Origin of the sequence: Selenomonas sp. FC4001 (assembly GCF_000701565.1) — a bacterium.
Taxonomy (GTDB): domain Bacteria; phylum Bacillota; class Negativicutes; order Selenomonadales; family Selenomonadaceae; genus Selenomonas_A; species Selenomonas_A ruminantium_B.
Genome location: NZ_JNJF01000004.1, coordinates 1 through 56392 on the forward strand (window position 1 = coordinate 1; position 56392 = coordinate 56392).

Annotated in this window: 67 protein-coding genes (1 of these 67 cut by a window edge); 62 read left to right on the forward strand and 5 right to left on the reverse strand. The window is 50.5% G+C overall.

Annotated elements, in window-relative coordinates; all coding sequences use genetic code 11:
* Positions 1–193 precede the first annotated feature (193 nt).
* From T320_RS14440 to T320_RS14760, 5 genes are all read left to right on the forward strand, one after another.
* The gene (locus tag T320_RS14440) at positions 194–349 is read left to right on the forward strand and encodes a hypothetical protein (protein ID WP_156032669.1); all 156 of its coding nucleotides are present in this window, start codon (positions 194–196) and stop codon (positions 347–349) included.
* A gap of 294 nt (positions 350–643) precedes the next feature.
* Entirely contained in the window at positions 644–1171 is a 528-nt protein-coding gene (locus T320_RS00005) for a helix-turn-helix domain-containing protein (protein ID WP_037351780.1), read from the forward strand.
* Positions 1172–1262: 91 nt separating this feature from the next.
* Positions 1263–3362 carry a tetratricopeptide repeat protein gene (locus tag T320_RS00010; RefSeq protein WP_037351781.1) on the forward strand — a complete coding sequence of 700 codons (2100 nt, stop codon included), beginning with the start codon at positions 1263–1265 and terminating at the stop codon, positions 3360–3362.
* 64 nt (positions 3363–3426) lie between these two features.
* On the forward strand, positions 3427–3627 hold the full coding sequence (locus tag T320_RS14755; protein WP_197019333.1) for a hypothetical protein: 201 nt from the start codon (positions 3427–3429) through the stop codon (positions 3625–3627).
* A gap of 122 nt (positions 3628–3749) precedes the next feature.
* On the forward strand, positions 3750–3941 hold the full coding sequence (locus T320_RS14760) for a hypothetical protein (protein WP_197019334.1): 192 nt from the start codon (positions 3750–3752) through the stop codon (positions 3939–3941).
* A 1167-nt stretch (positions 3942–5108) separates the two neighbouring features.
* On the opposite strand, the gene T320_RS15020 is transcribed toward T320_RS14760, so the two are convergent.
* A complete protein-coding gene (locus tag T320_RS15020) occupies positions 5109–5234 on the reverse strand; it encodes a hypothetical protein (RefSeq protein ID WP_255327074.1) in 126 nt (41 codons plus the stop codon).
* Positions 5188–5328 (reverse strand): tyrosine-type recombinase/integrase, encoded by a 141-nt coding sequence (locus T320_RS15090; RefSeq protein WP_369793416.1) that lies wholly within the window; start codon positions 5326–5328, stop codon positions 5188–5190. Before T320_RS15090 ends, T320_RS15020 begins: the two co-directional genes overlap by 47 nt.
* 4 nt (positions 5329–5332) lie before the next feature.
* On the opposite strand from T320_RS15090, the gene T320_RS00015 reads away from it, so the two are divergent.
* From T320_RS00015 to T320_RS14455, 6 genes are all read left to right on the forward strand, one after another.
* On the forward strand, positions 5333–5659 hold the full coding sequence (locus T320_RS00015) for a JAB domain-containing protein (protein ID WP_231465805.1): 327 nt from the start codon (positions 5333–5335) through the stop codon (positions 5657–5659).
* 105 nt (positions 5660–5764) lie between these two features.
* Positions 5765–5908 carry a hypothetical protein gene (locus T320_RS14445; protein WP_155266747.1) on the forward strand — a complete coding sequence of 48 codons (144 nt, stop codon included), beginning with the start codon at positions 5765–5767 and terminating at the stop codon, positions 5906–5908.
* A gap of 48 nt (positions 5909–5956) precedes the next feature.
* Positions 5957–6148 carry a hypothetical protein gene (locus T320_RS00020; protein WP_026760924.1) on the forward strand — a complete coding sequence of 64 codons (192 nt, stop codon included), beginning with the start codon at positions 5957–5959 and terminating at the stop codon, positions 6146–6148.
* A gap of 556 nt (positions 6149–6704) precedes the next feature.
* Positions 6705–6956 carry a DUF4405 domain-containing protein gene (locus tag T320_RS00025; RefSeq protein WP_026760923.1) on the forward strand — a complete coding sequence of 84 codons (252 nt, stop codon included), beginning with the start codon at positions 6705–6707 and terminating at the stop codon, positions 6954–6956.
* Between the two features lie 17 nt (positions 6957–6973).
* Complete coding sequence (locus T320_RS14450) at positions 6974–7165, forward strand: transposase (RefSeq protein ID WP_072305687.1); 192 nt, start codon at positions 6974–6976, stop codon at positions 7163–7165.
* A gap of 225 nt (positions 7166–7390) precedes the next feature.
* Positions 7391–7537 carry a hypothetical protein gene (locus T320_RS14455; protein ID WP_155266745.1) on the forward strand — a complete coding sequence of 49 codons (147 nt, stop codon included), beginning with the start codon at positions 7391–7393 and terminating at the stop codon, positions 7535–7537.
* Between the two features lie 82 nt (positions 7538–7619).
* On the opposite strand, the gene T320_RS14460 is transcribed toward T320_RS14455, so the two are convergent.
* On the reverse strand, positions 7620–7772 hold the full coding sequence (locus tag T320_RS14460; protein WP_156032670.1) for a hypothetical protein: 153 nt from the start codon (positions 7770–7772) through the stop codon (positions 7620–7622).
* A 180-nt stretch (positions 7773–7952) separates the two neighbouring features.
* On the opposite strand from T320_RS14460, the gene T320_RS14465 reads away from it, so the two are divergent.
* Both T320_RS14465 and T320_RS00030 read left to right on the forward strand, forming a co-directional pair.
* A complete protein-coding gene (locus T320_RS14465) occupies positions 7953–8117 on the forward strand; it encodes a hypothetical protein (RefSeq protein ID WP_156032671.1) in 165 nt (54 codons plus the stop codon).
* A gap of 1171 nt (positions 8118–9288) precedes the next feature.
* Complete coding sequence (locus T320_RS00030; RefSeq protein ID WP_026760919.1) at positions 9289–9885, forward strand: nitroreductase family protein; 597 nt, start codon at positions 9289–9291, stop codon at positions 9883–9885.
* A gap of 541 nt (positions 9886–10426) precedes the next feature.
* Here T320_RS00030 and T320_RS14470 read toward each other — a convergent pair.
* Positions 10427–10573, reverse strand: a complete 147-nt coding sequence (locus T320_RS14470; protein WP_155266741.1) for a hypothetical protein — start codon at positions 10571–10573, stop codon at positions 10427–10429.
* A 180-nt stretch (positions 10574–10753) separates the two neighbouring features.
* Between T320_RS14470 and T320_RS00040 the strand changes: the two genes are divergently transcribed.
* The 21 genes from T320_RS00040 to radA all read left to right on the forward strand — a co-directional run bounded on the left by T320_RS00040 (position 10754) and on the right by radA (position 31561).
* A complete protein-coding gene (locus tag T320_RS00040) occupies positions 10754–10963 on the forward strand; it encodes a hypothetical protein (protein WP_037351789.1) in 210 nt (69 codons plus the stop codon).
* Positions 10964–11095: 132 nt separating this feature from the next.
* The gene (locus T320_RS14475; protein WP_155266740.1) at positions 11096–11248 is read left to right on the forward strand and encodes a hypothetical protein; all 153 of its coding nucleotides are present in this window, start codon (positions 11096–11098) and stop codon (positions 11246–11248) included.
* An 881-nt stretch (positions 11249–12129) separates the two neighbouring features.
* Positions 12130–12438, forward strand: a complete 309-nt coding sequence (locus tag T320_RS00045; RefSeq protein ID WP_026760917.1) for a hypothetical protein — start codon at positions 12130–12132, stop codon at positions 12436–12438.
* 97 nt (positions 12439–12535) lie between these two features.
* Entirely contained in the window at positions 12536–14602 is a 2067-nt protein-coding gene (gene recG / locus T320_RS00050) for an ATP-dependent DNA helicase RecG (RefSeq protein ID WP_037351791.1), read from the forward strand.
* 86 nt (positions 14603–14688) lie between these two features.
* Complete coding sequence (dapB, locus tag T320_RS00055; protein ID WP_037351793.1) at positions 14689–15483, forward strand: 4-hydroxy-tetrahydrodipicolinate reductase; 795 nt, start codon at positions 14689–14691, stop codon at positions 15481–15483.
* A 47-nt stretch (positions 15484–15530) separates the two neighbouring features.
* A complete protein-coding gene (locus tag T320_RS00060) occupies positions 15531–16562 on the forward strand; it encodes an aspartate-semialdehyde dehydrogenase (protein ID WP_037351795.1) in 1032 nt (343 codons plus the stop codon).
* Positions 16563–16838: 276 nt separating this feature from the next.
* Positions 16839–18341: an acetyl-CoA hydrolase/transferase family protein gene (locus T320_RS00065; protein ID WP_026760913.1), complete on the forward strand. Its 1503-nt coding sequence runs from the start codon at positions 16839–16841 to the stop codon at positions 18339–18341.
* Positions 18342–18394: 53 nt separating this feature from the next.
* On the forward strand, positions 18395–20044 hold the full coding sequence (locus T320_RS00070) for an acyl-CoA mutase large subunit family protein (RefSeq protein WP_026760912.1): 1650 nt from the start codon (positions 18395–18397) through the stop codon (positions 20042–20044).
* Positions 20045–20082: 38 nt separating this feature from the next.
* Positions 20083–20478, forward strand: a complete 396-nt coding sequence (locus T320_RS00075) for a cobalamin B12-binding domain-containing protein (protein ID WP_026760911.1) — start codon at positions 20083–20085, stop codon at positions 20476–20478.
* 106 nt (positions 20479–20584) lie between these two features.
* A complete protein-coding gene (gene meaB / locus T320_RS00080) occupies positions 20585–21526 on the forward strand; it encodes a methylmalonyl Co-A mutase-associated GTPase MeaB (protein WP_037351797.1) in 942 nt (313 codons plus the stop codon).
* 28 nt (positions 21527–21554) lie between these two features.
* Positions 21555–21971, forward strand: a complete 417-nt coding sequence (gene mce, locus T320_RS00085; RefSeq protein WP_026760909.1) for a methylmalonyl-CoA epimerase — start codon at positions 21555–21557, stop codon at positions 21969–21971.
* Positions 21972–22087: 116 nt separating this feature from the next.
* Positions 22088–23617, forward strand: coding sequence for a methylmalonyl-CoA decarboxylase subunit alpha (locus T320_RS00090; RefSeq protein ID WP_037351800.1), 1530 nt, complete (start codon positions 22088–22090; stop codon positions 23615–23617).
* 30 nt (positions 23618–23647) lie between these two features.
* A complete protein-coding gene (locus tag T320_RS00095; RefSeq protein WP_026760907.1) occupies positions 23648–23803 on the forward strand; it encodes a hypothetical protein in 156 nt (51 codons plus the stop codon).
* A gap of 39 nt (positions 23804–23842) precedes the next feature.
* Positions 23843–24229 (forward strand): biotin/lipoyl-containing protein, encoded by a 387-nt coding sequence (locus T320_RS00100; protein ID WP_026760906.1) that lies wholly within the window; start codon positions 23843–23845, stop codon positions 24227–24229.
* A gap of 161 nt (positions 24230–24390) precedes the next feature.
* Positions 24391–25293, forward strand: coding sequence for a metal ABC transporter substrate-binding protein (locus tag T320_RS00105; RefSeq protein ID WP_369793417.1), 903 nt, complete (start codon positions 24391–24393; stop codon positions 25291–25293).
* A gap of 122 nt (positions 25294–25415) precedes the next feature.
* Positions 25416–25868 (forward strand): CtsR family transcriptional regulator, encoded by a 453-nt coding sequence (locus T320_RS00110; RefSeq protein ID WP_026760904.1) that lies wholly within the window; start codon positions 25416–25418, stop codon positions 25866–25868.
* Between the two features lie 17 nt (positions 25869–25885).
* The gene (locus T320_RS00115; protein WP_026760903.1) at positions 25886–26434 is read left to right on the forward strand and encodes a UvrB/UvrC motif-containing protein; all 549 of its coding nucleotides are present in this window, start codon (positions 25886–25888) and stop codon (positions 26432–26434) included.
* A complete protein-coding gene (locus T320_RS00120) occupies positions 26427–27506 on the forward strand; it encodes an ATP--guanido phosphotransferase (RefSeq protein ID WP_037351803.1) in 1080 nt (359 codons plus the stop codon). Before T320_RS00115 ends, T320_RS00120 begins: the two co-directional genes overlap by 8 nt.
* Positions 27507–27508: 2 nt before the next feature.
* Complete coding sequence (locus tag T320_RS00125) at positions 27509–30010, forward strand: ATP-dependent Clp protease ATP-binding subunit (RefSeq protein ID WP_037351805.1); 2502 nt, start codon at positions 27509–27511, stop codon at positions 30008–30010.
* Positions 29997–30122 (forward strand): hypothetical protein, encoded by a 126-nt coding sequence (locus T320_RS15025; RefSeq protein WP_255327075.1) that lies wholly within the window; start codon positions 29997–29999, stop codon positions 30120–30122. The genes T320_RS00125 and T320_RS15025 overlap by 14 nt, the downstream gene beginning before the upstream one ends.
* A gap of 50 nt (positions 30123–30172) precedes the next feature.
* A complete protein-coding gene (gene radA, locus T320_RS00130) occupies positions 30173–31561 on the forward strand; it encodes a DNA repair protein RadA (protein ID WP_037351807.1) in 1389 nt (462 codons plus the stop codon).
* Here the strand turns inward: radA and T320_RS00135 are convergent.
* Entirely contained in the window at positions 31558–32802 is a 1245-nt protein-coding gene (locus T320_RS00135; RefSeq protein ID WP_037351808.1) for a nucleotidyltransferase, read from the reverse strand. The two genes, radA and T320_RS00135, sit on opposite strands and share 4 nt — an antisense overlap.
* Before the next feature lie 139 nt (positions 32803–32941).
* On the opposite strand from T320_RS00135, the gene mnmA reads away from it, so the two are divergent.
* The 28 genes from mnmA to pflB form a co-directional block, all read left to right on the forward strand.
* On the forward strand, positions 32942–34027 hold the full coding sequence (mnmA, locus tag T320_RS00140) for a tRNA 2-thiouridine(34) synthase MnmA (protein WP_026760885.1): 1086 nt from the start codon (positions 32942–32944) through the stop codon (positions 34025–34027).
* Positions 34028–34096: 69 nt separating this feature from the next.
* Positions 34097–34927, forward strand: a complete 831-nt coding sequence (locus tag T320_RS00145; RefSeq protein WP_037351810.1) for an NYN domain-containing protein — start codon at positions 34097–34099, stop codon at positions 34925–34927.
* Between the two features lie 3 nt (positions 34928–34930).
* Positions 34931–35332: a DUF3783 domain-containing protein gene (locus T320_RS00150; RefSeq protein ID WP_026760883.1), complete on the forward strand. Its 402-nt coding sequence runs from the start codon at positions 34931–34933 to the stop codon at positions 35330–35332.
* A 4-nt stretch (positions 35333–35336) separates the two neighbouring features.
* Positions 35337–36203 carry a hypothetical protein gene (locus T320_RS00155; protein WP_037351812.1) on the forward strand — a complete coding sequence of 289 codons (867 nt, stop codon included), beginning with the start codon at positions 35337–35339 and terminating at the stop codon, positions 36201–36203.
* A 48-nt stretch (positions 36204–36251) separates the two neighbouring features.
* Positions 36252–37166, forward strand: a complete 915-nt coding sequence (locus T320_RS00160; RefSeq protein WP_037352405.1) for an ABC transporter substrate-binding protein — start codon at positions 36252–36254, stop codon at positions 37164–37166.
* A 1-nt stretch (position 37167) separates the two neighbouring features.
* Complete coding sequence (locus T320_RS00165; RefSeq protein ID WP_037351815.1) at positions 37168–37926, forward strand: ABC transporter ATP-binding protein; 759 nt, start codon at positions 37168–37170, stop codon at positions 37924–37926.
* Positions 37926–38675: an ABC transporter permease gene (locus T320_RS00170; RefSeq protein WP_369793423.1), complete on the forward strand. Its 750-nt coding sequence runs from the start codon at positions 37926–37928 to the stop codon at positions 38673–38675. The genes T320_RS00165 and T320_RS00170 overlap by 1 nt, the downstream gene beginning before the upstream one ends.
* Positions 38676–38679: 4 nt before the next feature.
* Positions 38680–40296 carry a hypothetical protein gene (locus T320_RS00175; protein ID WP_156032672.1) on the forward strand — a complete coding sequence of 539 codons (1617 nt, stop codon included), beginning with the start codon at positions 38680–38682 and terminating at the stop codon, positions 40294–40296.
* 150 nt (positions 40297–40446) lie between these two features.
* Positions 40447–40689 (forward strand): type II toxin-antitoxin system Phd/YefM family antitoxin, encoded by a 243-nt coding sequence (locus tag T320_RS00180; RefSeq protein ID WP_037351819.1) that lies wholly within the window; start codon positions 40447–40449, stop codon positions 40687–40689.
* Positions 40686–41084: a type II toxin-antitoxin system death-on-curing family toxin gene (locus T320_RS00185; RefSeq protein ID WP_037351822.1), complete on the forward strand. Its 399-nt coding sequence runs from the start codon at positions 40686–40688 to the stop codon at positions 41082–41084. The genes T320_RS00180 and T320_RS00185 overlap by 4 nt, the downstream gene beginning before the upstream one ends.
* 152 nt (positions 41085–41236) lie before the next feature.
* Positions 41237–41794 carry an elongation factor P gene (gene efp, locus T320_RS00190; RefSeq protein ID WP_026760877.1) on the forward strand — a complete coding sequence of 186 codons (558 nt, stop codon included), beginning with the start codon at positions 41237–41239 and terminating at the stop codon, positions 41792–41794.
* A 198-nt stretch (positions 41795–41992) separates the two neighbouring features.
* Entirely contained in the window at positions 41993–42394 is a 402-nt protein-coding gene (locus tag T320_RS00195; RefSeq protein WP_026760876.1) for an Asp23/Gls24 family envelope stress response protein, read from the forward strand.
* A gap of 28 nt (positions 42395–42422) precedes the next feature.
* Entirely contained in the window at positions 42423–42998 is a 576-nt protein-coding gene (amaP, locus tag T320_RS00200) for an alkaline shock response membrane anchor protein AmaP (protein ID WP_037351826.1), read from the forward strand.
* A gap of 39 nt (positions 42999–43037) precedes the next feature.
* A complete protein-coding gene (locus tag T320_RS00205; protein ID WP_231465806.1) occupies positions 43038–43259 on the forward strand; it encodes a DUF2273 domain-containing protein in 222 nt (73 codons plus the stop codon).
* A gap of 41 nt (positions 43260–43300) precedes the next feature.
* Positions 43301–43726 carry a transcription antitermination factor NusB gene (gene nusB, locus T320_RS00210; RefSeq protein ID WP_026760873.1) on the forward strand — a complete coding sequence of 142 codons (426 nt, stop codon included), beginning with the start codon at positions 43301–43303 and terminating at the stop codon, positions 43724–43726.
* A 59-nt stretch (positions 43727–43785) separates the two neighbouring features.
* On the forward strand, positions 43786–44991 hold the full coding sequence (xseA, locus tag T320_RS00215; protein ID WP_037352408.1) for an exodeoxyribonuclease VII large subunit: 1206 nt from the start codon (positions 43786–43788) through the stop codon (positions 44989–44991).
* Positions 44991–45230: an exodeoxyribonuclease VII small subunit gene (gene xseB / locus T320_RS00220; RefSeq protein ID WP_026760871.1), complete on the forward strand. Its 240-nt coding sequence runs from the start codon at positions 44991–44993 to the stop codon at positions 45228–45230. The genes xseA and xseB overlap by 1 nt, the downstream gene beginning before the upstream one ends.
* A complete protein-coding gene (locus tag T320_RS00225) occupies positions 45227–46114 on the forward strand; it encodes a polyprenyl synthetase family protein (protein ID WP_037351828.1) in 888 nt (295 codons plus the stop codon). The genes xseB and T320_RS00225 overlap by 4 nt, the downstream gene beginning before the upstream one ends.
* 19 nt (positions 46115–46133) lie before the next feature.
* Positions 46134–48005 (forward strand): 1-deoxy-D-xylulose-5-phosphate synthase, encoded by a 1872-nt coding sequence (gene dxs, locus T320_RS00230; RefSeq protein ID WP_037352411.1) that lies wholly within the window; start codon positions 46134–46136, stop codon positions 48003–48005.
* On the forward strand, positions 48005–48814 hold the full coding sequence (locus T320_RS00235) for a TlyA family RNA methyltransferase (RefSeq protein WP_037351830.1): 810 nt from the start codon (positions 48005–48007) through the stop codon (positions 48812–48814). The genes dxs and T320_RS00235 overlap by 1 nt, the downstream gene beginning before the upstream one ends.
* A 22-nt stretch (positions 48815–48836) precedes the next feature.
* Positions 48837–49703 carry an NAD(+)/NADH kinase gene (locus T320_RS00240; RefSeq protein ID WP_231465807.1) on the forward strand — a complete coding sequence of 289 codons (867 nt, stop codon included), beginning with the start codon at positions 48837–48839 and terminating at the stop codon, positions 49701–49703.
* A 32-nt stretch (positions 49704–49735) separates the two neighbouring features.
* Positions 49736–50188 carry an arginine repressor gene (gene argR / locus T320_RS00245; RefSeq protein WP_026760866.1) on the forward strand — a complete coding sequence of 151 codons (453 nt, stop codon included), beginning with the start codon at positions 49736–49738 and terminating at the stop codon, positions 50186–50188.
* 15 nt (positions 50189–50203) lie between these two features.
* Positions 50204–51922, forward strand: a complete 1719-nt coding sequence (recN, locus tag T320_RS00250; RefSeq protein ID WP_037351833.1) for a DNA repair protein RecN — start codon at positions 50204–50206, stop codon at positions 51920–51922.
* A gap of 241 nt (positions 51923–52163) precedes the next feature.
* A complete protein-coding gene (locus tag T320_RS00255) occupies positions 52164–52622 on the forward strand; it encodes a DUF3990 domain-containing protein (protein WP_037351835.1) in 459 nt (152 codons plus the stop codon).
* Positions 52619–53089 (forward strand): hypothetical protein, encoded by a 471-nt coding sequence (locus T320_RS00260; RefSeq protein WP_037351838.1) that lies wholly within the window; start codon positions 52619–52621, stop codon positions 53087–53089. The genes T320_RS00255 and T320_RS00260 overlap by 4 nt, the downstream gene beginning before the upstream one ends.
* Before the next feature lie 189 nt (positions 53090–53278).
* A complete protein-coding gene (locus tag T320_RS00265) occupies positions 53279–53731 on the forward strand; it encodes a hypothetical protein (protein WP_037351840.1) in 453 nt (150 codons plus the stop codon).
* 306 nt (positions 53732–54037) lie between these two features.
* Positions 54038–54262, forward strand: coding sequence for a hypothetical protein (locus T320_RS00275; RefSeq protein WP_026760863.1), 225 nt, complete (start codon positions 54038–54040; stop codon positions 54260–54262).
* A gap of 193 nt (positions 54263–54455) precedes the next feature.
* A protein-coding gene (pflB, locus tag T320_RS00280; RefSeq protein ID WP_037351844.1) for a formate C-acetyltransferase crosses the window boundary here: on the forward strand, positions 54456–56392 show its 5' portion. The gene runs 295 nt beyond the window's last position; the window shows 1937 of its 2232 coding nt (coding positions 1–1937); its start codon is at positions 54456–54458; the stop codon falls past the right edge of the window.

Genomic DNA, 56392 nt, shown 5'->3' on the forward strand with positions numbered 1-56392 from the left:
GGAAATCCCAGTATTAGACCATGTGATACTGGGGGATAACCTCTTTTACAGCTACAAGGAGAATAAGGTCGGGCGGATAAAGTTATGAGGGGAAGCAAAAAATTTTATTTTCTTCTACACACTTTTTGCTTTCGGGGATATAAAGAACAGAAAGCAAGATAACAACACGCTAAGATGTGAGGAGGAAAATAAAATGGAAAAGCTCATGAACAAGATGGATGTTATGGAAATGGACAAGGTATCTGGGGGGTCTATAAAACTTCGTCCTCGTCCTCGCAAACATGATGCAAATTCTATGGCAGCAAATGTATTTGAAACGCAAAACGCAAGCGCTTGTGTTGGTAAATAATAGCGATATAGGCTAAGACATAGACAGAGGGCATATCATCAGATGTGCTCTCGTTTATTGTGCCTGCAGAAAATATGATTTGTAATTAAATAAAAATCGAGGCCTGACATGGCGTGGACATAAAAAGGGAGGCTGCCTCACAGCCTCCTTGATATGCGTGCTTATTTAAGTGTTCTAGCAATTATGATAAATGAGCTACTAAGCGAACATGGGGAAGGATTTGATTCCTAAAGGAATTTTGTGTTCGCTTATAGAACTATTATGCAGTTGTAGTAGAAATGAAGGGGATATGGCATGGAAAACAGGCTGCTTCAGGATATTGCTGAATATGTAGAAGAACACTATTGGTACTCTGACCGGCAAAATAAAATAAGGGAACAGTTCAAGGATGTCAGATTTTCTGTCTCCGTTATAAACAAGGAATCCTGGTCAGAACGTTTGAAGAACAAGTTTGATTTTATCTTTGCGCACATGGAGGATACCTTTACCCAGCGCTTGTGGAAGGTTATCAAACAAAAAGGATTGTCCGATGTAGACGTATATAAAAGGGCCAATCTTGACAGACGGCTGTTTTCCAAAATGCGGAAGGAAAAATCCTACAAGCCAAGCAAAAACACCGCCCTAGCCATAGTAATAGCCCTGGAACTGGATAAAGCGGCAGCAGATGATTTGCTAAGCAGGGCAGGCTTTGCCTTATCTGGCGGCAACAAAGACGATGTGATAATTCGGTACTTCATTGAGCACAAGCAGTATGATATAAATATCATCAATGAGGTGTTGGATTATTATGGTTTTCCCATACTGGGGGAGCGGAAATCATGAAATGTCGCTTGCAAAGCGACCACAAAGGGAAACGTTATTGGTATAATATAAATAGGGAGAACATTTCCAGTAAGGATTAGGAGGTGTTGGTATGTTGGATATAGCTTTTCAATATAGCTATGAAAAAAAGGATTGGGTACAATGTACTAACACTGATTTTGTAGAAAAAAATATAGAAGAATTACCGATTGTGCCATTGGTGGAACGGATTGGATATGAAAACGAAAATGTAAATGGATTAAGAGTTTATTGTCATAAGCATCAAAAAATAGAAGATATAAAGTTTGCAGATGATGGTAAAGTTATATCTGTTGATGGGTGTGTATTTGAAGGGCTTATTGGGATAGAGAAAATTACAGAAAAATCTAGATATAATCAATATCGCTATAATTTTGTTCCATATCGATGGAGAATATTTCAACGAGATCCATATTCAAGCATAAATATTGCAGCGGATGTTTTAGATATGGATTATGTGGGCTTCAAAAGAAAACATAGTTGGTACAATTTTGCATTTTCAATAGATATAATAAAGAAAAAATATCTAATTTCAAAAATGCTTGGTTCTTATAAAAAAGATTGGACAGAATTAAATGAAGTTGACATTCCAGATGTAGTGGTTGACTTGGCATTAAATGCTATGAGGGAGAGCGTAAAATTAGTTTATGGTATAAGACCAAGTGTGTTAAGTCAAATCAAAGGATACCGTAAGATAAAAGCATTTATAGAACGTCCGTTTGATATAAACATTGTATTTTTGAAGCATTTCTTTTGGGAATATATCTGCGAGATAGGTGACGATGGTTTTGATAAAATCTTTCCTTACGAAGAGAAAGATAATTATAAGATAATTTGTAAGTTGTTGGATATAAATCCTCCCAAGAGTTTGCGAAAGGCGTATACATATAACCCGTTTTCGCTTGTGTGGTATATGATATTTAAGCAATGGAATATCAAAGATATAAATTTTATGCAAAAATTCTTTTATCTTGATGATTGCATTGCAAATATGTATCTCAATAAGTTTTATTATAATCCGGTTGAAAAAAGAACAACGCGCACCGAGAATGATGCACTAGACCGTTGGAAAGCAGTAGAATTTTACTGTCAATGGTTGATGAAACAGAAGGGCGAAAAAAAGATGTTGAAGTGGCTGTATTATGTATCTGCTAAAAGAGAGATGTCGAAACTCCAATGGGATATTATCATGCCTTTTTATCAGTATCATAATGACTTGTCAGAAGAAGTAAAATCACGGTTGCTGCGAGATGGCCTAACAGAATATGTACATGATGCAATTAGCATGGAAGTAACTTCTTTATCTGAAAATTGGAAACATACTAAGATAAAGTATGATGAGAAAATATTGGCCTACGAATGCAAAATTGGAGAATATGAATTTAGGCTGGTACATAACACGGGAATGCTTCCAAAACTTGGAGCAGTATTTAATAACTGTGTAGCAACATATCGAGACAGGGTGATAAATCATAAATCCATTATTGTATATCTAATTAGTAAATCAGGATATAAAGCATGTATAGAAATACAAAGAAAATGCCATATAGTGCAAGCCTTGGGTAAATACAATCACAAATTACAAAACGATGTGAATCATATATGCTGTTTTTGGGCTAAGTATAACAACTTAGTGATAGAACCAGACACACTAAATCCATTGTCTGATGAAGAACTGAGTGAACTTGAAAATATTCCTGTTGAACAGATTCCCTACATTAAAGAAGTAGATGAGATGAATTTAAGTGAATTGCTTGCTTTGGATGATAGCAGAATCGTGGAGGGATATTATCTTAGATTGGAGGAATTGATAAGTAAATCCAATAAGCAATGTTTGTCGGCACCTTATTGGATGAATTTTCCAGATGAAAAGAGCAAATTATCATATATCATACCTGATGGACGACGCATATTCGAAGCCGCATTTGCCGGAAACACAGAAGCTATGAGGGCATTAGGTTTTATGTATTATAAAGGAAAAGGGTTGAAACGCGATTGTGACAAAGCATTGCAGTGGTTTGTTAAGGCAGCAAATTTGGGGAGTAAGGATGCAAAGGTAGAGACGGAAAGATTAAAACATCTAATCAAGCAACAAGGAAATGAACGAGATCTTGCAATTTTGCAGGCACTATATAATTTGCGACGGCGTATGGCTGTGGGCGGAACGAATTGAATTGAAATGCGAAGGAGTGTACAGTTATGGAAGAAATAAAAGGTAAGGTAGCAAAATCCGTATCATGCCGGATGTTCATCCCGGCAAGGGGTGTACTATTGGAACTTCTGTGTCGGATGCGAAGTGGACAGCGCAGCTGTCCACCCGAGCAATCGGACACCCGTTGCCTGTGACGGCTTGTGCCCGGGGCGGTCTGTCTGGTGCAGTGACTAAGTGCTGGAAGGAGGAAGGTTCCAACCTTCGCGGAAATAGTGCGAAGACCTGAGTACCCGTGAGGGCTGGAGACTGACGACTGGAAGGCCGCAGGAATGGAGGCAGACTGTCCGCCCCGGATTGACAGAGTAAATTCTTACTTGCTGGATGAGCGAACCAGTTTCTTTTATATTCTTGTCTACAAAAGCAACGGAAAGTGTCTGCTGCGAAGTGGACAGGTTTCCTGTCCACCCGAGCAGACGGACACAAACCAATCGCATGAACGACAAGCAGGCTGCAACTAGCCCTTCTGGTCATATCGAGGCACAGCGGGCAGGAGGTACGGCGGCGCGAGTTATCCTGCTCCTATCTCGCTGGCCGCCGTAGTCGTCCCGACCGCAGGGAGGGCTGCCAAGCCCCCTGTCCCCCTATCTTCGCAGCACCTTATTCCCCGCCTGACCGAGGAGCCACAGCACCGCAGGGCAGGAAAGCGGAGGAAAGAGGGTAGGCCCCGCTTGTCGGGGCCGTAGGGGGAAAGGGGGCGGAGAATGGACGCGGACGCGTCCATGTGCAGAGACGGCCTCCTGCCCGCTGTGCCGTCCTTCTTACTGTTACGGATGAACGACAACGGAACGGCCTGCGGATGCCGAGAAGTTTCGCGCGGGAGGTGCGCCAGCACGTCCCGCCACAATAGCCCCTTTACGCATTGGCTTTTGAAAAGTGTTTACCAATATCAAGATTGACTGGTCAATTATAGGTGTCTCTGGCGGCGTGGACGGCGCAGCTGTCCACCCAAGCCAGCGGACACGCGTTGCCTGTATCGGGTTGTGCCCGGGGGCGGTCTGTCCGGCGTAGTGGCCGAGTGCCGGAAGGAGGAAGGGCGGACACTGGTGGCACGTCAGTGGCAGAACTTCCGGAGGGAGAAACGAGGGAATGGAGGCGGACAGTCCGGACACGCCTAACAGGATGGCTTCTTATGCTGAGGGATGAGGGTGGGGGCGGTGTTCCTCTGCGACGTGGACGCTGGCAGTTAAGCGGCGGTCGAAGGTCGCAGATAAGCGCCAGCGTCCACCAAAGCAGGGAGCGCCGCTGGGCGGGTAATACATTTCTTCCTATAATATAATACAGATGAAAAACAGTCATTTTGCATAAAAAGAACCTGCCAAAATTTGACAGGTCAAAAATATATCACACAATTAAATAATACGCCATTCCTACGAAAAACAATGTAGTCAATTTGTAGTCACGATACTGATACTTTATATAAAACTGTGATAAAATATGCAATACTCAAAAGTTGAGGCGCCTTATTCCATAAGGTGTCATGAAGAAATAATGAATAATGTAACTTGCAAAAATGGACTCAAAATCTGCCGTTGGCAACAACGTATCGGTTCAAGTCCGATCGCCGGCACCACTTGTAATTCAAGGCTCCGTGAGATTCTCACGGGGCCTTTTTGCTATGCAAATTTAAGAATTTGACTACAACATGACTACCACCAGAATTTAATCGGCAATATCAAATGTTTTCCTGTTTCTTGTGTAATTATGTTGTTAATGAATTTGCCTGCCACTTAGCAGGTCATTTACGCCGCCAGCCAGCCAGCCGCTGACTTTTTGGTTCTGTTCCTCGTCAATATGGGTATATATCCATGGTGATTTGGATGCTGGAATGTCCAAGTTGTGTCTGTATATCTTTGAGGTCAAACATGTGGGTGCCCTTCATCCGGCTGGCCATGTCATGTCGCAGCATGTGGAACAAAGATTGGGACATAATTATGAAAAGTCATGGGGAACTGCTGGCCTTGAACATCCATCACCGTCTAATTGGAACGTCTGTTGTATCGGTGGGTGGCCTGTCGGGGGCGGTGGTACATCCCCGGGAAGTGTTCCGTGATGCAATGGGCTATTCAGCGTCCGCGATTATCGTGGCTCATAACCACCCGTCCGGCAGGCCCGCGCCCAGCAAGGAGGATATAAAGGTAACGCAGCATTTAATGCTCTGCGGGGACATTATGGAAATCCCAGTATTAGACCATGTGATACTGGGGGATAACCTCTTTTACAGCTATAAGGAGAATAAGGTCAGGCGGATAAAGTTATGAGGGGAAGCAAAAAATTTTATTTTCTCCTACACACTTTTCGCTTTCGGGGATATAAAGAACAGAAAGCAAGATAACAACACGCTAAGATGTGAGGAGGAATATAAAATGGACAAGAAATTCATGAATAAGCTGGACGATATGGAACTGGACATGGTAGCTGGTGGAGGTTTATGTGATACTCTCAAAGAAGCTATCAAACAAGTCTCTAACCCGGTTGTAAAGAGATTGAGAGAATTACTGCCGTTTTAGAGAACAGAAAGCAAAAACAACACTCAAGATTGTGAGGAGGAAAATAAAATGGAAAAGCTCATGAATAAGATGGACAATATGGAAATGGACATGGTAGCTGGTGGGAGAGGAAGAGGTGGATTCGAAATCCGTCGCCCAAAAGATAATTCTAAATCTATGGCAGCAAATGTAGATGAAACACAAATGAAACTCCCTATCGGAAAACTCCCTATCGGTGGTGGTCATAAAATTAATGTGTAATGCAAATTCTATGGCAGCAAATGTATTTGAAACACAAAACGCAAGCGCTTGTGTTGGTAAATAATAGCGATATAGGCTAAGACATAGACAGAGGGCATATCATCAGATGTGCTCTCTTTTTTTGTGCGCAAGGAAATTTCCTCGAATCGGAGAAAGGATTGTCCTGCTAATCTGCCGAACCTGCACGAAAAGGAGTTGATTATTATGGGATTTACCGCATTGTGTGTGCTCGGTCTGTTGTTCTTCCTCGCCTGGGCTTCAGAAAATACTTCCCTTTTCCATACATAGTATCTTTTAGGTAACTATTGCCCCAGTTAAACAAATATGATATAGTATCCACAATAGCATATACGGCTGTGTAGGAGCCGTGCCGCTTCGGTGGCAGAAAATCGACGTGGATAGCTGAAGTAGCTTTCTGCCCTTTTTAGGGAGCGTCGATTTTTTTATTGCTGAAATCAAAACGGCTTTGGCGTGGCCAAAGATATGGATACAGCACAGATGTGGTACGACAAAGCCAAAGCTACAGGTTATACCAACTGAGAAAGGATGGACTATCATGAAAAAGAATTACTGCCTTGACTGGCTGCTATTCCTTAGCGGACTTGCTTGCATAGCCACTGGCCTTTTGCTGGACTTCCATTTGATTCCTGGCGGTAGAGAGGCAAAAGGCCCCTTTGTTACGGTGCATACATATAGCGGCTATCTCATGGCCGTGGGGATACTTCTTCATCTTGTCTGGCATAAGAGCTGGATTTCTGCTGTTACAAAGAAGATTTGCGGAGAAAAACCCCCAGCCAGACCGTTTTGATGAGCAGCGTGTGCACTATGTCAAATAAGGAGGAACTTATCTATGGCCGTTACGATACCACCAAGATGAGTGTATGTGAAGTAAAAAGTCTTGTCTGGCGTTATTATGAATCCTATTGGAATAATCGCCGTATATGCTCCGCCATAGGAGGGATGCCTTCCAAGGTGAAACTTGAGAATTACTATGATTCTCTACAGGCAGTAGCATAGTACAAATTTCTTGTAAAAAAAGTGTCAACTAATATTGACAACTTCATGATGACTGGCAATAATCCCCCGTTTTTCTGCCACAAAAAAGAGCCTTCCCATATCGGAGAAAGCCCTTACGCAGCCTGTACGAAAAAATTTTTCTATTACCCTACACACTTTTTGCTTTCGGGGATATAAAGAACAGAAAGCAAAAACAACACTCAAGACTGTGAGGAGGAAAATAAAATGGAAAAGCTCATGAACAAAATGGACAATATGGAACTGGATAAGGTGACTGGAGGCAAGCGGTACGTTTATCCTGATAATCGTCGTCCGAATCGTCCGATTAAAGAGTATCATGTAGAACGCAAACAAGTCATAAGGTATAGATAAAAACTGGATACAAAGAGAAGCTACTGCACATGTCGAGTTTGTACAGTAGCTTTTTTGCGCCCCCTTGGATGGAGAAAGGCGATTATCTTGGTAAGGGCAGATACTCTTGATATTCCTCTATATACGGGGCTATTTCTTTAACTGCATCCTGACCGAAATCAATCAAATCGTCCAACCAGCTGCCACCAGACACATTGTCTAGTTCCATAATATCGAGTTCTTTCTTGTCCATCATTTTTGACATCCCCTTTCTGTTGTGCTTAGTTGACTTTGTTTACCTTTGTCTATACTTACGATTGATAAGGTCAAGCATTACAAAGTTTTTTTCTATTACCCTACACACTTTTTGCATTCGGGGATATAAAGAACAGAAAGCAAGATAACAACACCCTAAGATGTGGAGGAGGAAAATAAAATGGAAAAGCTCATGAACAAGATGGACAATATGGAAATGGACATGGTAGCTGGTGGGAGAGGAAGAGGTGGATTCGAAATCCGTCGCCCTCGCAAACATGATGCAAATTCTATGGCAGCAAATGTATTTGAAACACAAAACGCAAGCGCTTGTGTTGGTAAATAATAGCGATATAGGCTAAGACATAGCCAGAGGGCATATCATCCGATGTGCTCTCTTTTCTATGCAGCTGAAAGAATGATTCATAATTAAATATGAATCAAAATCCCGCCAGGACATAATGACAGAATTCAGAGGGAATGAAAACGAAGAAAAAGAGTTGTTTTTCGTGCCCCGTGTCGGATGCATCGAGGAATGCCAGTGGCATTCCGAGGGGGCAGGCCTGTCCACCCGAGCAGACGGACACAAACCAATCGCATGAATGACGAGCAGGCTGCAACTAGCCCTTCTGGTCATATCGAGGCACAGCGGGCAGGAGGTACGGCGGCGCGAGTTATCCTGCTCCTATCTCGCTGGCCGCCGTAGTCGTCCCGACCGCAGGGAGGGCTGCCAAGCCCCTTGTCCCCCTATCTTTGCAGCACCTTGCAGCGCCTATTGCAGGCGGCCTGAGGATTTTATCTCTTGAGATATACGGTTTTCAAGGAGCCGTTAGTATTTTCTATGTGGGAAGTTTGAGTTATTATTATAGGGGGGAAAAAGTCTGATATAATTGGGTCACGAAATTTGGAATAGTCCTTCTTTTTTGTATAGCCTACTTTGTATTTTTCAAAAAAGACCTTCTCCTTTACCAGTCCGCCGGGGTCCAATTCCCCATGGAGGGTAAAGTGAGAAGGTCTTTGGCCGTGAAGATAACATCTGATCCCGAACGGCTGCTAGTTGTGTAGAATAACTTCTTTAAGCGGCCTCTGACCGCTTATTCGCCATGCCGTTTTTACGATGAGTCGATGTTTCTCATGACTTTTTACCCTGAATCCTGCATGGTGTCTATGCTTAGAGCATTTTTTCATGCCACTAACTTAATGACATTGTCTCTCCACCTCCGTGGATATACTGCTCGGTGGCAAAAGCCCTTTGGCTGCTGATAGATGGCAACCGATATGAATCATGAGAACTCCTCCCTTCAAATTTGCCAATATCCTATCATAGGGAAGAGTCTGATGGCAATGCATTCCTAAGTCAGGATGTGGCTGTTTCAAGAATTTGCATCTGATGACAAAAAGTCTTGAAACAGGAAGGAAATATGTCTAAAACATAGAACATTAATTAGAAGAGGTCAAGACCAGCGATGGTGTGGGCCGACCCTGTGTTCAGAGAATCTATGTTAGGAGGAACAGCCGTGAAATGCTTTCAGGAGGCGGTCATCAACCGTCGCACAAATTACGCTTTGGGGAAGGAAATACCAGTATTGCCGTCGCAGATTGTCGCGGCGGTGGAGCGGATGACCCAGGAAGTGCCGTCATCCTTCAACATGCAGTCGGCCAGGGTTGTCCTGGCCATGGGGGAGCATCACGAGAAGGTCTGGAGCATAACGAAGGAAGCTTTGCGACGCATTGTGCCTGCAGACAAGTTTGGAGCCACTGAGCAGAAGATTGACAGCTTTGCAGCGGGTTATGGTACAGTTCTGTTCTTTGAGGAGACAGATGCCGTCAAGGAACTGCAGGGCAAATACCCACCCTATGCGGAAAATTTCCCCATTTGGGCATCCCAGGCCAACGGCATGCTTCAGTTTGCCATTTGGACACAACTGACCAGCATGGGGCTTGGAGTCAATATCCAGCACTATAATCCTTTGATTGATGAGAAGGTCAAAGCTCATTTTGATGTGCCCCAAAGCTGGAGCCTGGTGGCTCAGATGGTCTTTGGTGCACCGCTGGCACCACCGCAGCCTATTGAGAAAATGCCCATCAGCGAGAGGGTTAAAGTTTTTGACTGATGAAAAAAATTGCCGTTTTGGGATGTGATCATAACCCAGCGGGAAGATGATGTCAAAGGACGCCCGCCCAATGAGGAAGGGCGTCCTTTGCCGTTGCGTGGGTTATGAATGCGTGGCGAAAAAACGGTAGGCTACACTTCCGAGGTAAACCGTCTTAGCTGTGAAAATCGCATAAGAGCAATTTCCTTAAAATATAACATTTCAAGCGATGATATTTCTATCATTATGGAAATCCCAGTATTAGACCATATGATACTGGGGGATAACCTCTTTTACAGCTACAAGGAGAATAAGGTCAGGCGCATAAAGCTATGAGTAGAATCAAAGCCATTGGCTTTGCTGTTTTCTACTATGCTGTAAACGGCAGCACTCGCAGCCGCTCCTTTAGTTGATGCACTAAACAGCCAATTCTTCCGGCAAATGGTGAAGTTGCGAATAGCGAATTCTAAAGGAGAGTGTCCACCAGCTGCCACCAGACACAAAATTAGGTGCTGTGAGAAAGATGAAACTTTTATCACAGCACCTTTTTTGAATTTGCCAGTCAGAAAATGTCATCAATCAAGTCATCGAGGTCATAAGTAACGACGTCTACAAGGTCATCCCACCAGCTGCCACCAGACACATTGTCCAGTTCCATAAACTCCAGTTCTTTCTTCTCCATTACGTTAAGTTCTTTCTTGTCCATCATTTTTGACAACCCCTTTCTTGTGTGCTTAGTTGACTTTGTTTACCTTTGTCTATACTTACGATTGATAATGTCAAGCATTACAAAAATTATTTCAAAATCAATACACACTTTTCGCTTTCGGGGATATAAAGAACAGAAAGCAAGATAACAACCCCCTAAGATGTGGAGGAGGAATATAAAATGGAAAAGAAGTTCAAGAACAAGATGGACGATATGGAACTGGACATGGTAGCTGGTGGAGGTTTATTTGATATTCTCAAAGAAGGTACCAAACAAATCGTTAATCCGGTTGCAAAGACATTTAGAAAATTAACTGAGGCTTATATTGACGCTATGGTGGAATATGACAGATTATTAAAACTGATTAGCAAACTTTGTAAGAATGTCTAACCTCCGCAGTGCGGCTGAAGAACCAGTCAGAGGGCATATCATCAGATGTGCTCCCTACACACTTTCCCTACTTCGGGGATATAAAGAACAGAAAGCAAAAACAACACTCAAGATTGTGAGGAGGAAAATAAAATGGAAAAGCTCATGAATCAGATGGAAGATATGGAACTGGACAAGGTAGCTGGGGGGAAAGTGGAACTCCCTAAATTCCTTAGATTTCTTAAAAAGGATAAGCCCCCTAAAAAGCCCACGGTTAGCCCATGGAAGCTTATGAGACCACACTGATTGGTCGTCCTCGTCCTTTCCCTCGTTGCCATGACAGTAATGCAAATTCTATGGCAGCAAATGTAGATGAAACACAAAACGCAAGCGCTTGTGTTGGTAAATAATAGCGATATAGGCTAAGACATAGACAGAGGGCATATCATCAGATGTGCTCTCTTTTCTATGCAGCTGAAAGAATGATTCATAATTAAATATGAATCAAAATCCCGCCAGCACATAATGACAGAATTCAGAGGGAATGAAAACGAAGAAAAAGCGTTGTTTTTCGTGCCCCGTGTCGGATGCATCGAGGAATGCCAGTGGCATTCCGAGGGGACAGGCCTGTCCACCCGAGCAATCGGACACCCGTTGCCTGTGACGGCTTGTGCCCGGGGCGGTCTGTCTGGTGCAGTGACTAAGTGCTGGAAGGAGGAAAGCAGGCGTGCCACTGGCACCCCTGCACCCCCCCGCGGAAATAGGGCGAAGACTTGAGCACCCGCGGGGCAAGTGGGGCTGTGCATAAGTAATTTCTCACTCATGCAACAGCCCCTTTTTTATATCCTTTTTTCGTCTCCGATACACATAATTTGTAACAAAAGTGAATGTCAATCGTATATATAGTTAGAAGAGGAAATGAGATAACAATCAGGGAGGCGAGTAAAATGAAACAGTATTATATCAACCAATGGAACAAGATGCGTTATCGGCATAATCGTAAGCGCAATATCCGCAAGGCAGGAGGTTACAAATGCATAAAGTAAGCTTTTACAGAGCTGTGCGATAGCAGCTCTGTTTTTATGAGGTACTGTCTTGACAGGTCAAATCCGGACATGATAAAATTATTCTGTCTTTTATCATAACTTTATCCTATGTAAAAATACCCGAGGTGATAATCTTTAGTTATGGAGTACTTTGAACGTATCAAGAAAATCAGCAATGCCTGGGAACCGGAACTGTGCCGTCACTTTGTGGACCGGGATGAACGGGTCTGCATGGACATTTATCATACAGGGGCCTTAGCGCCAGAGCGTCACAAGATGACCATGGAGCGGGCTACGGATTACATCAGCAGCATGGCTGCGGTGATGGATATTAAGAGCATGCTTCGGGATATCGACCATATTACCATCCGCAGTGCCAAGGACAGCCGGATTATCTACCGCCTCACCACGCGTTTTGGTTATGCGGAAGAAGAATTCAAAGCAGTTTAACAAGAAGCCTTTCCAGTGTGAAGGGCTTTTTCTTATGCAGGAATCTCCTTTAAGAGAACGAATATATAGCACAGAATGATTAATTGGATGTGATTTTTTGCAACTGACGGACGGAATACAATATGTAAAGGGTGTGGGGCCGAAGAAAAAGGCTGAACTTAACCGCCTGGGACTCTTTACGGTCTACGACTTGCTGACCTATTTCCCCCGCACCTATGAGGACCAAAGCGTGCTCACGAGAATCTCTGAGCTGCAGGCCGGGGAAAAAGCCACGGTGGCGGGCACGATTATGAATGTCTCCGAACGGCAGGGAGGCAGGCGGGGCATGAGCATCCTTATGGCCCTGATTGGTGATGGTACGGGAATATTGCAGGTCACCTGGTTTAACCAAAAGTATCTGAAAAGCAAATTAAAGGTAGGAAAAAAAGTTTTTGTGACCGGGAAGGCGGCATATGCTTATGGCGGCCGGGGACAGTTTGCCATGAGTCAGCTGAGCAGCTTCCAGATTCTGGATGAGGAAGAAGAACCGGAAAACATGACGGGGATTATGCCGGTCTATCCGGCCACGGAAAAACTCAATCAGAAATTCTTCCGCAAAGTGCTTGGAGGACTGCTGACGGAGGAACTAAGCATTCGTGAACTGATTCCTGCAAGTGTAGCGGAACGTTATCATTTACTGAGCAGGCGGAAGGCTTTGCAGGACATTCATTTCCCCGCAGACTTTGCGGCATTAAAAGAAGCGCGGAATCATCTGGCCTTTGAGGAACTCTATCTGATTCAGTGCGGGCTGTTGCTCTTGAAACGGCAGGCGCGTGAGCACAGTAAGGGGATCCGTCATCTGCTTAGCAGTGAACTGGTGGGGCGGCTTGTAAAATCTCTGCCCTTTCAGTTGACGGATGACCAAAGCCGCACTTGGCAGGAAATTCAGCGGGATATGGAAAGCCCTCTGCCCATGCGGCGGCTGGTACAGGGTGATGTTGGCTCCGGTAAAACGGTAATCGCCATGCTGGCACTGGTTAAGACGGTGGAGAACGGCTATCAGGGTGCGCTTATGGCGCCTACGGAAATTCTGGCCAGCCAGCATTACGAAGGTTTTGTGAAGCAGTTGGAACCTTTAGGCATTCATGTAGGATTTTTGTCGGGGCGGCTGACGAAAAAGAAACGGGAGGAAATGTATGCCCGGATTGCTGCCCAGGAGGTGGATATCGTCATCGGTACCCATGCGCTGATTCAGGAAGGTGTGGCGTTTGCAAAGCTGGGCTTGGTGGTGACGGACGAACAGCATCGCTTCGGTATTGCCCAGCGGGCGGAGTTGGAGAAGAAGGGCAGGTTGATGCCGGATGTATTGGTCATGACGGCAACGCCCATTCCGCGTACCATGACGTTGACCGTGTACGGTGATTTGGATGTATCATTGATTCAGCAGCTGCCGCCGGGGCGTCAGCCTATCCGCACTTTCGTGAGGAAGCCCGACAAGCGGGATTTGATTTACGATTACGTTCATCAGCAGCTGGCTGCGGGGCGGCAGGCTTATGTGGTCTGTCCACTGATTGAAATGAATGAGGAAAGCGAACTGCCCTCAGCCGAGGAAGTCTATGATGAACTGCGCTACGGCATCTTCCGGGATATGCCCTGTGGTCTGGTCCATGGCAAGATGAAGGCGGCAGACAAGGAACAGGTCATGCAGGACTTCTACGACAATAAGATAAAGCTTCTGGTATCCACGACGGTAATCGAAGTGGGCGTCAACGTGCCCAATGCCAGCATTATGGTGGTGGAGCATGCGGAGCGCTTTGGCCTTGCTCAGCTCCATCAGCTGCGTGGGCGCATTGGACGAGGGGAATATAAGTCCTACTGCATCCTTGTGTCGGAAATGAAAACCGAAAGCGCCCGCGAACGGCTCAAAATTATGGCGGAGACAAGCGACGGCTTTAAGCTCGCGGAGGAGGATTTGCGCCTGCGCGGGCCGGGGCAATTCTTTGGTTCCATGCAGCATGGCCTGCCGGATTTGAAGGTAGCCGATGTCTTAAATGATATGGATATCCTGTTGAAAGCGCGGCAGGCAGCTCAGGAAACAGTGGCCAGTCAGGCAGAACGGCAGGATGTACTGCCGATTCTGGCATTGCAGTACAAGGAGCAGTTTGAAAATATCACCGATATCTAATGTGTTTTAGTCGAGAACATCTTGACATAACGCATAGACATAGTATACAATATTTCTAGCTTTGACAAGCATAGGAGGCGTGTGTTTTGGTAACAGTATTAGTGAACGGTGCATGCGGCCGTATGGGCCGTGCCGTGCTGAAGGCCGTACAGGAAGCAGAAGACTTGCAGCTGGTTGGTGCCGTGGACATTACAGGCGGTGCAGATTGCGGCGAGCTGGCCGGTCTTAAAGCCAATGGCGTAAAGGTAGAGACGGATTTACAGGCAGCACTGGACCGTATTAAACCGGAGGTTATGATTGATTTCACTCGTCCGGATGTGGTATTTCATAATGTAACGACGGCGTTGAAGGCTAAGGTTTCCCCCGTGGTGGGAACTACAGGCCTTAGCGATGAGCAGAAGGCAGAGATTAAGAAGCTGGCCGAAGAAAATGATACACCGGCCTTTATTGCACCGAATTTTGCTATCGGGGCTGTGTTGATGATGGTTATGGCCAAACAGGCGGCCAAATACATGCCGGAAGTGGAAATCATCGAGCTCCATCATGACAATAAGCTCGATGCACCTTCCGGTACGGCTGTGCAGACGGCAGCCATGATTGCCGAAGTCCGTGCAGAGCACAAGCAGGGGCATCCTGACGAAAAAGAAAAACTCACGGGCGCCCGCGGTGCTGATTACGAGGGGATGCATATTCACAGCGTACGTCTGCCCGGCTATGTAGCGCATCAGGAAGTTATCTTTGGCGGTTTGGGCCAGACGCTGACCATCCGTCACGATTCGCTGAACCGTGAGTCCTTTATGCCCGGTGTAGTGCTCGCGGCACAGAAGGTGCGCGGCCTTAAGGGGCTGACTGTAGGCTTGGACAAACTCTTGGAGTTTTAAGGCATAAAAAGAAAAACGGCTTTTACAAGCGAAAGGAATGAATGTCGATGAAAAAGTATAATGTGGCAATTCTGGGCGCAACGGGTGCCGTAGGTCAGGAATTCTTAAATCTCATTGAGGAACGCAATTTCCCGTTTGCTAACCTCAAGATGCTGGCTTCCAAACGCAGTGCCGGCAAGAAAATCCAGTTTATGAGCAAGGAATATACTGTTGAGGAAGCTACGGTGGATTCCTTTAAGGATGTGGATATCGCCCTGTTCGCTGGTGGCAGTGCCAGCAAGGAATTTGCGCCTGCCGCTGTAAAAGCCGGTGCCGTGGTTATCGATAACTCCAGCACCTTCCGTATGGACCCGGAAGTTCCTCTGGTTGTGCCGGAAGTCAATCCGGAAGCCATTGCCCAGCATAAGGGCATTATCGCCAATCCGAACTGCTCAACCATCATCATGGTTATGGCACTGAAGCCGCTTTATGATATTGCCAAAATCAAACGTGTAGTTGTCTCCACGTATCAGGCCGTATCCGGTGGCGGTAAGGAAGCTATGGCAGAACTCGAACAGCAGGTTGCGGATATCGTAGCAGGCAAGCCCGTAACGGCTAACATTCTGCCCGGTGCAGCCCTCAAGAAGCATTATCAGATTGCCTTCAACTTGCTGCCGCAGATTGACGTCTTCAAGGAAAACCTCTATACCAAAGAGGAAATGAAGATGATTGACGAGACGAAGAAAATCATGAGCGATAACGATATGCGTATCACGGCAACGACCATTCGTGTGCCGGTATACCGCAGCCATGCCGAGTCCGTCAATGTGGAATTTGCCGATGAGGTCAGCGTAGAAGCTGCCCGCAAAGCCCTCGAAGCATTCCCAGGTGTAGAAGTGGTGGATAACCCGGATGAACAGCTCTATCCGCAGCCGCTTGAAACCTCCGGCAAGAATGATGTGGCCGTAGGCCGTCTGCGTAAGGACTATTCCATCGACCATGGTCTTAATATGTGGGTTTGCGGTGACCAGATTCGCAAAGGTGCCGCTCTCAATGCACTGCAGATTGCAGAGTATATGATTGAGAAAGATATGCTCTAAATCAGAACAAAATAAAATTTTCACAAATATAGGTAACCGCCGTCAACTCTCACTTGACGGCGGTTTCTTTTCGTGCTAACATAGGTCGTGGGGCATAATTATTACATAGTAGTACGATAAGTCATGATTATAATTCATAGTTGTTATAACTTCATGTTATCATTGACAATAACGAATGTAATCATAGTTCGTGTTTATATGTAGATTTATGTTCAGGTTAATAAAATCTGTTGCCGGAACCGAAAATGGGTCGGCACTGATGAGGGAGGATTTTTCATGATTGATATTCTCGACCGCGTGCGCAACAAAGAGTTGCAAAGCAAGATTGTCACGGCGGAAGAAGCAGCAGCTTTTTTCAAAGAAGGCATGAATGTTGCAACCAGTGGTTTTACTGCTTCGGCATATCCGAAAGCAATTCCGCTGGCATTGGCTGAACGGATGAAGAAGGAACCGTTCACCATTAACCTCTGGACGGGAGCTTCCACAGGCCCGGAACTGGATGAAGCATTGGCCAAGGTTCACGGCATTAAGAAGCGTTTACCCTACCAGACGGATAAGGATTTGCGCAATGAAATCAACGACGGTTCGGTAGATTATCTGGACCTGCATCTTTCCGAGTCAGCCCAGCTCAGCCGTTGCGGTTATCTTGGCAAGGTGGATGTGGCAGTGGTAGAAGCCTGCGCCATCACCGAGGAAGGCAACATCATTCCGACCACGTCCTTGGGCAACGCTGCATCTTATGTGCAGAGTGCAGATACGGTTATCGTAGAAGTCAACACTTCTCAGCCGCTGGAACTTGAGGGTATGCATGATGTATATATTCCCATGGACCCGCCCAATCGTCTGCCCATTCCTATCGTGAAGGCAACGGACCGTGTAGGTACTCCGTACATTCCCTGCACGCCGGATAAGATTAAATACATCGTTCCTTGCGATATTCCCGACCATACGCGCCCACTCAAGGCCATCGACGAGGATTCCCGCAAGATGAGCCAGTTCACGCTGGACTTCCTCAAGAAGGAAGTGGAAGCTGGCCGCATGCCGAAGAATCTGCTGCCGCTGCAGTCTGGTGTCGGTAACGTAGCCAACGCTGTAATGGCTGGTTTCGTGGATTCGGACCTCAAGGATTTGACGGTATACACCGAAGTTATTCAGGATGGTATGCTCGACCTCATTGATGCCGGCAAACTGCTGATTGCTTCCGGTACGGCTTTCAGCCCGTCGCCTGAAGGTATGGCCCGCTTCTATAAGGACGTTGCCAAGTATAAGAAATACCTGCTGCTGCGTCCGGAAGAAATTTCCAACAGCCCGGAAGTGGTTCACCGTCTCGGCGTTATCGCCATGAACACGGCCATCGAAGTGGATATCTACGGCAACGTAAACTCCACGCATATCACGGGCACTAAGATGATGAACGGTATCGGCGGCAGCGGCGACTTTGCCCGCAACGCTTACCTGACCATCTTCTACACGCCGTCCGTTGCGAAAGATGGCAAGATTTCCGCAGTCGTTCCGATGTGCTCCCATATCGACCATACGGAACATGATGTGGACATCATCATTACGGAGCAGGGTATTGCAGACCTTCGTGGCAAGGCTCCCCGTGAGCGCGCCCTCGAAATCATCAATAACTGCGCCCATCCGGACTATCGTCCGATTTTGCGGGATTACTTCGAACGAGCAACCGAAGCAACCCATCATGCCAATACGCCGCACATTCTGGAAGAGGCACTGTCCTTCCATGAACGATTCGTGGCTACGGGCAGCATGAAAAAGTAAACTACAGATATAGATATATAGAAAATGACTGAATGAAGCAGGAGGAAATCCATATGAGCACGGAAAAAATCCAGGCTGAGCTTGCTAAATACGAAGCCAGCGTAGAAAAAGCAGTAGCACGTTTCCCGGAACGTCCGCATCTTCCTGAGCAGCGTCTGTATACGCCGCTCGATATTAAGGGCGATGATTATGCGGATGAAATCAGCTTCCCGGGCGTTTATCCCTTCACCCGTGGTGTACAGCCCACCATGTACCGTGGCCGTTTCTGGACCATGCGTATGTATGCCGGCTTCTCCACGGCAGAAGAATCCAACAAGCGTTATCGCATGTTGATTGAAAACGGCGCTACGGGCCTTTCCTGCGCCTTTGACCTGCCGACCCAGATTGGTTACGATTCCACCGACCCGATTTCCGAAGGTGAAGTTGGTAAGGTTGGTGTAGCCATCGACTCTCTGGCAGATATGGAAACTCTCTTTGACCAGATTGACCTGGGCAAGGTTTCTACGTCCATGACCATCAATGCACCGGCTTCGGTTCTCCTGGCCATGTATATCGCTGTAGCTGAAAAGCAGGGTGTTCCTGCTGACCAGCTCCGTGGTACGATTCAGAACGATATTCTGAAGGAATACGCAGCCCGCGGCACGTATATCTTCCCTCCGCGCCCGTCCATGCGCCTGATTACGAATATCTTTGAATACTGCTCCCAGAATGTACCGAAATGGAACACCATTTCCATCTCCGGTTACCATATCCGTGAAGCAGGTTCCACGGCAGCGCAGGAAATCGCATTCACCATCGCTGATGGTATTGCATACTGCGAAGCAGCAATCAAAGCTGGCCTGAAGATTGATGATTTCGCTGGCCGTCTGTCCTTCTTCTGGAATGCACATAACAACGTGCTTGAAGAAGTGGCGAAGTTCCGTGCTTCCCGCCGTATCTGGGCTAAAGTTATGAAGGAACGCTTCCATGCAGAAAAGGATAAATCCATGATGCTGCGTTTCCATACCCAGACGGCTGGTTCTATGCTGACTGCTCAGCAGCCCAACAACAACATCGTCCGCGTTGCTTTGCAGACGGCTGCTGCTGTTATGGGTGGCACTCAGTCCCTGCACACCAACTCCCGCGATGAAGCACTGGCTCTGCCGACGCAGGAATCCGTTACGATTGCTCTGCGTACCCAGCAGATTGTCGCTTACGAAAGCGGTCTTGCTGATGTTATCGACCCGCTGGCTGGTTCCTACTATGTAGAAGCCATGACGGACAAGATTGAAGCCGAAGCATGGGATTACATCAAGAAGATTGATGATATGGGCGGTGCTGTTGCTGCTATCGAAAAAGGCTACATCCAGAAAGAAATTCAGGATTCCGCTTACAAATGGCAGATGGATGTTGAATCCGGTGCCCGCACCATCGTTGGTGTCAACAAATTCCAGATGGAAAATGAAGAACCTCCAAAAGACCTGTTGAAGGTTGATGAAGCGGTTGGCGAACGCCAGAAGGCCAAAGTCAACGCCATGAAGGAAAAACGCGACAATGAGGCCGTTAAGGCTGCTCTGGCTGACCTCAAGAAAGCCTGCCAGGACGAAAACGAAAACCTTATGCCGCACATTCTCGCCGCCGTTAAGACTTACGCTACGCTCGGTGAAATCTGCAACGTAATGCGTGAAGTATTCGGTGAATATGAGGCTCATGTCAGCCTGTAATCAACAGCGTTTTAGCTTTTAGCTTGGAGGAATACAAAATGGAAAAGAAAATCAGAGTTCTTGTTGCAAAACCGGGCCTTGATGGCCATGATCGCGGTGCAAAAGTGGTTGCCCGTGCCCTGCGTGATGCTGGTTTTGAAGTTATCTATACGGGCCTGCGCCAGACTCCGGAACAGATTGCCGAAGCTGCCCTGCAGGAAGACGTTAATGTTGTTGCCATGAGCATCCTGTCCGGTGCACACGGCCATCTCTTCCCGAAAGTGGTAGACCTGGTTCGCGGCAACGGCATGACCGATACCCTGATTATCGGCGGCGGTGTTATCCCCGATGCCGATATCCCGGCCCTCAAAGAAGCTGGCGTAGCGGAAGTATTTACGCCGGGTACGCCGACCAGCGATGTGGTCAACTTTATCAAGGAAAACGTAAAACTCTGAGAAAGATAAGTTAGTGTTAGGCGGAGGGAACCGAAGCACCTGCTTGGTTTTCTCCCTTAACACTATTTTCTTGCTTACGCAAAAACTACCGAGAGGTGGTGACGATTTGGATATAGCAAAAGAATTACTCAAGGGCAACCGCCTGGCGTTATCCAAGGCCATCACGGCCATTGAAAACGAATATCCTGAAGCCACGGAAATTATGAAGGAGATTTATCCGCATACCGGCCATGCATATGTGCTGGGGATTACCGGGCCGCCGGGAGCAGGCAAGAGTACACTTACGGATAAGATTACCAGGGCTTACCGGGCCCAGGGAAAGACCGTGGGCATTGTGGCGGTGGACCCCACCAGCCCCTTTACCGGCGGTGCTATCTTAGGTGACCGTATCCGCATGAATGAACTGACACTTGACGCAGGAGTCTTTATCCGCAGCATGGGCACCCGCGGCAGTTTAGGGGGACTTTCCCACAAGACTGCTGATGCCGTAAAGGCCATGGATGCTTTTGGAAAGGACATCATTATCGTTGAGACAGTGGGGGTAGGCCAGTCGGAGGTGGATATCGTCAAAGCTGCCGATACTACCATGGTCGTGCTTATTCCGGGCATGGGGGATGACATTCAGGCCATTAAAGCTGGAATTCTGGAGATTGGTGATTTGTACTGCATTAACAAATCTGACCTCGATGGGGCAGACAAGCTGGTGCGGGAAATCAACATGATGCTGGATTTGGACAGCTTTATGACGGATTGGCGGCCGCCCATTACCAAAGTTATCGCCAGTCAGAACGAAGGCATCGAGGAATTAATCGGCACAGTGGAAAAGCACAGGGCGTATATCGAAGGCAACGGGGAACTGACCCGCCGCCGCACGAAGCGCACCCGTGATGAGATGCTCGATATCCTGAACAGCGGCATCAACAATTTCGTCAAAGGACAGATTGTGGACAGCGGCCGCTTGGATGAATTCGTGGAGAAAATCCGCGCTCATGATACGGACCCATACACCGTAGTGGGGGGCCTGATGGACGAGATGCTCAAAAAATAACTTGCATTAATTTTAGGAGGTAGAGATTATGTTTAAGGTATTAGGTGTAGATCATATCGGTATTGCTGTTGGTGACCTGAAAGAAGTTGGCTCCTTCTGGGGCGACATGCTCGGTCTGCCGAACAATGGTGAAGAAACCGTTGAAGAACAGAAAGTAACCACGGGCTTCTTCCCGACGCCGAATGGCAGCGAAATCGAACTCTTGGCTGCAACTTCTGATGATTCTCCGATTGCTAAGTTCATCGAAAAGAACGGCGGCCGTGGTGGCATCCAGCACATTGCTCTGCGCGTAGATAACCTCGAAGCAGCTCTGGCTGACCTCAAGGAAAAAGGCGTGCGCCTGATTGACGAAAAGCCCCGCAAAGGTGCTGGTGGTGCTAAGATTGCCTTCGTTCATCCGAAAGCCTCCCATGGTGTTCTTCTGGAACTCTGCCAGCGTGATTAATTGCAACATTTACGGGAATTATTTATCACTAGGTAATAAAAACTTGCAATTTCCCCGTAAATAGTGCAAAATATATAGCGGAGAACACAAAAGCTAATTATACGAGGAGGTATATAATGGCTACTGTTCAGGAAAAAATTGATTTAATGCATGCCAAAAAAGAACATATCATGCAGGGCGGCGGCGAAGCTCGTATTGCCAAGCAGCATGAAAAAGGCAAGCAGACAGCTCGTGAACGTATCGCAAAACTGTTTGATGAAGGTACTTTCGTTGAGCTGGATATGTTTATGAAACATCGTTGCACCAACTTCGGTCAGGAAAAGAAAGAACTGCCCGGTGAAGGTGTAGTAACCGGTTACGGTACGGTTGACGGCCGTCTGGTTTATGCTTATGCACAGGATTTCACCGTTGAAGGCGGTTCCCTGGGTGAAAAGCATGCACATAAAATTTGGAAGGTTATGGATTTGGCCATGAAGATGGGCGCTCCCTGCATCGGCATCAACGACTCCGGCGGTGCTCGCATTCAGGAAGCCGTTGACGCTCTGTCCGGTTACGGCGGCATCTTCTTCCGCAACACAGCAGCTTCCGGCGTTATCCCGCAGATTTCCGTAATCATGGGTCCCTGCGCAGGCGGTGCTGTATACAGCCCGGCTATCACGGACTTTATCTACATGGTAAAGAACACGAGCCAGATGTTCATCACCGGCCCTGCCGTTATTAAATCCGTTACGGCGGAAGAAGTAACGGCTGAAGCTCTCGGTGGTGCTATGACCCACAACACCCGCAGCGGTGTGGCTCACTTTGCAGCTGAGGACGAAGACGACTGCATCAAGCAGATTCGTTACCTGCTGTCCTTCCTGCCGAGCAACAACATGGAAGATGCGCCGATTATGGAAACCGGCGATGATCCGGACCGTCAGGATGAAAGCCTGAACACGGTTATCCCGGATAACCCGAATGCACCTTATGACATGAAGGATGTTATTCGTTCCATCGTTGATAATGGTGAATTCTACGAAGTACATGAGCACTTTGCTACCAACATCATTTGCTGCTTCGCTCGTTTCGACGGCCGCAGCGTTGGTATCATCGCCAACCAGCCGAATGTAATGGCAGGCTGCCTGGATGTAGACGCTTCGGATAAATCCGCACGCTTCATCCGCTTCTGCGATGCCTTCAACATTCCTCTGGTTAACCTCGTTGACGTACCGGGCTTCCTGCCGGGCGTTGATCAGGAACACAATGGTATCATCCGTCATGGTGCCAAGATGCTCTATGCATACAGTGAAGCAACGGTTCCTAAGGTTACGGTTATCACCCGTAAGGCTTATGGCGGTTCCTACATCGCTATGTGCTGCCGCGAACTCGGCGCTGACCAGGTTATGGCTTGGCCGACTTCCGAAATCGCAGTTATGGGCCCGGCCGGTGCTGCTAACATCATCTTCCGCAAAGACCCGGATAAGGAAGCAAAGACGGCAGAGTATGTAGAAAACTTTGCTACGCCGTACGTTGCTGCTGAACGCGGTTATGTGGATATGGTTATCGAACCGAAGGAAACCCGACCGTACATTATTACGGCCCTCAATGCTCTCGCTAGCAAGCGTGAGGTTGGCCCGGCCAAGAAACACGGGTGCATTCCGCTTTAATTGTTAATTCGGAATTCGGAGGTCTTTACCATGAAAACTGAAGCAAATGGCGCTTCGCCAGAAGTGGTGGCAGCAATTACCGCTGCTGTCCAGATGATGATGGGTAACAAGGTTGTGGCTGTTCGCATCAAGCGCAGCGACGTATGGGCTATGTCCGCCCGTGGCGGCCTGGCTCGTCCGTTCTGATAAAAGTTACCGCGTAAATCTACAATGGGGGAATAACGAATGAAAAAGTTCAATATCACGGTAAACGGTACGGCTTATGAAGTCGAAGTTGAAGAAGTAAAATCCGCTGTTGCAGCTCCGAAGGCTGCTCCGGCTGCACCGAAAGCAGCTCCTGCACCGGCTCCGGCCGCTCCCGCTGCACCGAAGAAGGCTGCTGTAGCCGCTGGTGCTGGTGAGCACTCCATCGATGCTCCGATGCCGGGCAAAATCGTGAAGCTCGTTGCTTCCGAAGGCCAGGCTGTTAAAGCTGGCGAAACCCTGCTGATTCTCGAAGCTATGAAGATGCAGAACGAAATCGCTGCTGACGCTGACGGCGTTGTTAAGAGCTTCAACGTGGCTGCTGGCCAGAGCGTTAAAGCTCATGAATCCCTGGTTATCCTGGGCTAATTCCATAGCGAATCGGAAAAGAGCACTGCGGTGCTCTTTTTTCATTATATGAACGAATAGACAAATGATAATCTCACTCAATTACCTTGACAAGTCAGACGGACCCTTGTAGAATGTGATTTGTTTCAAGTTTATATACGTTAAGAGCCTTAGGGAAGGAGTTGTCTTGCTTGAAAAAGATAATGAGTATATTGCTGGCTGTTCTGGTCTGTGTGTTCGCCGTAGGCTGCGGCGGTCAGACAGCCAAGGATAAGAAGGAGTTTACTATCGTCACTTCATTCTATCCCATGTACATTGATGTGCTGAACATCACCAAAGGGGTAGAGGGCGTTAAGGTGGTCAACATGACCAAGCCGCAGACCGGCTGTCTGCACGATTATCAGCTGACTACTGAGGACATGAAGACATTGGAGAAAGCGGATGTGTTCGTGGTCAACGGTGCGGGCATGGAAAGCTTTTTGGAAAAAGCAGCCAAGCAGAATCCGAAGATGAAGACCATTGAGGCTTCCAACTACAAGGACATCAATCTGCTGAAAAATGGCGACGAGGAAAATCCCCATGTATGGCTGTCGGTGACTTACAGTATTGCGCAGGTCAAAGCGATTACCGCCGGGCTTTGCGAAGCAGACCCTGCACACAAGGATGCTTACCGCAAGAATGCACTCGACTACTGCATGAAGCTCGAAGCGCTCAAAGAGGAAATGCACAGCGAGCTCGACAATCTGCCGCATAAGGATATCGTGACCTTCCATGAGGCTTTCCCGTATCTGGCCAAAGAATTCAAGCTCAATATTGTCAGCGTTATCGAGCGTGAGCCGGGCACGGAACCGACGCCACAGGAACTTGAGGACACCATCAAGCAGGTAAATGGCCTTACGACTAAGGTACTGTTTACAGAACCGCAGTATTCTCCGGCAGCGGCTGAGACGATTGCCCGCGAAACCGGCGCGAAAGTCTACCAGCTTGACCCGATTGTAACCGGCGAAGCCAACGAAAGCGCCATGGATGCCTATATTGACACCATGAAGAAGAATATGGCAGTGCTCAAAGAAGCCCTGCAGTGATGATGAAATTGACTTGTCAGCTTTTGACAAGTCAATTTTTCTTGCCAAAAGTCAAAAAAACAAATATAATAAAGGAAAAGTCAAATGGTCAATAGGATTATATATTATAGAAGGTGATGAAAGTGAGCAATATTGCCGATTTGATTGAAGCTTATATCCTGCGGCAGCTGGCTACCCAGCAGGACGGCAAGGTGGAGCTGCGGCGCACGGATATCGCCGACGAGATTTCCTGTGCTCCTTCCCAGATAAGCTATGTGCTGTCCACCCGCTTTACCCAGGACAAGGGGTTCGTGGTGGAGTCCCGGCGGGGCTTAGGCGGGTTTATCCGCATTGTGCAGGTGCCGGTCAAGAACATGGTCTACGAGGATATGCTCGCGGCCATTAAGCCGGATACGGAACTGCCGGTGGTGCAGTCCATGATTAAGTATCTTTTGCAGCACGAGATGATTACAGGGCGGGAAGCCTCTCTGATGATGCAGTTTGTGGTATCCATCTTCCAGTCGGATTCCATTACGGACAAGGAACGGGTGCGGATGCTCAAGACCATGCTGCTGACCTTGGAAAACTTCTCGTAAGGAAAGAGGGACTGTGTATGTTATGTGATGATTGCGGCCGCCATGAAGCGGTTGTACATATTACCCAGATTGGGCCGAACGGCCGGGTGGAAAAGAATCTTTGCGAGGCCTGTGCAGCCGGTTACAGCGAGTTTGCCGGAGTGCCGCATCAGGATAAGCGCAATGTATCGGTGGATGATTTCTTGCGGGGCATCTTCAGCAACGCTGCGGTGCAGGAGGATAAGGCTACCAATGAGGAGGGGGAACTGGTTTGTCCCCGCTGTGGCATGAGCTATCGGGATTTCAGCCAGCAGGGCAAAATCGGTTGTGCGGCCTGCTATGCTACCTTCCGTCAGCAGCTTGAGCCCATGCTGCGCCGTATCCATGGCTCCAGCGTTCACCGGGGCAAGATTCCCCATCGCAGCGGCGGTACCTTGGAACTCAAGCAGAATATTGCGCTGCTGCAGCAGCAGCTGAAAATCTGCGTCGAGCAGGAAGAATACGAAAAGGCCGCAGAACTGCGGGATAAGGTACGGGCCATGAAACAGGAACTGGCCGCCAAGGAGGGGGGCAGAAACAATGGTTGAAGCATTGTTGCAGGATAGCCGGCTGAGCTGGCTTCAGTCGGGCGGCGCTGACCGTGATGTGGTCTTGGCCAGCCGGATTCTGCTGTCCCGAAATCTGCGGGATTTGCCCTTCCCTAACCGGGCCGACCTTTATGAACTGGCCAAGGTGGAAGAACGGGTGGCTGCCGCTGTTCCCGCTTTGCAGAATGTGATTGGGGAGAATCTGCAGGCCGTGCAGATGGAAAACCTCTCCAATCTGCAGCGTGAGGTTTTGCGGGAAAAGCAGCTCATCAGCGAAAAGTTGCTGCGCAATCCTCAGCATCGGACGGTTTATGTTGCCGACAGTCAGGCGGTCAGCCTGATGGTAAATGAGGAGGACCATATCCGCATCCAATGCGTGACGGCAGGACTTGATTTGGCAGAGCCCTTGAAAAAGGCCTTTGCCATTGATGATATGCTGGAAAGCCAGTTGGATATTGCCTTTGATGAAAAGATGGGCTATCTGACTTCGAGCCCCACGAATCTTGGGACGGGCCTTCGGGCTGCGGTGCTCTTGCATCTGCCTGGCCTTGTCTTTACGCGGAATGTCAGCAGCATCATCAACATTTCGCCGCAGTTAGGGTTGGCGGTACGGCCGCTCTATGGTGATGATAAGGAACAGCCGGGCTGTCTCTTCCAGATTGCCAATCAGTTGACGCTCGGTTATTCGGAGCAGGAACTTATCGACAATCTGCGGGGCGCCGTGACGGAAATCGTGGCCCACGAGCGCCGGGCACGCAAGGCTTTGGCCCTTTATATGAAGGAGCGGCTTGAAGATGAGGTATGGCGGGCTTATGGTACGCTGTCTTATGCCCGCCTGCTGTCGGAAAAGGAAGTGCTGGAACTGCTTTCCCGTCTGCGGCTGGGCATGGATTTGAAACTTATCCGAGGCTTAGCGCCGGAATGTTACGGGCAGATGCTTTTGGCCAGCCGTACGAGTTTTTTGCAGAACCTTGCCGCCAATGAAAATCTCTCCAAGACGGAAATTGACAGATTGCGGGCTCAACATGTGCGCCGGATTATTGAGGAGCATCAGGTGAGCCTGGAGGAATAACTATGGACTATCGCAATCACTTTACCAACCGGGCCATCAAAGCCATTGAGTTTGCCCAATACGCGGCACGCGATTTGGCGCAGGATTACATTGGCACGGAACATATATTGCTGGGCCTGCTGCACGAGCGCGAAGGCCTGGCTGCCAAGGCCATGGGGGCTCTAGGCATGAGCTTTGAAAAGGCCGCGGCGCAGATTAAACGCATTGCTTCCCAGGAAGCGGAGTATCCTTCGGATAATCCTTACTATACCCCTAGAGCCAAGCGGGTTATGGAAGGGGCTTTTGAGGAAGCCCAGAGTCTGGGGCACAGCTATATCGGCACGGAGCATATTCTCTTGAGCCTGCTCGAAGAAACAGAAGGGGCAGCAGTGGAAGTGTTGGAGCTGATGGGCGTGAACCCGGATGATTTGCAGGATGAAATCATGGACCGCATTGACGCCCAGCAGCCTGACGGGGAGGAATGTCCCCATGAAGCCAAGCGGGGCCGTCATTCGCGGGACGGCATGCCCCTGCTGAAAAAATACGGCCGTGACCTCAATAAGATGGCCAAGGATGCCCAGATGGACCCGGTAATCGGCCGGGAAACGGAAATTCAGCGGGTGATTCAGATTCTTTCCCGCCGCACGAAAAATAATCCCGTGCTCTTAGGTGAGCCCGGGGTGGGCAAAACCGCCATTGCCGAAGGTCTGGCCCAGCGTATTGTGGAGGGCACGGTCCCCTATATGCTGCAGGAGAAGCAGGTGTTTTCCCTGTCCATCACTTCGTTGGTGGCCGGAGCCAAGTACCGTGGCGAGTTCGAGGAACGCCTCAAAGGCGTAATCGAGGAAATCCAGCGTGTGGGCAATATCATTCTGTTTATTGATGAGATGCACACTTTGGTGGGGGCTGGGGCCGGAGAAGGTTCCTTAGATGCCGCAAATATCCTGAAACCTGCCCTGTCCCGTGGTGAGATTCAGGTTATTGGCGCGACCACTTTGGATGAATACAAGAAGTATCTGGAAAAGGATGCGGCTCTTTCCCGCAGGTTCCAGCCGATTATGGTGGAGGAACCCACGGAAGAGGAGGCGGAAAAGATTCTCTTTGGCCTGCGCGGCAAATATGAGGAATTCCATCGGGCGACCATTGAGGATGAAGCAGTGAAGGCGGCGGTGCATCTGTCGCATCGTTATATCACCGACCGCTTCCTGCCGGATAAAGCCATCGATTTGATGGATGAAGCGGCCTCCAAGGTACGCATGGGGCAGGTTGCGCCTACGGAAACCATTCAGACATTGCGTGAACAGTTGAATCAGACCTTGATTGAAAAAGAAGCGGCCATTACCGCCCAGGAATATGAGCGGGCGGCCAAATTGCGGGATAAATATCTGCAGTTAAAGGACGAACTGGCTGATAAACAGCAAGTTTGGGAGAAAAAGGGCAAGAACCATATTACGGTGACGGCCGAGGATATTGCCTCTGTAACTGCCCAGTGGACGGGAATTCCCGTGAGTCAGCTTGCCGCATCGGAATCGGCCAAGCTGTTGAAACTCGAAAAGATATTAGGCGCGCGGGTTATCGGCCAGAGCGAAGCGGTCAAAGCCGTGGCCAAGGCCATCCGCCGGGCTCGCTCGGGCTTAAAGGACCCCAAACGTCCGATAGGTTCCTTCCTGTTCTTAGGGCCGACTGGCGTAGGCAAGACGGAACTTGCGCGGACGCTAGCGGCAGCGCTCTTTGGTTCGGAGGAAGCCATCATCCGCTTCGATATGAGCGAGTATATGGAAAAGCATACGGTTTCTCGCATGGTCGGCGCGCCTCCGGGATATGTGGGCTATCAGGAAGGTGGCCAGCTCACCGATGCAGTGCGCCGCAAGCCTTATTCCATCATCCTGCTCGATGAAATCGAAAAGGCCCATCCGGATGTGTTCAACATCCTGCTGCAGGTACTCGATGACGGCCGTCTTACCGATGGGCAGGGCCGCACGGTGGATTTCCGCAACAGTGTGATTATCATGACCTCCAATGCCGGTTCCAATCTGCTGAAGAAGGCCAAGACCTCTATGGGCTTTGCGGTTAATGTGAAGGATGAGTGCGAGGCTGAGGAAAAAGCGGCTGAGAAGCGGGTGCTGGATGCGGTGAAGCATGTATTCAAACCGGAATTTTTGAACCGTGTGGATGAACAGCTGGTGTTCCATCCGCTGGCCCGTCCGGAATTGGCTAAGATTGTGGACATCCTGCTGCAGGATGTGAAGAACCGTCTGCTCGAAAAGGATATTAAGCTCGAAGTCAGTGCTTCGGCCCGGAATAAATTAGTGGACGAGGGCACGGATTTCAAATTTGGTGCCCGCCCGCTGAAGCGTGCCATTCAGAAGCTGGTCGAGGACGAAATCGCCGAAATGCTGCTGCAGGGTAAATTCAAGGCAGGTGATACCATTGCCGTCCGCAAGAGCGGCAAGGAGCTTGAGTTTAGCAAAAAGGATAGGCGCGTAACGAGACGGCGCAAGGTGACAGCCAATGTCCCGCAATAAGCTCACCCCCCAGGGACGCGGAGGCTGGCTGCTGAACTTCGTGGCCAATTTCTTCTGGTCCATAGTCTGGCTGGGGCGCAGTATCATTAAAATCGTCAAAAAGAAATTGTAAAAGCAAGAGCAGGCAATGACCTGCTCTTCTTAGTGAAGGATGGATGATTAGTGGCCAAAAAGAAAAAGACAGTTTTCGTCTGTCAGGATTGCGGCTATGAGACCCCTAAATGGCTGGGAAAATGTCCCGGCTGTGGGGCTTGGAATACGATGGTGGAAGAAGTCGTAGCTCCGGAAACAGGCGGCAGCTCGGGAAGCGGCGGCCTGCGGCTGGGCCTTTCGGATGCGCAAAAGCCACAGCCCATTGGCGAGGTGGCCATTGAGGACTTGCCCCGCTTTGCTACAGGCTCGGAGGAACTCGATAGAGTCTTGGGCGGCGGCGTTATCCCTGGCTCGATGGTGCTGATTGTCGGTGACCCCGGCGTGGGCAAGTCGAGCCTGACCCTGCGCGTCTGCGCTGATGTGGCGCGGGCTGGCCGCAGTGTCCTCTATGTTACGGGCGAGGAGAGCACGCGGCAGGTGCGTATGCGCGGCGACAGGTTAAATGCCATTGCTGATAAACTCTATGTGGTCAGCGAGACCAATATGGAGACGATTGAAGCGCATATTGAAAATACCAAGCCGGAGCTTCTAGTTATTGACTCCATTCAGACCGTTTTCAAGCCTGAGGTACAGAGTGCGCCGGGCAGTGTGTCACAGGTGCGGGAATGTGCCGTGGATATCTTGCGCATTGCCAAGAGCAAGGGCATTGCCGCCTTTGTCATCGGCCATGTGACGAAGGAAGGCAATCTGGCGGGCCCGCGGGTGCTGGAACATATCGTGGATACCGTGCTCTACTTTGAAGGTGAGCGCAATGCCGAGTACCGTGTACTGCGGGCGGTCAAGAACCGTTTCGGCAGTACCAATGAATTGGGGCTGTTTGAAATGCGCGATGTCGGTCTTGTGGATGTGCCGGATGCGTCCAAACTTTTCCTGTCGGATAGGGAAGGGGACAGCGGTACGGTGATTATCCCCACCGTGGAAGGCACAAGGCCATTGCTCGTGGAATTGCAGGCATTAGTTGCGCCGACTCCCTATGTGCCGCCGCGCCGCACGGCCGATTCCGTGGATATCAAGCGGATTCAGCTGCTGCTCGCGGTACTTGAAAAGCGTGTCCATCTGCAGGTGGGCGCCTGTGATGTGTATGTAAAGGTAGCGGGGGGCATCAAGATTGATGAACCTGCCGCGGACTTGGGGATTTGCGTGGCTATGGCGTCGAGTTTTGCCAACCGGCAGATTCGTTCCAAGACGATTGTGTTTGGTGAAGTGGGGCTGTCTGGTGAAGTGCGGGCTGTAGGCCAGGCCGATGTGCGCATCAACGAAGCTAAGCGCTTAGGCTTTGAGCATGTTGTCCTGCCAATGAAGAATTACCGTCAGCTGGCCAAAGAAATAAAGGGCATCAAGCTCTATGGCGCTGAGACCATAGGTGATGCCCTAAAGCTTTCCATGCCGCGCAGTTAAGTTTTGCTGAAGACAGGCGACTGCTGGAAGTCATTGCGCGGCGCAGGAATTTCGCAGGTCAGGCTGCGCAGTTCTGTGGCAATGGTGTCCAGCCGCAGCATTTGTTCCAAGGGCGTGAGGCTTTTAAGAGCTTCGCGCCTTTTATTGGTGGTCAGGTATTGACTGGTTTTGGTAATCAGCGGGATGGTGCTATGGGTTTTGATGTCCTTTAAGCACCTTTTCCCCGCGGAGCTCGCGGCCAGCAGGCGGGCGTAGAGGGGGCCTGACTTGTCAAATTGGGCGATGGCTTCTTTGTCGATGCCGAGCAGGAGGTAGAGCAGGGTGCGGGCAATGCGGCTGGCGGGATAGCGCTTGGTGGTGACGGCCCGAATGAGTTCCTGCCAGTTTTCGGCGGTTTTTGACAGGTCAAATATGCGGTTTTCCAGTCCCTCATTGATGCCGTGGATTTTCTGTAAATCCGCGATTTGACTGGTCAAAAGTTTGGCCTGCAGGGGGAGGTAAAGCCGGTTCATATTGGGGAGTTGCCAAGTCAAATTCTGACATGTCAAAAAATGACTTGTCAATTCATAGGTGGCCGGAGGCAATACGGCGGCTAAATCAGCACTATTATCGCCTGAATACAACACCTGACGGATGGCGGTGGCACTGGCAAAATGTCCCTGCAGTTTTTTATCGTGGTAGCCTGCTCCCTGGCGGGGAATCAGCAGAGGCTTTATGGGAGCGTTTAGTTTTTGCAGGCTGCGCAGGTATTCAATGGCTAAGATATTGTTGGGCTGGTGCAGAAGTTCATGCGTATCGTCATCCGTGGCTAAAACTTTTGTAAGCGCCTGGGCATAGGAAAGGCCACTGGCGATGTTTTCGTGGAGCTGGCTTTGAAAGTCTGGACTGTCAAGCTGCGCGGCGAGTCTGGTGAGCAGGGGCAGGTCATCCGTTTCTGCGCCGAAGGCCAGCTGCGTGACGATACCCAAACGGCTTAAAAGTTCCACGCCGCCGCGGGCAAAATCCTGAGCGCTGCGGCAGGCGAAGGCAAAGGGCAGTTCGAGTACGATATCGCAGCCGCTTTCCACGGCGCACTTTGCCCGCTGCCATTTGTCGAAGATTGCAGCTTCCCCGCGCTGGGTAAAACTGCCGCTTATGACGGCGATAATCAGGGAATCGCCCTGCTCTTTTATTTTATTGATTTGGTAAAGATGCCCGTTGTGAAAGGGATTGTATTCCGCGATAATGCCTGTAACCTTCATAAGCCTGCCTCCGTAGTATTATATTTCTAGTTTAACATGGTTTGCACCGGTAGAAAAGTGTTGAGCCGGAGCCGTAAATATGTTATGGTAGATAAATATAAACATAGTGTAGTTATAGGCATTAAGAGGTGTATGATATTTGGATAAAAAGACAGTAGCCGTGGCCATGAGCGGCGGCGTGGACAGCTCCCTGACAGCGGCGTTGCTTTTGGAGCAGGGCTATCAGGTGCTGGGCATTACCATGCTGCTGACGGAGGAAGGCCGCAGTGAGACGGTAAATGTGGCGGCTGGTGAGGAGCCGGACAGTGTGCGGGACGCCAAGAAGGTGGCAGCTGCCTTGGGCATTGAACATCATACGGTGGATTTTCGTAAGGAGTTTCAGGAAAATGTCATTGACTATTTCCTGAGTGAATATGCCAAAGGGCGCACGCCGAATCCCTGCGTGATGTGCAATCCGTCCATGAAGTTTGGCCTGTTGCTCAAAAAGGCGCAGGAACTCGGAGCCGACTTTTTGGCAACGGGTCATTACGCCCGCATTGGCCAGCTCGATAACGGCCGTTATGTGGTGAAGAAGGGCCTTGACGAGTATAAAGACCAGTCCTATGCCTTGCACCGTTTGCCGCAGGAATCGCTGCAGCATATCCTGCTGCCCTTGGGCGATATGACCAAGGAGCATGTGCGGGAACTGGCGGAGAAGATGGATTTGCCGGTGGCGCATAAAGCAGAGAGTCAGGAAATTTGCTTTGTCCCCCATGATGATTACAAGGCGTTCTTGAAAAAACATCGGCCCAAGTGCCTGCGCAAGGGCAATATTGTCAATGATGAAGGAAAAGTGTTGGGCAGGCATAACGGCGTGCCCCTTTATACCATCGGCCAGCGCAAGGGGCTGGGCATTGCAGCACCGGAACCGCTCTATGTGCACAAGCTCGATATGCAGCGCAATGAAGTGGTCGTGGGCGGCAATCAGACGGTCTTTGCCAAGGGCCTTTTGGCAAGTGACGCCAACTGGATTGCCATTGATGGCGTCGAGGACGGCATGGAGTTTGGTGCCAAGATTCGCTACGGCAAGCGTGAGGCAATGGCTAAACTTTCCATGCAGGAAGATGGTCTGCTCCGGGTGGAATTTGCTGAGCCGCAGCGGGCGGTAACTCCCGGCCAGTTCGTGGTGTTCTATCAGGATGATGTGCTGGTGGGCGGCGCTATGATTGAAGAGGCGATACATTAAAAGCAGGATTTTTCTTTCGCGGGTCGAATTATACAACTTGTGTATAGTATCAGTTGAAGGAAGGATTTTATGACCTTAGATTCCAGTAATGAAGTGGTGGCCATTCTCTATGATATTGAGAATGCCCCCTTTGAAATGTTAAATTATACGTTGGGAAAGGCGCGGCGGTACCAGCCCTGCCGCACCATTGTGGTGTCCGATTGGGAGGCCCGCCCGGAACAGAAGCGCTGGGAAAAACTCATGCGGCGGCCGGGCTTTACCTTCCGGCAGATAAGCCGTACCTATCAGGGTAAGAACTCGTTGGATTCGGCCATTTACGATTCGGCCAAGCTCCTCTATGATGAGGGGGTGCGGCGGTTCTTCATCATCACCACGGATTCGGATTTCGTGCGGATTGCCGAGTATCTGAACTCCGATACGCCTTCCTATATCATCGGCGTGGGCACCAAGCAGGCCAGCGAAACCCTGCGCAATGCCTATGATGAGTTCTTTGTCTATCCGCCGGAGGAAAAGGAGAAAAAGACCGCCCGCAAGACCAAGGTCGCAGCGGCGAAGGAAAGCGAGGCCAAGCAGGAAAAAACGGTCAAAGCTGCCGTGAAGGAAAGCAAGGCCGCAAAGTCGGCGAAAACCACTAAAACTGCCAAAGCTGCCAAGACGGATAAGGCAGCCGAGGTGGAAAAAGCAGAGAAGACAGCAAAACCTGTCAAGTCTGCTAAAGCCGCCAGACCTGCGAAAAAACAGAGCCCTGTGGTGAACTTGCCCGAGGGCACATTGACAGTGAACCTGCCGCGCACGCTGCGCCAGTCCCTGCAGGAACGGCAGACAGCTGAGGGCGTGTCTATGGACGAACTGGTGACCTATTTGCTGATGCGGGGCATGGCCCGCTGGGTGGAGGACTGAGGTATGAAACGGCAGGAACAGGTATTATTCTATCAATTTCGTGACGAAGAAAAACTGGCATTAGCCTGCAAAACCCTCCATAAAATGGGCATCGCAACCAAAATTCTGCAGCCGGAGAACTGGCGCGAGAAGGTGGGCTATCTGTTGGGGGCCAAGGGCTTCCAGCCCGCCAAGGTCAAGGAAGAGGATGATTTTGTCTTCCCCCATGAGGTTATGGTGTTGCAAAATATCCGCAACAAGCGGTTGGATGAGGTACTGCTGGCTCTGAAGGAAGCCGGTGTGCCCCATATCCGCTTCAAGGCGGTGGTGACACCCTTTAATACCCTGTGGACCCTCAGACGGTTGTGTGAAACCATGCAGCGGGAACACGGGGCTATGATTGAACAGGAGAAAGAGACGGTTTGACTTTATGAAACCAGAAGATATGGATAAAACCCAGCTGATGCGGCCCGTGGACGGCCAGAGTCAGGGGGCGGCAAGGGTTAGGAAATTTGATACCCAGCCTTTGCCAGCGATTCATGATGAGGAAACAGGCGGCATTCAGCCTGCTTTTCCGAAGCAGAATACAGGGGAGAGCGACAGCTTCCGCGGTGTGCGGGAACTGCCGCCGGAGAATATTCCCCCGAAAAGGGAAAAGCCCGCGAACAAGGGCTTTTTTACGGCGGGGAAAAAGAAGGGCTTGCTGCTGACTGCCTGCTTCGCAGTGGCGCTGCTTGGCGGCTTTATGCTGGCCGGTTACAGCCAGGACCATTCGGAAGCCAAACAGAACCAGCAGCAGATGGAGCGTCAGCAGATGCAGGCTAAGGAGAAGAAGCTGGCTGACCAGGAGGCGGACTTAAAGGCCCGCCGTCAGGAATTGGAACGACAGAAGCAGGAGCTGCAGGCCCGGGAAAGAGAACTGGAGGAGAAATCCAGCCGCGCCAAGGGCCGCAATGAGGCCATAACGAGCCAGGCGCCGGATTCGGCCCTGGGCAAGCTCGTGGACAAGGTTACGGGCAAGGAGGCCAAGCGTCAGGACCAGCTGCAGCAAAACGAGAAGGTTTCTGCGCAGGCGGACAGTGATGTGGCCAAACTCAAGCAGTCCATTGCCGAAGCCCAGAGCATGCTCGATGATGTGGATGCCAAGCTCGATACCGTGTCGGAGATGCAGCAGGAGGCCAGCCGCATAAAGGCCAAGGCCGAAAGCGCCTATGCGGAAAACAAGGATGTTATTGATAAAGCTGTTTACTATGCCAAGACCGGGGCAGATTTCCTGTCCCAGTGGTTCACAAAATAACAGAATGAAAGGGAGCAGGAGAAGTTGAAGAAATACGCATTACTGATTATGACCATGTTGTTAGTCGGATTGCTGGCAGGCTGCGGCGGTCAGCAGGAGGCCAAGAAGGACTTACAGCCCTTGACCATCGGCCTGATGCCGGATACGGATTCCCTGCCGTTTATCATCGCGCAGGAAAAAGGCTACTTTAAGGAAGAGGGGCTGGAGGTCAACATCCAGCAGTACAAGAGTGCTATGGACCGTGATTCGGCGCTGCAGAGCGGCAACCTTGACGGTGCCATTTCCGATATGTTGGCTGTGGCTTTTGCCAAAGACGGCGGCTTTAATGTGAAGGTAACGTCCTTCACTGATGGCAGCTATAAGCTGATTGCAAGCAAGCAGTCCGGGGCGAAATCCGTAGCTGACCTCAAGGGTCAGGACGTAGCGGTTTCCCGCAACACCATCATTGAGTATGTGACCGACCAGATTCTGGCCAAGGAAAATCTGCCGGAAGACAGCATAAATAAGGTGATTATCCCGCAGATTCCCACCCGTCTGGAAATGCTGCAGAATGGCAAATTGGCTGCGGCAACACTTCCCGAACCGATGGCCAGCATTGCCGTGCACAATGGCTGCACCTTTGTAACGGGTTCTGACGAACTGGGCATCAATCCCGGCGTCATCATGTTCACCGCCAAGACCACCAATGACCGCCGTGCAGAACTGGCTGCCATGTATCGGGCTTATAACAAAGCTGTGGATTATCTCAACAACACGCCGCGGGATGAGTACATTGACCTGATTGTGGAAAAAGGCGGTTTCCCGCCGACGGCCAAGGAGGCTTTGAAGCTTCCTGAGTACCATCATGCAACCCTGCCCAAGGAAAGTGATGTGGTGGACTGCGTGAAGTGGCTGAAGAGCAAGGGCCTCATCAAGAAGAATTATACCTATGCCGATTTTGTCGTGGATGTTTTGAACAAGTGATATGATTGCCATTGAAGATTTAGCTGTTGCTTATCAGCGGCAGAAACAAGAACATAACGCATTGCAAAATGTCAGCCTTACCGTTCCGCAAGGAACGGTTTGTGCCGTTATAGGCCCTTCCGGCTGCGGCAAGTCCACGCTCTTGAAGGTGGTGGCGGGGCTTATCAAGGATTATACTGGCACGGTGCGCATTAACGGCGGGGAAGTGAGTCCCAAGAAGCTGCGCATTGGCTTTATGCCCCAGAACTACGGCCTGCTGCCCTGGCAGACGGTGGCGGAAAACATCTGTCTGGCCTGCCGTATCAAGGATGGCTGGAGCGAGGAGAAGGCGGCTAAGATGGAAGCTCTGTGCCAAAAATTGGGGCTAACGGATTTACTCAACCGTTATCCGCAGGAACTCAGCGGCGGCCAGCAGCAGCGTGTGAGTCTTGCTCGCGTGTTTTTGCTGGAGCCGGATATTTTGCTAATGGACGAGCCCTTTTCGGCGCTGGATGCCATCACCCGCGAGGAAATGCAGGATGTGTTCCGCGATTTGTGGGAGGAAGCAGGCATTACCACAATGCTGGTGACCCATTACGTGGAAGAAGCCCTGTATCTGGGCCAGCAGATTGTGCTGATGTCCGGCAGCCCCGGCACTGTGGCGGAAGTCATGGAAAACCGCTGGCAGGGCAGCCGCCAGTGGAAGACCACCACGGAATTTTTCGCCAAGAGTCAGGAACTGAAGGAAAAAATCAAGGCCATGGGGGCGCGGACGCTATGATGAAAAAAAGTAAAGTCGTATTGCGGGCCTACCTTTTGGGCATGGTATTCCTGCTGCTCGCATGGCAGCTGGCGGCCTCTTTGGTACAGCTGCCCATTATTCCCGAACCTTGGCTGGTCTTTGAGCGGCTCGGCGAAATCTTTGCCGATAAGATTGCCATTCATGCGGCCTACAGCCTATGGCGCATCATGGCGGGCATCATGCTGGCGGTGACCATCGGCTATCCATTGGGGATTCTTATGGGCTATTTTGCCAAGGTGGACCGCTATCTGGCACCACTGGTCTATCTGACCTATCCCGTGCCCAAGATTGCGCTGCTGCCGATTTTGATGCTTCTAGCCGGCATTGGGGAAATGTCCAAAATCATCATGATTTTCCTCATCGTGGTGTTTCAGATTGTGGTGGCTCTGCGGGATGGCATTCGCGCCATTCCGGCGGAGACTTATTATCCGCTGTATTCGTTGGGCGCCAGATTTCGGCAGGTATTCCGTTATATTTTGGTGCCTGCCACCCTGCCCAATTTCATCACCGCCATCCGGGTGGCCATGGCTACGGCGGTGTCGGTGCTGTTCTTCACGGAGACTTTTGGCACCCAGTATGGCATGGGCTATTTCATCATGGATGCCTGGCTGCGGGTGAATTATCTGGAGATGTACACGGGCATTGTGATTCTGAGCCTTATCGGGCTGCTGCTCTTTGGCCTGCTCGACCTCATGGAAGGGCGGCTTTGCCGTTGGCAGATGAAATGAGGTTATGATGAGAAAGTTTGCATTATTTTTGGTCCTTTGCGCCGCGGTATTCGGCCTGCTTTATGGGGCAAAGTTCTGTCGCGACACTTTCGCCCAGACCGACGGCGGACTGGCCGTTGTAACGGTGAACAACTTAGGCCGGACGGATGGGCGGGTCCTGGAGGATGTACAGCGGACGGCAGAGGCTTTTCCCCAGTTCATGGAGGAAAAGTTTCAGGTTAAGTTGCAGCGTCCTACGCAAATCTGGGTGGGTGCTGATACCGCCCAATATCAGGAACTCTTAACCAAACGGCTCGGCATGGAGGAGAAAAATGCTCCCCAGAAGGCCCAATATACCAATGGTCAGTCCTCGGGGCGCAAGGCCATGGTGGCCATTGACGGGACTCGGAAAAAGCTTGGGGACAGCAGTGAGTGCATCAGCACTACGGCCCATGAGCTTTTTCATCAGCTGCAGTATGAGCTAAGTGACGGCCGCAGCGGCTATGAAAATTCCCTGTTCTGGCTGGAGGAGGGCACCGCCGATTACGCCGGTGCGCTTCTCTGTGAAAAGCTGGGCGGACGCTCGGTGGACAAGTGGTACCGGGATGCCCGCTTCACGCTGCAGAATGCCAGAAATGTGGCCAGCGTGGGCCAGCTGCAGCACACCACGGAAGCGGAACGGCTCGACATGATGACGACCCAGGCCAAGCATTATACCTTGGCGGATGTCATGACCATGTATCTGCTGAAGCAGTATGGCGGCAGCCAGCCGGAGCAAAAGATTGTGGCCTATTATAAGGGCATGGAAAAGGGCGAGGCCGAGCAGGTCTTTGCCCAGACCTTTGGGGTGGAACTGCCTGTATTTTTGCAGGAGTTTTCCCAGTGGTGGCAGAAGGAGCTTACGGCACCGGCCGAGGTGGACACGGTTATCCGCTCGGGGGCAAATGAAGCAGTTGCACGCCAGTTCCTGCAGCAGGTCAATCTTTCGCGCCAGTGGCTCAAGAGAAATTGGGGGCAGGATTTACATGGCCACTATCAGCTGGTGCTGGTAACGAGCCCCGAGGATTTTGCTGCGGCCATGGAGGAATATTGTCATGTCAGCCGGGAAGAAGCCAAAAAGACGGCAGATGGCAGCGTCTGGGCGGAAAACAACAGCACCGTGTTTGTAAATCTGGCCCGGGTCGAGGACAAACGACAGGCTATTTTTGTCAGTGGTACCATGATGAGCCGCCTCTTTATGATGCAGCAGCTGGGCAACGACAGCAGCGGTATGGCCTGGCTCTTGCGCGGAGGCAGTTATGTAGCCGGCGTTGGCAGGCTCGTGGAAGATGGGCAGGGCACTTTGCCTGCCTACCAAAAGGCTTGGCGCAAGGAACTGCGGCAGAATGCGCCGCTGCCTGCTGTGGACAAACTGCAGACCCCTGAGGACTTGCAGACGGCCATGAACCAGCACGGCAATGACCAGGTCAGCCGCCTCTGCGAGTACGCTGCGGCAGAACTCGTTAACCGCTACGGCTGGGCAAGTCTCTACGCCTGGCAGACGGCCACTCGTCAGTCCGGTGACGGCAGGCAGGCCTTTAGCAAGGTCTTTGGTCTGACACTGGCTGATTTTGCCGCGCAGATTCATTTGATGATTTATTGAGAAGCAAACTGCATAAGAGAAAATACCTAGCGGATGGTTGACAAGTCAAATTTGACTAGTCGGAACTATACGGTATCCAAACAGCTTGCATCTTTTGAAAAAATAGGATATATTATACCTAGTAGAAGCTTTAGAGGGGAGCGAAAGACAATGATGGTCAATACTGCAAACATGGTCTCGATGACCGAAGCCAATCAGAATTTCTCCAAGATTGCCCACATGGTCGATGCCAGTGGCTCTGTTGTGATTATGAAAAACAACGCCCCAAAGTATGTTCTGATTGAATATAAGCAGGTGGAAAAAGAAGCTGTCGCCTCTGATGAAGAGGTCATGGCTGTAACGGAGCGCTTGATGCAAAAGAATATGGAAGCCCTGAAGGTGCTTGCTAAATGAAAATATTAACCAAAGAACAAATTCTGGCTATCCATCAGCGTTGCATCGAAGAAACAGGCGGGTCCCTTGGCTTTAGGGACGAAGGAATGTTTGATTCAGCTTTAGCTCAACCGTACCAAAGTTTCAGTGGTTCAGAACTCTATCCAACTGTTGAGCAGAAAGCGGCAAGGCTCTGCTATGGCTTGGTGATGAACCATGCTTTCATAGACGGCAACAAACGTATAGGAACGATGGCGATGTTGGTCTTTCTGGCAATTAACGGCATTGAGTTGGAATACACGCAGAAAGAGCTGTCTGATGAGATTCTTGCACTTGCTTCTGGCGATATAGGATACAATGATTTGCTGGATTGGGTAAAGACACACAGCAATATTGCTGACGTTCAGCAGGGCTAGTAGGAGTTCGGCTACGCTTTAGTGGCTTTTATGGCACGGTTGTGGTGAAAATATCCTTGAATAGTGCCGCCCACTTGTGCTATACTAGTTACGTTATTTTGAAATTGAACCGCTTAGAAAAGCATTCAAACATTATTGGAGGGCGTAAGTTAATGATTAATAGTACTGATTTTCGCACGGGTTTGACCATTGAAATCGATGGCAACGTTTGGCAGATTGTGGATTTCCAGCATGTAAAGCCGGGTAAGGGCGCTGCTTTCGTGCGCACGAAAATCAAGAACGTAGAGACTGGTGCTGTTGTTGAACGTACGTTCAACCCGAATGAAAAGATGCCGGCTGCTCACCTTGAGACCCGCACCATGCAGTACCTCTATGAAGCTGATGGCATGTACACGTTCATGGATACGGAAACCTATGAACAGAGCGAACTCAACACCGAGACGCTTGGCGATGCTCTGAACTACCTGAAAGAAAACATGGAAGTAAACCTCCAGACTTTCAAGGGCCGCATCATCGGCATCAGCCTGCCGAACTCCGTTAACCTCACCGTTACGGAATGCGAACCCAGCGTTAAGGGCAACACGGCAACGGGCGCAACCAAGATGGCTAAGCTCGAAACGGGCTATGAAGTTCGCGTACCGCTCTTCATCAACGAAGGCGATGTTCTGCGCATCGATACCCGTACGGGCAACTACATCGAACGCGCATAAGCTAAATTTCCGATGTACGGTGACTGCCGCATCATTTTATGGTGCGGCAGTTTTATTATCTTTGTATTTTGCCTGCCAATAATTTCTCGTTAACCTGCATAAACTTGCATAAATTTGCAGGAATTTGCCTATTTATTCGCGAAAGTATGTTATAATAGTGATAGATTGTGTGAGTCGTATAGTATGGAGGGATTTGTAATGGATCAGGCAAATGAAATGGTAAAGAAAGACAATTCTCTGGGCTCAATCCGCATCGCCGATGAAGTGGTCAGCATTATCGCTGGTCTGGCTGCTACGGAAGTAGAAGGCATTGCCGGCATGAGCGGCGGTATCGCCGGCGGCATTGCTGAGATGCTGGGCCGCAAGAATTTCGCCAAGGGCGTAAAGGTCGAAGTAGGCGAAAAAGAAGCTGCTGTAGATCTCTATATTATCGTAAAATACGGTGTACGCATTCCGGATGTAGCTCTGGCTGCTCAGGAAAACGTCAAGCAGGCCATTGAGAATATGACGGGCCTTTCCGTGGTGGAAGTCAATATCCATGTACAGGGCGTAGGTTTCCCGGACGAAGAAGAGACCAAAGAAGAGGTACGCGTCCGCTAAGGCGAAGGAGCGGAAAGAGGCGTAGTCTATGAGTATAATCAATCGGTTTTTGTTATTGCTGTTGTCCCTGACTGGGCTTGCCCTTTCAGGGGCTGTTCTGGCGGCGGCCCTGCAGGTCCTGCCGGAAAATATCTGGCTCAAACAGATTCACTTTGCTTTGGTGCAGAAGGAAACACTGGTCATCTGTGCAGTCGCTTTGCTGATTTGCCTTAAGCTCCTGCTGGCGGTGTTTTCCCGCAAGGCTGGCGAACCTTCTACCAGCAAGGGTGAATATGTGATTGATGCAGGCCCCAAGGGTGAAGTGCGGGTGGCTTTGGAAGCCATGCGCAGTTTAGCTGACCGCATGGCCCGTGAAGTTCATGGCGTGCGGGACGCCAGGGTGCGCATCAAGGCCAAAAATCCGAAGGACGGAGCGGCCAGCCTGTCTCTGGATGTGGATTTGTCCGTGGGCCGGGAGGCTGATGTTTCCGTGGTGGCCAAGACGCTGACGGAGCGGGTGCAGGAACATTTCCGCCGCACCATGGCGCTGGAGGATATGCCGGTGAATGTGGTGGTGTCGGAGGTTTCCGATGCCGAGCCGGAAAAGAAGCATCGTGTGGTTTAAGGCGGTGAAGGCATAGTGAAGGAAGAATGCGGAAAAATATTGACCGAGCTATGGCAGAATCACCGCGGCAAGACCTGCGGTCTTTTGGTTGGCCTGCTCTTTGGCACAGCGGTGCTGTGCTTTGGCTTTTGGCAGACCTTCTTTGTGATTTGCTGCGGCCTTATCGGCCTGTTTATCGGCTTGCAGCTGGACAATGGGGAGGATGCCGTAGAGAACATGCGTGAAAGAGCATGGCGTCTCTTGGAGCGTTTTCAGCGCTGAATGGCGCATTGGTATATATTAAGATTTAAGGAAGGTAAGTAATGAGTCGTAGACAAGCAAGGGAAGCAGCCCTGCAGGCGCTTTTCCAGTTAGATTTGAATCATGGTGAGGAAGGCCAGCAGGAGCAGTATGAGACTCTCGCTATTGACACGGTTCTGGGTGAGGCAGAGAAGATGAGCGCCCATGACCGGGAGTTTGTAAATACACTGGTGCACGGCACCCGGGCGCATTTAGCAGAGATTGACAGCCTGATTGCCGCCAGCTCCAAAGATTGGAAAATCGAGCGCATGGCAACGGTGGACCGCAATATTACGCGGCTGGCAGCCTTCGAGATTCGTTTCTCCGAGGAAAAGCTCACGCCCAATATTGCCATTAATGAAGCTGTGGAACTGGCGAAAAAGTATGGTACGGATGATTCCAGCCGTTATGTCAACGGCATTCTGGGCGCAATGATGAAAGCTCAGTAATTGACAATGACTGCCAGACCCAAAGAGGGGCTGGCAGTTTCGTGTGTATGGGGGACGGTATGGCAGTTCATTCTGTCAGCGATGTCAATCGCTATCTAAAAGACCTGCTGGCGCGGGAGCCGCTTTTAAGCGGCCTTTCTGTGCGGGGGGAGATTTCCAATTTCAAACAGTATCCTTCCGGTCATTGCTACTTCACCTTGAAGGACGCAAATTCGGCGCTCAAATGTGTGATGTTCCGGAGCCGGGCCCAATACCTGCGCTTTCTGCCGCAGAACGGCATGCAGGTGGTGGCAGGCGGCACCATTTCCGTCTACGAGCGGGACGGCGTCTATCAGCTCTATGTGGACAGCCTGATGCCGGAGGGCACAGGCGATTTGGCGTTAGCCTTCGAGCAGCTCAAGAAAAAACTTTCGGCAGAAGGCCTCTTTGACCAGTCAAGGAAGCAGCCGTTGCCTGCCTTTCCGAAGAAAATCGGCGTAGTCACGAGTCCTGCTGGGGCAGTGCTGCGGGATATCTACCGGGTATCCAAGCGGCGCTGGCCTTCGGTACAGCTCGTGCTCTATCCCGTACAGGTGCAGGGGGAAGGTGCTGCTGAGCAGATTGCCCGCGGCATTGACTTTTTCGCGGAAGAATATGCCGTGGATGTGATTATCGCCGGCCGCGGGGGCGGCTCGATGGAGGACCTTTGGGCCTTTAACGAGGAGCCTGTGGTGCGGGCGATTGCGACCTGCCCGGTGCCCCTGATTTCGGCGGTGGGCCATGAGACGGACTTTACGCTGGCGGATTTTGCCGCTGATGTGCGGGCGGCAACCCCCTCACAGGCCGCAGAACTTGCCGTGCCGGACCGTGCAGAAGTCAAGCGTCAAGTGGAGAATTTGACAAGTCAGTTGACCCGTCAAATTCGGCGGGAAATCGACCTGCGCCGCCAGCGCCTTGACCATGTGCTGCAGAGCCGTGTTATGCGTCAGCCGCAAAGCATGCTGGCGGAACGGCGGCAGCGGCTGGACTTTTTACTGGCGGGCCTGCAGAATACGGCCAAGCAGGAACTGCAAAATAAGTCTCATGGCTTGAAACTGCTCCTAAACCGTCTGGCGGCCATCAATCCGGCGGCGGTTCTCGGCCGTGGTTACGGCATTGTGACGAAGCAGGACAAATTGGTGAGCAGTATAAACGCCGTGGAAATTGATGATGAAATACAGCTAAGCCTTACCGACGGAAGTCTCAAGGCAAGGGTTTTGGCAAAGACAGGGAAGGGTGAAGGTTAATGCCACGCAAGAAAGAACTTTCCTTTGAGGAATCGCTGACGAAGCTTGAAGCCATCGTCAAGGAGATGGAAAGCGGCGACAGCAGTCTCAAGGATTTAATGGATAACTATACCGAGGGCATGAAGCTGGGCGAAGCCTGTCTCAAGGAACTGGCCAAAGCCGAAGCTGCCATGGATGTAGTCGTGAATACAGACAACGGAAAAATCGTAGAACGCGAACTTACAATAGAGGGAGAATGACAATGGAGTTTAAGAAAATCTGGCAGGAACGCAGTGCCTTGGTAGAAGCACAGCTGGTAAAAGAACTGAATGAAGCAAATCCTTTGGATAAGACGCTCTGCGAGTCCATGAAGTACAGCCTCATGGCAGGCGGCAAGCGCCTGCGCCCCATTTTGGTTATGGCTGCTGCTGATGCAGTAGGAGCTAAGGGCACGGACTATCTCACCACAGGCTGCGCCATGGAGATGATTCATACCTATTCCCTGATTCACGACGATTTGCCCGCCATGGATGATGATGACTACCGCCGCGGCAAGCTCACCAACCATAAGGTCTATGGTGCCGGCATGGCAACACTTGCCGGGGATGCACTGCTGACTCTGGCCTTTGAAGTGATGCTGCGCCAGCAGGGTGTCAGCGCTGATACCCTTGTACGGGTGGTACGCGAAATCAGCACGGCGGCCGGTCCGGACGGCATGGTAGGCGGTCAGGCTCTCGATATGGAATCTGAGGACAAGCAGATTTCCATGGAAACCATGAAGAACATTCATCTGGGCAAGACCGGGGCGCTCTTCCGTGCAGCTATCCGCAGCGGCGCCATTTTGGGCGGCGCCAGCGAAGAAGTACTGGCGGCGCTGACGGTTTATGCCGACAACTTCGGTCTGGCCTTCCAGATTACCGATGATATTCTGGATGTCATTGGGGATGAATCCGTAATCGGCAAACCGGTAGGCAGTGATGAGAAAAACCATAAGTCCACCTATGTGACGCTGACTTCTCTGGAAGAAGCGCAGAAGCTGGCGCAGGATGCTGTGGACACGGCGATAGATGCCTTGAAGATTTTCGGCGGGGAAGCGGATTTCCTGCGGGAACTGGTAGCCTATCTGGTGAAACGCAATAAATAATGGGGAAGTGCGGATAATGATGTATCCATTACTGGAAAAAATTAAGGAACCGGCAGATATCAAGCGCTACAGCGTAAGCGAATTAGAACGTCTGGCCAAGGAACTGCGGGAATTTATCGTGGCCACTGTAGCGGAAAATGGCGGGCATCTGGCACCGAGTCTGGGGACGGTGGAACTGACCCTGGCTATGTATAGTGTCTTCAACTTTCCCAAGGATAAACTGATTTGGGATGTAGGCCATCAGGCTTACAGCCATAAGATTCTCACGGGCCGCCGGGAAAGATTCCATACCCTGCGGCAGAAGGGCGGCATCACAGGCTTTCCCAACCGTGCGGAATCGGATTACGATGCGTTTGGTGTAGGTCATGCCAGCACTTCCATTTCGGCGGCGCTGGGGATGGCCGTTTCCCGGGATTTAAGCGGCCGCAAAAACGAGGTTATCGCCGTCATCGGCGATGGCGCGCTGACCGGCGGTGAGGCCTTTGAGGCGCTCAATCAGGCCGGCGATTTGGGCAGCAAATTAATCGTCATCCTCAACGATAACGAAATGAGTATTGACAAAAATGTGGGCGGCCTTAGCGATTATCTCTCCCGCATCCGCATTACGCCTCAATACAACAAGGCCAAGAAGGATATGGGCAATCTCCTCATGAGCATTCCCCATATCGGGGACAAGGCGTTCCGCACGGCGCAGGTCGTTAAAGACAGCGTGCGGGCTGCTTTGGTGCCTGGCGGTATCTTTGAGGAACTGGGCTTCCATTATATCGGCCCGGTGGACGGCCATAATATCAGCCTCTTGCAGGAACTTTTCGAGCGGGTACGCGAGATGGACGGGCCTATCCTGATTCATGTTCATACCAAGAAGGGTAAGGGCTATGCTCCTGCGGAAATGGAGCCGGATAAGTTCCATGGCATTGGCAAATTTGACCAGCAGACGGGCAAGTGCCCGCCCAAGACCGGTGCCCCTTCGTATACCTCTGTATTCAGCAAGGCACTGATTGAACTGGCGGCGCAGAACAGCAACATCACCGCCATTACGGCGGCCATGCCCAGCGGCACAGGGCTGAAAGCCTTCGGTGAGGAATACCCGAACCGCTTCTTTGATGTGGGCATTGCCGAGGAACATGCGGTGACGCTGGCGGCAGGCATGGCCGCTGACGGCAAGCATCCGGTGGTGGCGCTTTATTCCACCTTTGCCCAGCGGGCCTATGACCAGCTCATGCATGATGTGTGCCTGCAGAATCTGCCGGTGACCCTTTGCCTTGACCGGGCAGGGCTCGTCGGTGCTGACGGGCCGACCCATCATGGCGCATTTGACCTGTCATACTTGCGGCATATGCCCAATATGACGATATTCGTGCCGAAGGATGAGGCGGAGTTAAGAGATATGCTGGCCAAGGCTGTCAGCATGGACAGCCCCACGGCGGTGCGTTATCCCAGAGGAACCGGCAAGGGTGTGGAACTTGTGGCAGGTTTTCAGGATATTCCCGTGGGCAAGGCGCAGCTTCTGCGGGAGGGCAGCGATGTGGCCATCTTAGGTGTCGGCCCCCTGCTCTACAAGGCCGAGGAAGCGGCAGAGCTCCTGCAGCAGCAGGGTATCTCTGCGGCGGTTGTGAATATGCGCTTTGTAAAGCCTTTGGATGAAGAGATGATTCGCCGTCTGGCTCATGTGAAGCTCATGGTAACGGTAGAGGAAAACAGCATTGCCGGCGGTTTCGGTTCGGCGGTGGCAGAGTTTTTGATGGACAGCGGTTTGAACCGCCAGCTTGACCTGCTGCGGCTGGGTCTGCCTGATAAGTTTATCGAGCAGGGAACCCAGGAAGAACTGCTGACCCTCTGCGGCCTGCAGCCGGAACAGATGGCAGCGAAGATAAAGGAAAGATTGAACTAATGGCAAAACAGAGATTGGATATACTTTTGGTAGAACGCGGCCTGGCAGGCAGCCGGGAGCGGGCCAAGCGCATGATTATGGCAGGTGAAGTTCTCGTGGATAATCAGAAGGTGGACAAAGCCGGGGCAACGGTAAAGGCCGAGGCGGAAATCCGCCTGCTCGGCAATGATATTCCCTATGTGAGCCGGGGCGGTTTGAAACTGGCCAAGGCCATGCAGGAATTTGGCGTGGGAATCGAAGGCAAGCGATGTGCCGACATCGGTGCCTCTACCGGTGGCTTTACGGACTGCATGCTCCAAAACGGGGCGGTGCAGGTCTTTGCCATCGATGTAGGTTATGGTCAGCTGGCCTGGAAACTGCGTACGGATGAGCGGGTGGTGAACATGGAACGCACCAATATCCGCAACGTGACGCCTGATGATATCGGCACACTGCTGGACTTTGCGTCCATTGACGTGGCCTTTATCTCGCTGACAAAGGTGCTGCCGGTTACCCATACCCTGCTGAATGACAACGGAGAAGTGGTGGCACTTATTAAGCCCCAGTTTGAAGCAGGGCGCGAGAACGTGGGCAAGAAGGGTGTTGTGCGCGACCCGAAAGTCCATGAAGAAGTTATCCGCAAGGTTACAGAATTTGCGCGGGAGCTGGGCTTTGTTACCATGGCCTTGACTTTTTCCCCAGTGAAGGGGCCCGAAGGCAATATTGAATATCTCATTCGTCTGTCCAAAGACGGAAGCCAGGAAGATACGGTAACGGAGGAACGCATTGTTACCGTGGTGGCGGAAGCCCACGGCGAACTGGATAAATAAATCTCCCTAAGGAGCGGTGTCTATGCCAATCAAAACCATAGCTATATTTCCCAATGTGAGCAAGCCGCAGTCTCCGGAAGTGCTGCGGCGGATTATGAAATTTTATCAGGATAAGGATGTACGCCTGATGCTCCCCGTGGACGAGTCCCGCTATTTTGATTTGGAATCTTTAGGCGTGTCCGATATCGAAAAGGAGCCAGCCGATATTGCCCTGTCTATTGGCGGGGACGGTACCTTGCTCGGTGTCTGCCGCCGTTATGGTGCCATGGCCGTGCCGGTTTGCGGCATAAACATCGGCACGTTGGGCTTTATGGCCGATATTGAACTAAGCGAGCTTGAGACAAAGCTGCAAAAACTTCTGGATGGAGACTACCGCATTGAACACCGCCTGCTCTTGGCAGGTTTTGCCAAGTCCGACGGCGAGGAGCGTTTCCTGGGGCATGCCATCAATGATGTGGTGGTGACCAAGGGCGGCGTGGCCCGTATGCTGCATTTGGGCCTGTCCATCAATGAATCCCATCTGATGGATTACAAGGCAGACGGCGTAATCGTGTCCTCGCCCACAGGTTCTACGGCCTACTCCCTGTCCGCAGGCGGGCCCATTATGAGTCCGTCCATTCAGGCACTGCTAGTGACACCTATCTGCGCCCATACCTTTAATATGCGGCCGCTGGTAGTGGGGCAAGATGATGTGGTGCATATCAAGATTGCCGCCATCCATCAGGATATCATCGTGACCTTTGACGGTCAGGAGAGCTTCCGCCTGCTGCCCGGGGATGAGGTAACGGTGATGAAGTCCACCGCCAGCGCCGGTATCATCAAATTCGAGGACAAGGACTATTATCAGATTTTAAGGACGAAACTTTGGAAGAACAATGGGGTGGAGTAATGACTACAGCAAGCAAACGGGAAGGTGAGAGCGTGAAAAGTGTGCGACAGGCCGTGATTAAGAATATTATTGAATCTCAGATTATCGAAACCCAGGAGGATTTGGCCGATGCCCTGCGTCAGCAGCGCATCAAGGTGACCCAGGCCACAGTGTCCCGGGATATCAAGGAAATGATGCTGATTAAGGTTCCGACCGGGGATGGCCGTTACCGCTATGCTTATCCCATGCAGAACACCGTTATCTTCACGGAGGAGCGCATGCAGCGCTTATTCCAGGATACGGTGATTCATTGTGATTACAGCGAAAACATCGTCGTGGTCAAGACCCTGCCCGGCGGTGCCAACACTGTCGCTTCGGCCCTTGACCATGCCAACTGGCCCGAAGTGCTGGGGACGGTAGCCGGGGATGATAACATCTTTATCATCGTCAAGCCCAAAGCTGCTGCCAAGACCGTTACGGAGCGTCTTACGTCTTTCTTGCAGTAAAGGAGCGGGCTGGCAATGCTGAAAACATTAACGGTTTGGAACTTTGCCCTGCTCGAACATGTGCAGGTGGAGTTCGGTGAAGGCCTCAACATCCTGACGGGTGAAACCGGTGCAGGTAAATCCATTTTGATTGATGCGTTGGGGGCTATTTTAGGGCAGCGGGTGTCCTCAGATGCCATCCGTACCGGCTGTGACTGGCTGCGTGTGGAGGCAGTTTTTACGCTGGATGATGAGTCCCTGGGGCTGCACGAGCTGCTCGCAGGGCAAGCCATTGACGATTCGGAAGGCCTTTTAATCATCACCCGGCAGGTCACCAAAGGCGGCCGCAGCATGGTGTTGGTGAACGGCTGCCATGTGACCTTGACCATCCTCAAGCAGATTGGCGCCTTCCTCGTGGATATTCACGGGCAGAATGAAAATCTGGCCCTGCTCAAAGAAGAAAGCCAGTTTGCCCTGCTCGATAATTATGACCCGGATTTGACGGAGGCTCTGGCCGCTTACCGGCAGACCTATGGCATTTGGAAAGGGAAAAAGCAGGAACATGCAGAAAAGGAGCAGTCTGCCCGCGAATATGCCCAGCGGCTGGATATGCTGCGCTGGCAGGACAAGGAAATCAGCGAGGCAGAGCTCAAGGAAAATGAGGACGAGGAATTAGAGGCGGAAATCCGCAAGCTGTCCCATGCGGAAAAGATTGCCGGCTTTGTGGAAGAATCCTATAATCTTCTGGATGTGGGCACGGGAAACGGCAGTGCCGTGCTGACGGCTGTGGCCAAGGTCAAGAAGAATCTTGAGGACATGAGCCGCTATGATGATAACCTGGCCAATACCTATACCATGGTGGAGGAGGCCTATATCTCCCTGCAGGAAGCGGCGGGTGAGCTGCGTGATTACGGCGAGTCTCTGGAGTTCCAGCCAGCTAAGCTCGATAAACTGCAGAACCGCATGGATGTCATTGACCGCCTGTGCCGTAAATACGGTGCCACCATTGCCGATGTTCTCGAACATCAGCAAAAGGTTCAGCAGGAGCTTATGGACATCGAAAATTATGATGAGGATATGGCTAGGCTCGAAAGAGAAATTGCCGCTCTGGAAGAAAAACTGCGGCAAAAGGCAGAGCACTTGACAAATCTTCGTCAGCGGGCGGCAGGGGAGCTTGCCAGCGCCATTGGCGGCCAGCTGGTAGCTTTGGGCATGCCGCAGGCGGCCTTCCATATCCGGGTGGAACCGGCAGAAAAATATCTGGGCAATGGTGCCGATACAGTGGCCATGTACTTTTCCGCCAATCCCGGCGAGGAGGAGAAGCTCCTGTCCAAGGTGGCTTCAGGCGGTGAGCTTTCGCGTATCGCGCTGGCCATCAAGACGGTGGCGGCTTCACGGGATTCCTCCGTGCCGAGCATGGTCTTTGACGAAATCGACACGGGTATCGGCGGCCGCACGGCTCAGATGGTGGCCGAACGCATTGCACTCGTGGCGCAGTACAAGCAGGTGCTCTGCATTACGCATCTGCCGCAGATTGCCTGCATGGCGGACAATCACCTCTACATTGCCAAGACCAGTGCTGGAGATTCCACGGTGACTCAGGTACGGCCGCTTTCTGAGCGCGAGCGCATCAGCGAAATCGCCCGCATGGCCTCCGGCGTGGATGTGACGACGGCTTCGCTCGATAATGCCAAGGAAATGGTGAGCCATGCGAAACTCACCAAGCAGAAATTTGCAAGTGCTAAGGTCGGATGAGGATAATCATCCAGCCTAAAAGACGCCCGGTGGCGGATAATACATTTTCTCTGCTTATGCAGGCTTGCCTAACGCGACGGAAATGCATTATTCGCCACTGGGCTTTACTGTCGTTATATAAGAGTTCTAAGACAGCTAATTGTTCTTCTGTGGGTGGCTTGGTAATTATTGTCAGTGGAAAAAATAGCCTTTTAGTGTTAAAATCAAGGCAAGAAGATTGCGAAAATGAGGTGGATGTATAATGGAGCGTGTGGTTTACCATGGCAGCAATATAGCGGTTATACAGCCGAAAATATTGATAAACGGATATTACAAAGATTTTGGCTATGGATTTTATTGTACGGATATTGAAAAGCAGGCAAAACGTTGGGCGTTGACACGCAGAGGCGATTCTGTTGTCAGCAGCTATGTCTATAAGGAAGATAAGGCTTTGAAGCAGTGTGTGTTTCCGGAAATGACAGAGGCATGGTTGGAATTCGTAGTAGAGTGCCGCAGAGGAAAAGAACACGAATATGATATTGTAGAAGGTCCTATGGCTGATGACCAAATTTGGGATTATGTAGAGGAATATACAGCAGGAAACATTTCGAAAACAGCATTTTGGGAGTTAGTTAAATTTCGATATCCGACCCATCAGATTGTTTTTTGCACTGAGGCGGCATTGAAAGCTTTGAATTACAGAGGAAGTGAGAAGCTATGACCAATATTTATTTTCCTGACGAAGAAATCACGACAAATGATTTATACTTCGTATGCTATATGATTGAGCGATTAGCACGCAGGCTTCATCAAAAAAACAGATATGTTGTGAACAAAATCGGCAGGGAGGGCCTGTGTCATTTACTTAGCGTAGCAAATGTACTCCATGCAGAAAATCCATTGGCAGTAGAGGATACATGGATTAGGGACTATGATTTGCAGACGGGGGCAATAGATGTTATGGCAGTTGACAAATCCTTAGTCGATGAAATTCCTACATCTTTGCAGATGGGAAAGGTTTATCAGCGATTGATAAAAGATACCATGTTGCCCGAAGAAAACTATGCCGATGGTATTATCCGTGTTTATAATGATGCGTTATGTGATGTGCTGGATAATTACAATTGCAGTGCCTACTATGAACCCTCTTATGTAATTGCCAGAGCATATTTGGAAGGTGGGTTCTAAAGTATACAATGAATAACTATTGCGAAAATTATTATTATACGGTAAAATGGGACTAGAGAACTAAATAGACAAGAGGATTAGAAAAGGACGAGTTCATAATGAAGCCGTCACGACAACAGCGGTTTCGGGTGGATCTGGAATCGATAAGATTCGACCGGCAAGTAGTCACTGAGAAAGCGAGGGATTACTGTGGAAAATTTTTATCGATGGCTGTTGTCTGCTTCCTGGGCTGAGCGTCTGAGAGCCTATGCTTATATCGAGAAGGACTTACGGCATCAGAAACGCTGGGTGATGAACGAGGACAAGTGGGAGGATATGAAGATGCTTGTGGGGCAGATTCTCTCCATTCACTTCAAAAAGTACCCGGCCAAAGATGTGGCAGAGTTTTCCCAGAGGATTAGCAGGTTATATCAGTTGTTGTTGGCGCCCATGTCCGAGGAGAAGAGCCGCAACCATGTAATCAGCAAGAACTTGCTGATGGACATCTATGATGAGGATGATATTGCTGCCCGTCAGGCAATACAAGCGTTCTTTCATCAAAAGCGTTGTCAGGAAAATCATTCGGTGCTCGACAATCTGTTCCGGTGCTACGAGTATATGATGGACCTGGCGATGAGCCGATATATGGCCGTAACGGTATGAAGATAGCAGCCCGCAGGAAAATCTGCGGACTGTTATTTTTTTTTACTTTTTTTGCCTGGGAGGCAGGAAAAATTTTTCTCCTTAGAAGAATGGGGGAGAAGGAAAAGCAGGGAAAAGTCAAGACTGGTTATCAAAAATTTACCATGCTATACTTTCAAATGTGTGATTTTTCCGCTGGAAAACTGGGAGTTTTACTATGAAATCTTTGCGAGTCATGCCCAAAGGGCACAGAGTCGCTTAGATTTCGTGTAAGGGCGTAGTGCGAAATACTGTTTCGCACGAAGTTTTGTAAGGAGGCTTTGACTTATGACAATGGATACACAGGGGAAGGAATTGGCGTGTATCGAGCGTTTGGGAACGCTGTGCGCCATGAGTGAATGGACGGAGGATCAGCTGGAGGATATGCTGAACATGCTGCGGGATTACGGTGCCAGCTGTGAGTATGACGGCTACCGTACCGGCTATGACGAAGGCTACAACATGGCTTTGGCTGATGCCGTGGAAGCCGCTCAGCGTGTCAGCGTCGGCTAAGGATGTTGACAGGTCAAGGGATAATCAGTATAATTAGTAGCAGGTAATAAGTCTGGCGCAGTTCTGACGGTTTGTGGATTACCGCGGGGCCGTGCTGATGCTTTTTCAAATAGCTTGCCGCCTGGGCAGAGTGCGGATGCTTTGCCCAGGCGGCTTTACTTTGTCTAAGCGTAAACAGGAGGATTATTATAGAATGCAAGAATTATGGCAGGGATTCCGTCCCGGAAAATGGCAGACGAAAATTGATGTACGTGACTTCATCCAGAAGAACTATACGCCCTATGAAGGCAATGCAGATTTCTTAGCGGACGCTACGGAAAACACCATGGCTGTGTGGGAACGCTGCAAGGATTTGCTGGCTCAGGAACGGGCCAAGGGCGGTGTGCTGGATGTGGATACGGAGACGGTTTCCACCACTATTTCCCATGGCCCCGGCTTTATTGACCAGGCACATGAGTCCATTGTGGGCCTGCAGCTCGATGCACCCTTGAAGCGCGGCCTTATCGTCAACGGCGGTCTGCGCATGGCGCAGCAGGCTGCCGCTGAATACGGCTACACGGTCAGCGATAAGATTACGGAAATCTATTCTAAGCATGTTAAGACCCATAATGAAGCGGTCTTTGAACTCTATACCCCGGAAATGCGCAAGGCCCGCCATCTTGGCCTTCTGACCGGCCTGCCCGATGCCTATGGCCGCGGCCGTATCATCGGCGACTACCGCCGTGTCGCACTCTACGGTGTTGACCGCCTGATTGAGCAGAAGAAGCTCGATAAGGAAGAGATGTACAGCGGGGCTATGGATGCGGACAAGATGCGTGCCCGCAGTGAAATCGCCCAGCAGATTAAGGCCTTAAATGACCTGAAGACCATGGCAGCAGGCTATGGCTTTGACATCAGCGTGCCGGCTAAGAATGCCAAGGAAGCTGTACAGTGGGTATACTTTGGTTATCTGGCTTCCGTCAAGGAACAGAATGGCGCCGCCATGTCCATTGGCCGTGTGAGCACCTTCCTCGACATCTATATGGAACGCGATTTGGCCAATGGTGTGATTACCGAAGCCGAAGCGCAGGAATACATGGACCAGCTCGTCATCAAGCTGCGCATGGTGCGCATGCTGCGTACGCCGGAATACAATGAACTCTTTGCCGGTGACCCCATCTGGGTAACGGAATCTGTCGGCGGCATGGGTGAGGATGGCCGTACACTGGTGACGAAGAACTCCTTCCGTGTACTGCATACTCTTGAAAATCTGGGCCCGTCCCCGGAACCGAACCTCACGGTGCTCTGGAGCAAACGCCTGCCGGAAGGGTTCAAGAAGTATGCGGCAGAAATCTCCATCAAGACTAGTGCCATTCAGTATGAAAATGACGAGGTTATGCGTCCGGCCTATGGTGATGATTACGGCATTACCTGCTGCGTGTCCGCTATGAAGCTCGGTAAGATGATGCAGTTCTTCGGCGCCCGTGCAAACCTGGCCAAATCTTTGTTGCTCGCCATCAATGGCGGTAAGGACGAAAAGAGCAACGAACAGCTGGCTCCGGAAATGCCGCTGCCTGCAGATGGCATTCTCGACTACGCCGATGTGCGCAAGAAGTATTCCAAGGTACTTGCATGGCTGGCGAAGCTCTATGTGAACACTATGAACGTGATTCACTACTCCCATGACCTGCATGCCTATGAAGCCGGTCAGATGGCTCTCCATGACAGCAAGATTGAACGCCTTATGGCCTTTGGCGTGGCAGGCCTTTCCTGCGCGGTGGATTCGCTGTCCGCCATCAAATACGCCAAGGTTACGCCGATTCGCAATGAGTTTGGCGTAGCTACGGATTTCAAGGTGGAAGGGGACTTCCCGAAATTCGGCAACAACGACCCGCGCGTGGATGAACTGGCGCACGAGTTGACTCACGAATTCATCACGGAGCTTAGAAAGCATAAGGCATACCGTGGGGCAGAGCATACCCTGTCCATCCTGACCATTACGTCCAACGTCATGTACGGCAAAAAGACCGGCACCACGCCGGATGGCCGCAAGATTGGCGAACCTCTGGCACCGGGGGCTAACCCCATGCATGGCCGCGATAAGAGCGGCGCACTGGCTGCCATGAAGTCCATTGCCCATCTGGACTATGC

Excerpts from the sequence above, each read along its gene's own strand:
- T320_RS14440 (WP_156032669.1), top strand. The coding sequence starts at position 194 with ATGGAAAAGCTCATGAACAAGATGGATGTTATGGAAATGGACAAGGTA.
- T320_RS00005 (WP_037351780.1), top strand. The coding sequence starts at position 644 with ATGGAAAACAGGCTGCTTCAGGATATTGCTGAATATGTAGAAGAACAC.
- T320_RS00010 (WP_037351781.1), top strand. The coding sequence starts at position 1,263 with ATGTTGGATATAGCTTTTCAATATAGCTATGAAAAAAAGGATTGGGTA.
- T320_RS14755 (WP_197019333.1), top strand. The coding sequence starts at position 3,427 with ATGCCGGATGTTCATCCCGGCAAGGGGTGTACTATTGGAACTTCTGTG.
- T320_RS15090 (WP_369793416.1), bottom strand. The coding sequence starts at position 5,328 with ATGTCCCAATCTTTGTTCCACATGCTGCGACATGACATGGCCAGCCGG.
- T320_RS00015 (WP_231465805.1), top strand. The coding sequence starts at position 5,333 with ATGAAAAGTCATGGGGAACTGCTGGCCTTGAACATCCATCACCGTCTA.
- T320_RS14445 (WP_155266747.1), top strand. The coding sequence starts at position 5,765 with ATGGACAAGAAATTCATGAATAAGCTGGACGATATGGAACTGGACATG.
- T320_RS00020 (WP_026760924.1), top strand. The coding sequence starts at position 5,957 with ATGGAAAAGCTCATGAATAAGATGGACAATATGGAAATGGACATGGTA.
- T320_RS00025 (WP_026760923.1), top strand. The coding sequence starts at position 6,705 with ATGAAAAAGAATTACTGCCTTGACTGGCTGCTATTCCTTAGCGGACTT.
- T320_RS14450 (WP_072305687.1), top strand. The coding sequence starts at position 6,974 with ATGTCAAATAAGGAGGAACTTATCTATGGCCGTTACGATACCACCAAG.
- T320_RS14455 (WP_155266745.1), top strand. The coding sequence starts at position 7,391 with ATGGAAAAGCTCATGAACAAAATGGACAATATGGAACTGGATAAGGTG.
- T320_RS14460 (WP_156032670.1), bottom strand. The coding sequence starts at position 7,772 with ATGATGGACAAGAAAGAACTCGATATTATGGAACTAGACAATGTGTCT.
- T320_RS14465 (WP_156032671.1), top strand. The coding sequence starts at position 7,953 with ATGGAAAAGCTCATGAACAAGATGGACAATATGGAAATGGACATGGTA.
- T320_RS14470 (WP_155266741.1), bottom strand. The coding sequence starts at position 10,573 with ATGATGGACAAGAAAGAACTTAACGTAATGGAGAAGAAAGAACTGGAG.
- T320_RS00040 (WP_037351789.1), top strand. The coding sequence starts at position 10,754 with ATGGAAAAGAAGTTCAAGAACAAGATGGACGATATGGAACTGGACATG.
- T320_RS14475 (WP_155266740.1), top strand. The coding sequence starts at position 11,096 with ATGGAAAAGCTCATGAATCAGATGGAAGATATGGAACTGGACAAGGTA.
- T320_RS00045 (WP_026760917.1), top strand. The coding sequence starts at position 12,130 with ATGGAGTACTTTGAACGTATCAAGAAAATCAGCAATGCCTGGGAACCG.
- T320_RS00060 (WP_037351795.1), top strand. The coding sequence starts at position 15,531 with ATGAAAAAGTATAATGTGGCAATTCTGGGCGCAACGGGTGCCGTAGGT.
- T320_RS00065 (WP_026760913.1), top strand. The coding sequence starts at position 16,839 with ATGATTGATATTCTCGACCGCGTGCGCAACAAAGAGTTGCAAAGCAAG.
- T320_RS00070 (WP_026760912.1), top strand. The coding sequence starts at position 18,395 with ATGAGCACGGAAAAAATCCAGGCTGAGCTTGCTAAATACGAAGCCAGC.
- T320_RS00075 (WP_026760911.1), top strand. The coding sequence starts at position 20,083 with ATGGAAAAGAAAATCAGAGTTCTTGTTGCAAAACCGGGCCTTGATGGC.
- mce (WP_026760909.1), top strand. The coding sequence starts at position 21,555 with ATGTTTAAGGTATTAGGTGTAGATCATATCGGTATTGCTGTTGGTGAC.
- T320_RS00090 (WP_037351800.1), top strand. The coding sequence starts at position 22,088 with ATGGCTACTGTTCAGGAAAAAATTGATTTAATGCATGCCAAAAAAGAA.
- T320_RS00095 (WP_026760907.1), top strand. The coding sequence starts at position 23,648 with ATGAAAACTGAAGCAAATGGCGCTTCGCCAGAAGTGGTGGCAGCAATT.
- T320_RS00100 (WP_026760906.1), top strand. The coding sequence starts at position 23,843 with ATGAAAAAGTTCAATATCACGGTAAACGGTACGGCTTATGAAGTCGAA.
- T320_RS00115 (WP_026760903.1), top strand. The coding sequence starts at position 25,886 with ATGTTATGTGATGATTGCGGCCGCCATGAAGCGGTTGTACATATTACC.
- T320_RS00120 (WP_037351803.1), top strand. The coding sequence starts at position 26,427 with ATGGTTGAAGCATTGTTGCAGGATAGCCGGCTGAGCTGGCTTCAGTCG.
- T320_RS00125 (WP_037351805.1), top strand. The coding sequence starts at position 27,509 with ATGGACTATCGCAATCACTTTACCAACCGGGCCATCAAAGCCATTGAG.
- T320_RS15025 (WP_255327075.1), top strand. The coding sequence starts at position 29,997 with ATGTCCCGCAATAAGCTCACCCCCCAGGGACGCGGAGGCTGGCTGCTG.
- T320_RS00135 (WP_037351808.1), bottom strand. The coding sequence starts at position 32,802 with ATGAAGGTTACAGGCATTATCGCGGAATACAATCCCTTTCACAACGGG.
- T320_RS00145 (WP_037351810.1), top strand. The coding sequence starts at position 34,097 with ATGACCTTAGATTCCAGTAATGAAGTGGTGGCCATTCTCTATGATATT.
- T320_RS00150 (WP_026760883.1), top strand. The coding sequence starts at position 34,931 with ATGAAACGGCAGGAACAGGTATTATTCTATCAATTTCGTGACGAAGAA.
- T320_RS00155 (WP_037351812.1), top strand. The coding sequence starts at position 35,337 with ATGAAACCAGAAGATATGGATAAAACCCAGCTGATGCGGCCCGTGGAC.
- T320_RS00160 (WP_037352405.1), top strand. The coding sequence starts at position 36,252 with ATGACCATGTTGTTAGTCGGATTGCTGGCAGGCTGCGGCGGTCAGCAG.
- T320_RS00165 (WP_037351815.1), top strand. The coding sequence starts at position 37,168 with ATGATTGCCATTGAAGATTTAGCTGTTGCTTATCAGCGGCAGAAACAA.
- T320_RS00170 (WP_369793423.1), top strand. The coding sequence starts at position 37,926 with ATGAAAAAAAGTAAAGTCGTATTGCGGGCCTACCTTTTGGGCATGGTA.
- T320_RS00175 (WP_156032672.1), top strand. The coding sequence starts at position 38,680 with ATGATGAGAAAGTTTGCATTATTTTTGGTCCTTTGCGCCGCGGTATTC.
- T320_RS00180 (WP_037351819.1), top strand. The coding sequence starts at position 40,447 with ATGATGGTCAATACTGCAAACATGGTCTCGATGACCGAAGCCAATCAG.
- T320_RS00185 (WP_037351822.1), top strand. The coding sequence starts at position 40,686 with ATGAAAATATTAACCAAAGAACAAATTCTGGCTATCCATCAGCGTTGC.
- efp (WP_026760877.1), top strand. The coding sequence starts at position 41,237 with ATGATTAATAGTACTGATTTTCGCACGGGTTTGACCATTGAAATCGAT.
- T320_RS00195 (WP_026760876.1), top strand. The coding sequence starts at position 41,993 with ATGGATCAGGCAAATGAAATGGTAAAGAAAGACAATTCTCTGGGCTCA.
- amaP (WP_037351826.1), top strand. The coding sequence starts at position 42,423 with ATGAGTATAATCAATCGGTTTTTGTTATTGCTGTTGTCCCTGACTGGG.
- nusB (WP_026760873.1), top strand. The coding sequence starts at position 43,301 with ATGAGTCGTAGACAAGCAAGGGAAGCAGCCCTGCAGGCGCTTTTCCAG.
- xseA (WP_037352408.1), top strand. The coding sequence starts at position 43,786 with ATGGCAGTTCATTCTGTCAGCGATGTCAATCGCTATCTAAAAGACCTG.
- xseB (WP_026760871.1), top strand. The coding sequence starts at position 44,991 with ATGCCACGCAAGAAAGAACTTTCCTTTGAGGAATCGCTGACGAAGCTT.
- T320_RS00225 (WP_037351828.1), top strand. The coding sequence starts at position 45,227 with ATGACAATGGAGTTTAAGAAAATCTGGCAGGAACGCAGTGCCTTGGTA.
- dxs (WP_037352411.1), top strand. The coding sequence starts at position 46,134 with ATGTATCCATTACTGGAAAAAATTAAGGAACCGGCAGATATCAAGCGC.
- T320_RS00235 (WP_037351830.1), top strand. The coding sequence starts at position 48,005 with ATGGCAAAACAGAGATTGGATATACTTTTGGTAGAACGCGGCCTGGCA.
- T320_RS00240 (WP_231465807.1), top strand. The coding sequence starts at position 48,837 with ATGCCAATCAAAACCATAGCTATATTTCCCAATGTGAGCAAGCCGCAG.
- recN (WP_037351833.1), top strand. The coding sequence starts at position 50,204 with ATGCTGAAAACATTAACGGTTTGGAACTTTGCCCTGCTCGAACATGTG.
- T320_RS00255 (WP_037351835.1), top strand. The coding sequence starts at position 52,164 with ATGGAGCGTGTGGTTTACCATGGCAGCAATATAGCGGTTATACAGCCG.
- T320_RS00260 (WP_037351838.1), top strand. The coding sequence starts at position 52,619 with ATGACCAATATTTATTTTCCTGACGAAGAAATCACGACAAATGATTTA.
- T320_RS00275 (WP_026760863.1), top strand. The coding sequence starts at position 54,038 with ATGACAATGGATACACAGGGGAAGGAATTGGCGTGTATCGAGCGTTTG.